Source organism: Bradyrhizobium sp. SZCCHNR1043 (assembly GCF_032489675.1).
Lineage (GTDB): Bacteria > Pseudomonadota > Alphaproteobacteria > Rhizobiales > Xanthobacteraceae > Bradyrhizobium.
The window spans coordinates 340,439-397,311 of the sequence record NZ_JAUEYN010000003.1; the positions used below are offsets into that span (position 1 = coordinate 340,439).

The following is a 56,873-nucleotide window of genomic DNA, read 5'->3' on the forward strand; positions in this document are numbered from 1 at the left end:
GCCTTGTCTCCCATTTATTGTATACAGCGGTCAGTTGGACGTATACCGACACGAGGACACGCCATGGCCGCTTCTTTTCCGATGAATGCCTGGTACGCCGCTGCCTGGGACGCCGAGGTCAAGCAGGCCCTGCTGCCGCGGACGATCTGCGGCAAGCACGTCGTGATGTACCGTAAGGCCGACGGCACCATCGCCGCGCTCGAAGATGCCTGCTGGCACCGGCTGGTGCCGCTGTCCAAGGGGCGGCTGGAAGGCGACACTGTCGTTTGCGGCTATCACGGCTTGAAGTTCAGCCCGCAGGGCCGCTGCACGTTCATGCCCTCGCAGGAGACCATCAACCCCTCGGCCTGCGTGCGGGCCTATCCGGCGGTCGAGCGGCATCGGTTCATCTGGCTGTGGATGGGCGATCCGGCGCTGGCCGATCCCGCGACCATTCCCGACATGCACTGGAATCACGATCCGGCCTGGGCCGGCGATGGCAAGACCATCCACGTCAAATGCGACTACCGGCTGGTGGTCGACAATCTGATGGATCTCACGCACGAGACCTTCGTGCACGGCTCGTCGATCGGCAACGACGCGGTGGCGGAAGCGCCGTTCGACGTCACCCATGGCGAGCGCACCGCGACCGTGACGCGCTGGATGCGCGGCATCGAGCCGCCGCCGTTCTGGGCCAGGCAGCTCGGCAAGCCCGGTCTCGTCGACCGCTGGCAGATCATCCGTTTCGAGGCGCCATGCACGGTGACGATCGACGTCGGCGTCGCCCCGACCGGGACGGGCGCGCCGGAGGGCGACCGCTCGCAGGGCGTCAACGGCATGGTGCTCAACACCATCACGCCGGAGACCGACAAGACCTGCCATTATTTCTGGGCGTTCGCCCGCAACTACCAGCTTTCCGAGCAGCGGCTGACGACGGAGATTCGCGAGGGCGTGTCAGGCATCTTCCGCGAGGACGAGCTGATCCTGGAAGCGCAGCAGCGTGCGATGGACGAGAATCCAGGACGCGTTTTCTACAACCTCAACATCGATGCAGGCGCAATGTGGGCACGACGGATCATCGATCGGATGATCGCGCGCGAAACGCCGCTGCGCGAAGCCGCGGAGTAAATGGAATGGCTGAGCGTGACAGCGAGCGCTCGATCTCGCAGACCGTCCGTGCGCAGCTCACTTTGCGCGACCTGATTCTCACCGGCGGCTTGCGCCCTGGCGAGCGCATCTCCGAGCTGCAGGCGGTCGAGGCCGCCGGCGTCTCGCGCACGCCGGTGCGGATGGCGCTGGTGCGGCTGGAGGAGGAGGGGCTGCTCGAGGCCATTCCGTCCGGCGGCTTCATGGTGAAGTCGTTCTCCGAGCGTGACGTGCTCGACTCCATCGAGGTGCGCGGCACGATGGAAGGACTGGCGGCGCGGCTCGCCGCCGAGCGCGGCGTGTCCGTGCGCGACACCGAGCCGATGCGCGAATGCCTCGCCCAGATCGACGAGCTCATCGCGCCCGCCGAGCTCTCGTTCGATGGGTTCTCGGCCTATGTGGCGCTGAATGCGCGCTTTCATGCCTTGCTGGCCGAATTGTCGCGCAGTCCGCCCGTGATCCGCCAGGTCGACCGCGCCAGCGCGCTGCCGTTCGCCTCGCCAAGCGGCTTCGTGATGGCGCAATCGGCGCTCCCCGAGGCGCGTCACATCCTGGTGGTCGCACAGGAGCATCACCGCATCGTCATCGACGCGATCGAGAACCGCGAGGGCGCGCGCGCCGAGGGGATCATGCGCGAGCATGCCCGGCTTGCCGCCCGCAACCTGCGGCTGGCCGTGAAGGCGCGTGGTCCGATGGACCTCGTGCCGGCGGCGGTGCTGATCAAGACGCAGACCAACGGCTGAGGAGGCGATCATGCGATTCCAGGACAATTGGTCGCCTGCGACCCTGGTCTCGACACGCGACGTCGCGCCGGGCATCCGCGAATTCATTCTGCGGCCCGACGGCTATGTCTGCGCGCCCTATGCGGTTGGCAGCCACATCAAGGTCGGCGTTCTCGCCGCCGGCCAGCCCGATGTCCGCTCCTATTCGCTGGTCGGCGAGGCGGATCCGCGTGGCTACCGGATCGCCGTGCGCTTCGCCGAGGATTCCCGCGGCGGGTCGCGCTATCTGTGGTCGCTGCAGCCCGGTGCGCGGCTGGATGTGGCGAGCCCGACCTCGCTGCTGCAGATCGACTGGCAGCGGCCGCATTATTGTCTGGTCGCCGGCGGCATCGGCATCACGCCGCTGGTTGGGGCCGCGCACGCGCTGCTCCGCAAGACGCCGAACGTCTCGTTGCATTACGCGGTGCGATCGCAGGGCGAGGCGGCCTATGTCGATGAGCTCTCGGCGCTGCTCGGCGACCGGCTCGCGGTGTATGCCGCAGACCAGTCGCAGCGGCTGGACTTGCCCGGTCTGTTTTCGAGTCTGCCGTCCGGAGCAGCCGTGCTGTTCTGCGGACCGATGCGGATGCTGGATGCCGCGCGCAGCGCGTGGGCGGCGTGCGGCCGCGCGCCGGCCGATCTCAGCTATGAGACGTTCGGATCGAGCGGCCGGCTGTCGACCGAGCCGTTCAAGGTCCGGCTGCGTGGCAGCGGCGAGGAAATCGTGGTGCCGCGCGATCGCTCGATGCTCGACGTGCTGAATGTCGCCGGCCATGAGGTCATGGCGGATTGCCGGCGCGGCGAGTGCGGCGTCTGCGCGGTCGACGTGGTCGAGGTCGAGGGCGAGATCGATCATCGCGACGTGTTCTTCAGCGCCGAGCAGAAGCACGACAACCGCAAGCTCTGCGCCTGCGTGTCGCGCGCCCATGGCGTGGTCACGATCGATACGATGGAACGAGCCGACGCGCTGTGAGCGCGATGCCGGCTACTTGTCGGCGAGGCTGACCGGCATCGCTTCCTGCGGCTTGGCGGCCGGTCTCCGGCCGCTCTGCTCCGCGGCAAGAGCGGCCCGTGCCGCCTTGAGGCGCGCGTCGGCGTCCTTGTCGGCGAGCAGCGCGTCGGTGAGGTTGGCCTCCGCGATGTAGGCGGCCTCGGCCGCGGCCTTGGCCGCCGCGATGTTGGTAGCGGTGGGATTGGCCTTCGCCAGCGTCTCCGCCGCGTCGCGGTCGGAAATGGCCTTCTCGTTGGCCGCCAGCGCCGCATCGAGATTGGCGTCGGCGACCGTCTCGGCAGCATGGGCAGCCGCCAGCGTCGCCGCAGCGGGACTGAGCGGCGGCCGGGGGCGCAGTGGTTTCGCCGTGGCCTGCGGCTTGACGGTCTGAGCCTGTGGCGGGAGCGCGGGCGGAGAGGATGGTGGGAGTGCCGTTGGCTGCTGGATGGGAGGGGGCTGGAGCGATGGCATGGTCGGTACGAGCCCGATCGGCACCATCCGCGCAAACGAGCTGCGCGCGTCGCGCATCAGGCCGCCCATGATGTCGTCGAGCGGATCGGCCATCGCGGTCCCGCTCAACGCTGCGCCGGCAAGCATGCCGATCGCACCGGCGACATGTCTCGACGTGATGCAGACGGCCATCGGAGCCTCCCTTGCGACGAGATCGGGCCAGCCGACCCCTCGCGCTCGCGGGCTGCCTTATTCCGGAAATGGGTTTGCAGGGTGGCGCCATCGTGGAGCGTCGCGCCCGACATGCGCCGCATCTGCCACATTGGGCTTTCAGGCGAGCTCTTCGCGCACCCGCGCCGCCGCCCCACACATCGCCTTCAATTTCCCGAAGGCGGTCGCACGCGGCAGATATTTCATGCCACAGTCCGGCGCCACGACCAGCCGCTCCGGCGCCACCACTTTGAGGCCGTTGCGGATGCGCTCGGCGACGACCGCGACCGGCTCGACCTCGGCATCGCCGAGATCGATGACGCCGAGCACGATGGTCTTGGTCGAGAGATCTTTGAGAACGCCGAGGTCGAGACGCGGCTGCGCCGCCTCGATCGCGATCTGCGCGGCGTGGCAATCGGCAAGCTCGGCCAGGAACGCATATCCGCTCGGCTTGCTGGAGCCCGGCACGATGGCGGCATAACCGAAGCAAACGTGAACGATGGTGGGCACCGTAATATGATCGAGCGCCCGGTTGATCGCCTTGACGGCATAGCGCCGCGCCGCCTGCGGATTGTTGCGGACCCAGGGCTCGTCGAGCTGGATGACGTCGGCGCCGGCGCGTTGCAGGTCGCGGGCCTCGGCATTGACGACGTCGGCGAAGGCCATCGCGAGCGCCTCGTCGTCACCGTAGAAGTCGTCCTGGGCTTGCTGGCTCAATGTGAACGGCCCGGGCAGGGTGATCTTGGCGGCATGCTTGGTGTTACGGCGGAGGAACTCCATGTCACGCAGCTCGACCGGCTGTGTCCGCCGGATCGGGCCGACGACGCGCGGCACCGGCGTCTTGATCCCGGACGGCGAGATGATGATGGCGGGATTGTCGGCATCGACGCCGTCGAGCGCAGTCGCGAACCGGTTGGAGTAGCTTTCGCGCCGGATCTCGCCATCCGACACGATGTCGATCCCGGCCTGTTCCATGTCGTGGATCGCGACAATGGTCGCATCGTCCTGGGCGTCGTCGAGCAGCGGCCGGGGGATGCGCCACATGCCCTGCATGCGAATGCGGGGAACGGACTTCGACAGCATTGCGCGATCGACCAGCCAATCCGGCTGCGGGTAGCTTCCGACCACGGTGGTCGGCAGGAGATGTCGAGGCATATTCACGCAATGCTCTCCCGCGGGTCCGACTCAACCTTTGATATGATAGCAGGCAGTAAGCTCAGGGCAGAATGCAACCTAGCGTTTTATTCGTCTTCGGATCGTCACGGAAATAGTTCGTATTTTCTGCGGTTTATCAGTTCATCATTCTCCACGAGGCGGCATCATCGATGCAACACATCCTGACCCTCAACTCCGGCTCATCCTCGATCAAGTTCGCCTTGTTCGAGGAAGATGCCGCGCTTGTCGAGGCCGTGCATGGCCAGATCGAAGGGCTTGGCAGTGCGGCGCCGCATCTCGAAGCAAAGCTGAGGGACGGTGCGCTGGCTGACGAACGGCTCGATGCAGCGAGCGCCACCGATCACGAGGCGGCTCTCGGTGTCGTGCTCGAGGTACTGCAACGCGCCATCGGCCGCACCGAAGTCGACGCCGTCGGTCATCGCGTCGTCCATGGCGGGCTCGCTTTCACGCAGCCGATCGTCGTCAATGACGATGTTCTGAATGATCTGCAAAAGCTCATTCCGCTGGCACCATTGCACCAGCCTCACAATCTCTCCGGCGTCCGCGCCGCGCATCGCGCCTTTCCCGATGCCGTGCAGGTCGCATGTTTCGACACCGCGTTCCATCGCTCGCACCCCTGGGTCAATGATACCTATGCCTTGCCGCGCGAGCTCTATGATCAAGGTGTCCGCCGCTACGGCTTTCACGGCCTGTCCTACGAATACGTCGTTTCGCGGCTGAAGGAGATCGCTCCGCTCGACGAGAAGGGCCGGGTGGTCGTGATGCATCTCGGCAACGGCGCCTCGATGTGTGCGATCCGGGATGGGCAGAGCATCGGTTCGTCGATGGGATTCACGGCGCTCGACGGTCTGCCGATGGGCACGCGCTGCGGTCAGCTGGACCCGGGCGTCGTTCTCTATCTGCTTCAGGAGAAGCGGATGACGGCCGAGGCGGTCACCGATCTCCTCTACAATCATTCGGGCCTCAAGGGATTGTCGGGACTGTCGCAGGACATGCGCGAATTGGAGGCAGCCGGCACGCCGGAAGCCCGGCAGGCGATCGACTACTTTGTCGACCGCATCAGGCGCGAGCTCGGCGCCATGGCCGCGATCCTCTCGGGCATCGACGCGGTGGTGTTCTGCGGCGGCATCGGCGAGCACGCATGGCGCATTCGCCAGCGCGTCTGCGAAGGCTTCGAATGGCTCGGGATCGCGTTGGACGACGGCCGCAATCGTGCGAGCCATTCCTTGATCTCTTCGGACCGGTCGCGGGTGCGCGTGCGCGTGGTCAATACCAATGAGGAAATGATGATCGCGCGGCACGCCGCGCGCCTGCTTAGGCAGCAATGACTGAGATGGCCGACCAGACCTGCTGATTTGCCGCTTGCATGTCCTTGCGTTTTGGTATCATCGAGGATGAAAGAACAACAAGGCCGGTGGGGAAGCGATGGAAGGCAGCGCGGCGTTGCGTGAGGCGGACATGGAGTTCGACTACGTCGTGGTCGGTGCCGGCTCGGCCGGCTGCGTTCTCGCCAACAGGCTCAGCAGCGACGGCAAGCACACGGTGCTGCTGCTCGAGGCCGGTCCGAAGGACAGCAACATCTGGATCCACGTTCCGCTCGGCTACGGCAAGCTATTCAAGGAAAAATCCGTCAACTGGATGTACCAGACCGAGCCGGAGCCCGGGCTCGACGGCCGCTCTGTGTTCCAGCCGCGCGGCAAGGTGCTCGGTGGCTCCAGCTCGATCAACGGCCTGCTCTATGTGCGCGGCCAGCACGAAGATTACGACCGCTGGCGCCAGCGCGGCAATGTCGGCTGGGGCTATGACGACGTGCTGCCCTATTTCAAGCGGGCGGAAAATCAGTCCCGCGGCGGCGACGACTATCATGGCGTCGACGGCCCGCTGCCGGTGTCCGACTGGCGACACGAGGACCCGTTGTCCGAAGCGTTCGTGAAGGCGGCGGTCGAAGCCGGTTTGCCCTTCAATGGCGACTTCAACGGCCAGAGCCAGGAGGGCGCGGGCTTCTTCCAGACCACCACACGCCATGGCCGGCGCGCCAGCAGCGCAGTCTCCTACCTGCGGCCGGCGCTCGGCCGCAGCAACCTCCACGTCGAGACCGACGCGCTGGCCCAGCGCATCCTGTTCGAGGGACGCCGGGCGTGCGGCGTGACGTTCAGCCAGCGCGGCCGGATGCGGACGGCCCGCGCTCGCAAAGAGATCCTAGTGTCGAGCGGTGCCTATAACTCGCCGCAACTGCTGCAGTTGTCCGGTGTCGGTCCGGGCGAGCTGCTGAAGCAGCACGGCCTCGACGTGGTCCTTGATGCGCCCGGTGTCGGGAGTGATCTGCAGGACCATCTGCAGGTCCGCATCGTGATGCGCTGCAGCCAGCGCATCACGCTCAACGACATCGTCAACAACCCCGTGCGCAAGGTGCTGGCCGGCGCACGCTATGCGGCCTTCCGCAACGGTCCGCTGACGATCGCGGCGGGTACGGCCGGCGCGTTCTTCAAGACCGATCCGCGGCTTGCGAGCCCGGACATCCAGATCCACTTCATCCCGTTCTCGACCGACAAGATGGGCGAGAAGCTGCACACCTTCTCCGGCTTCACCGCCTCGGTCTGCCAGCTCAGGCCCGAAAGCCGAGGTTCGCTGCGGATCAGGAGCGCGGATCCGACGGTGCCGCCGGAAATCCGCATCAATTATCTCGCCAGTGAAACCGACCGGCGGGCCAACATCGAGGGTCTCCGGATCCTGCGGAAAATCCTGGCGGCACCGGCGCTGAAGCCGTATGTCTCGGATGAAGCCTATCCCGGGTCCAAGATCGTGAGCGATGACGACATCCTGGCCTATTGCCGGCAGACCGGCAGCACGATCTACCATCCGACCTCGACCTGCCGGATGGGGACCGATGCTGCCGCCGTGGTCGATCAACGCCTGCGCGTGCGCGGCGTCGACGGCCTGCGCGTGGTCGATGCCTCGATCATGCCGGATCTGGTTTCGGGCAACACCAACGCGCCGGTCATCATGATCGCGGAGAAGGCCTCCGACATGATCTTGCAGGACGCGCGCTGACGCAGGAATGAGTTCGTGACACGTTTCCGGATCGGCACCCGCAAGAGCACGATGGCCTTGGCGCAGACGGAGGAGATCGCCCGCCGGCTGCAGGCTGCGATTCCGTCGCTCGACATCGAGATCGTCAAGTTCGAGACAACGGGCGATTCCGACCAGACCAGCAAGCTGCTCTCGCATGGCGGCAAGGGTGGGGCGTTCGTGGCCGAAATCCGCCGTGCCATGCTGGACGGCCGGCTGCATGCAGCGATGCACTCGCTGAAGGACATGCCGGGCAACGAGGAGACGCCCGGTCTGGTGGTTGCAGCGCTGCTGTCGCGCGATCCGCCGGGCGACGTGCTGGTGCTGCGGCGCGGGCTGTCGCTTGACGAATTTCGCAAGGATGGCGGCCGGGGCTTCAAGATCGGCACCAATGCCGTGCGCCGGGCCGCCTATGCGCGGCGGCTGTTTCCGCAGGCCGAGCTGATCCATTTCCGCGGCGCGGCCGACACCCGCATCCGCAAGCTCGACAATGGCGAGCTGCAGCGGCTGCCGGACGGCGGCGCCGTGGGGCCGGCCGACGCCCTGATCATGGCCCGCTCCGGGCTGGAGCGGGTCGGCTTGTCCGACCGCGCCTCCTACGAGTTTCCGGTCGCCGACATGCTGCCGGCGGTCGGGCAGGGCATCGTCGCCGTCGAGTGCCCCGCGTCGGATTGGGAAACCCGGCGCATCCTAGCGACCATCGACGATGCGGCGGCGCGGACCTGCGCCGACGCCGAGCGCGAGGTGCTTTGGGTGCTCAACGGCCATTGCAACTCGCCGATCGCAGGCTTTTCGACCATCGACGGTGGACAGTTGACGCTGACCGCCTCGGTGCTCGACGAGGACGGCGGCCGCTTCATCGAGGCGCAACGCTCCGCGCCGGCGGATCGTCCGCGCGAGCTCGGCCGTGCGGTCGGGCTCGAGCTGCTTGCCAACGGCGCGGCCGAGCTGATCGAGCGCAGCCGGCCGCGTTGATCGGTCATCCCCTGTAGGCGCGGACGCGCGCGAGCATCTGTTCGACATGGGCGATCGGCGTCTCCGGCAGGATGCCGTGGCCGAGGTTGAAGATGTGACGTCCCCCGGCATAGCTCGCCAGCACGTCGTCGACCGCCTGGTCGAGCGCCGCGCCACCGGTGATCAGCGCCAGCGGATCGAGATTGCCCTGAACGGCCACCTTGCTCTGCACCCGTTCGCGGATAAAGGCGGGCTCCGCCGTCCAGTCGATGCTGACCGCATCGATTCCGGTTTCGGTGACGTAGCCCGGCAACAGCGCGCCGGCGCCACGCGGAAAGCCGATGATCCTGGCGTCGGGCCGCGCCTTGCGGACGCCGTCGACGATGCGTCGCGTCGGCGCGACCGACCAGCGCGCGAACTCGCGCGGTGACAGCACCCCGGCCCAGGTGTCGAAGATCTGCAGCGCGTCGGCACCGGCCTCCAGCTGCTTCAAGAGATAGGCGATCGAGCTGTCGACCAGCGCATCGATGATTCTGCCGAACGCATCGGGATGCCGATAGGCGAGCAGCCGCGCCGGCGCCTGATCAGGTGTGCCTTGGCCCGCGACCATGTAGGTCGCAACCGTCCACGGGGCGCCGCAAAAGCCGATCAGGGCGGTGCTCGGTGCCAGTTCGGCCCGCACACGGCGCAGCGCCTCGAACACCGCTTCCAGCGTCGACAGGTCTGCCTTCGCCGACAGCGTCGCGATCTTCTCCGGCGTATCGAGCGGATCGAGCCGCGGGCCTTCGCCGACCTCGAAGCGGACGCTGCGGCCGAGCGCATGCGGGATCACCAGAATGTCCGAAAAGATGATCGCCGCATCGAAGCCGAAGCGCCGGATCGGCTGCAGCGTGACTTCGGCCGCGAGCTCAGGATTGAAGCAGAGATCGAGAAAGCCCCCGGCCTTGGCGCGGACCTCGCGATACTCCGGCAAATAGCGGCCGGCCTGCCGCATCATCCAGATCGGCGGTCCGCTCTGGCGCTGACCGGACAGCACGTCGATGAAAGGCTTGTTCACGGCAGTCTTACTCACGCTCGGGCTCCGCAACCTTCGGGAACAGTTTACCGTCCGTGATACATGCCCAAGCGGTTCCGGCCAAGGTCATATCCGCTCGGGCGTCGCGGGAGATGCGAGCGTCCCCGCAGTCGCAGGGCGTCACATCGAGGGGAACACGTCCTTCGCCCCTGCGTTGTCGTCCCACAGGGAGATTGGTCATGGCTGAGAAATTCAATCCTGCGCCGCACGACAAGCACGCCGTCGATCCCCGCGAAGCCGCGCGTCTCGACCGCAAGACTGCAACGCAGCTCGACAAGGGACTGATGGACACGTTTCCGGCATCGGATCCGGTGAGCCTGCAGCAGCCCTCGACGACCCGTGTGAAGGACGACGCCGACGTTGACCGAGACCATTCGCCATCGCTTTGGGACAAGGTGCGATCGGTGTTCGTTCGCTGAACTAACAGGCCGAACGCCCGCCTTGACCGCGGCGCCGCCGCTGTTTGTCCGTAGTCGTACGGGAGATGCCGTAATCTTACGGGGCGCTGCGGACGCCTTCGGACCCGCCGCATTTCAGGGTTAGATAAGATGTCCATGGGACTCTCCCGGCGTCCGGAGAGTCCCGCGGAATGGACGTTGGTGCGACCAGAGTTGATCGAAGCCGCCTGCCGATGTGGGCGGCTGGCGTGCTTGCGCTCGTGTCGGTCGCGATTCTCGCTTACAGCGTCTGGGGCGAATGGACGTCCCGACAGGCGGAGGTACGCAATGCCGAAACCGATCTCGGCAACCTCGCTCACTCGCTCACCCAGCACGTCGAGGATACCTTCGAGCTTGCGGATTCGCTGTTGCGCGGCGTCGTCGCCGCGCTCGAGACCGATGACGGCAAGCCCGGTGCGATCGCCCGACTGCAGACGATCCTGAAGACGAGGAAGGCCAATCTCGGCCGCATCCGGGGCATCTTCGCCTATGGCGAAAACGGCGACTGGCTTGCCACCACCGAGGACGTCACGCTCACCAACTACAACAATGCCGATCGTGACTACTTCGCACACCACAGGATTTCGGCCGATCGCTCGCTGCTGATCGGTCGTCCGGTGCAGAGCAGGGCCGGCGGTCAATGGGTCATCACCCTGTCGAGGCGCTGGAATCACGCGGATGGCCGGTTCGGCGGCGTCGTGCTGGCAACCGTCGACGTTGCCTATTTCGCTCAGTCCTACCGTCAGTTTGCCGTCGGTCGTGAGGGGACGATCAGCCTGATGAGCCGTGACGGAGCCGTCCTCGCCGACAATGCGGAACCGGACCCGCAGACGGTCGGGCGCCCCGTACTTGAAGCGATCCCCTATCATCCGGCGTCGGGGCCGTTGCAGTTCCGAAGGCTCGGCGAAACATCCGAACGCATCGGGTTCTATCAGCACGCGCAGCGCTATCCGTTCCTCATTCTGGTGACGCGCACGGAGGCGGAGGTCCTGGCCGAATGGAAGCGTGATGCGCTGATTCGGCTCACGGTGCTGGTCTGTCTGGTCGCGCTCGTCATTGCGATCGGCATCTTCCTCGCGAAGCAGTTGCTGCAGCGGCAGCAGCTTGCCGCGGCGCTGGCGGCAAAGGAGGAGAACTTCCGGCTGCTCGCCGAAGGCTCCAGCGACATCGTGACGCGGATCGAGCTGGACGAATGCATCGGCTACGTCTCGCCCTCGACCATGCGCGTGCTGGGCTGGCACCCGTCGCAGCTCCTGGCAAGCGCGCGCTCTCCGGCGTGCATCCGCTGGATCGCCCGCAGTTGCAGGAGATCCTCGATCAGCTCAGGAGGGGGGCCGTCGACGAAGCACGCGCAACCTATCGCATGCGCCGCCGCGACAAGTCGGAGATCTGGGTCGAGGCCACGATCCGCGCCACCCGTCAGCCGGACGGCGCGCTCGACGGCTTCGTCGCCGTCACCCGCGACGTGACGCAGCAGAAGACGCTGCAAGGACGGCTCGAGACGCTTGCGATCGAGGACGGACTCACCGGGCTCGCCAACCGCCGCCGGTTCGACGAGCGGCTGCTGGAGGAGTGGGGCAGGGCCTACCGCGACAAGACTTCGCTGGCGCTGCTGATGATCGACATCGACCACTTCAAGGCCTTCAACGACGCCTATGGCCACCCGGCCGGCGACGAATGCCTGCACACCGTGGCCGGCATTCTCGCCGACGAGGCGCAGCGCAGCTCGGATCTGGCGGCCCGCTACGGCGGCGAGGAGTTCGCCATCCTGCTGCCGAACACCGATGCCGAGGGCTGCGCCAGGCTCGGCGAGCGGATCAGGCGGGCACTGCACGAGGCCCGCATCGTCCACGATCACAACCCGGCGGGCATCGTCACCGCGAGCATCGGCGGCGCGGTGTGCCGGCCGGGCTTCGAGCGATCGGCCGGACCGGCCTCGCTGATCGAGGCGGCCGACCGCGCGCTCTATGCCGCGAAGGACGCCGGCCGCGACCGCCTGATCGTGGCCGGAGAGGTGATCGATCGGCCCGCCGGCAAGGCGCCGGCGACCGTCCCGGCCTGAGATCGCCGCACGATCAGTAGTGCGGCGGCTGCTCATTGCGCGGCCCCTCGGCATTGCTTTGCGCGTCCTCGAGCCGCTCGACCAGCAGGGCGATCTTGCGCTTCAGCGCATCGATCTCGCGCCACTGCGCGGTGATGGTCTGGTTCAGCGTCTCGATCGTGTCGTCCTGAAAGGTGAGGCGCATCTCCAGCGTGTCGATCCGCTCGCCGAGCTCCGCGTTGGATGGATCAGAGCTGCTCATCGCGTGCGCCCTCCGGAACTGCCTTGATCGTGGCCGCGCTGTGCTCCCGCAGCCCGTGACCGAGCGCCACCCGTTCGTCGAACACGAAGCAGCCGCCGCGCCAGCGGCTCTCGGCTTCCGGGATCTCCTCGAGATACTTCAGGATGCCGCCCTTGAGGTGGTAGACCTCGGAAAAGCCGCGCGCCAGCAGCAGCGCGCTCGCCTTCTCGCAGCGGATGCCGCCGGTGCAGAACATCGCGATCCGCTTGTGCCTCGCAGGATCGAGTGCGCGTTCCGCAAAATCCTTGAACTGCCCGAAGCTCTGCAGGCCTGGATCGACCGCGCCTTCGAACGTCCCCATCGCCACCTCGAACGCATTCCTTGTGTCGAGCACGACGGTATCCGGCGCGGCGATCAGCGCGTTCCAATCGGCGGGACTGACATAGGTCCCGACCTGCCGGGTCGGATCGGCGGCGGGATCGCCGAGCGTCACGATCTCCCGCTTCAGCCGCACCTTGAGGCGCCGGAACGGCATGGCCGTGGCGCGCGAGTATTTCAGCTCCAGATTGTCCAGCCGGCCGGCGAACAGCGTTCCGTCGCGAAACTCGCCTACCAGGGCGGCAATTGCCGGCTCGGTCCCGGCCACGGTGCCGTTGATGCCCTCCTCGGCCAGCAGGACGCTGCCCTTGATGCCGCGCTCGGCGCAAAAGGCGTGGAGCGGCGCGCGCAGGTCGCGAAAATCCGGCAGGGCGACGAACTGATAGAAGGCGGCGACGGCGAGGGGCATGCGGCCGTTTACCAGCAGAGCTGACCATAGAAAAGCTGGTATCCCCGGGCATTGCCGAGCCTGGAAGGAATGTGCGATGTAGCCGGTCAGCGCTGGTATTCCAGCCACCACACGATCACGCAGCGAGCAACGATGAGAAGCTTCCATTTCCCCGGCAGGTCGACGGTCCACGCCCAGAACGGAATGATCGCCACCTCGCACCCGCAGGCGGCGCTGGCCGGGATCGAGGTGCTGCGGGCCGGCGGCACCGCAGCCGACGCGGCGGTGGCGGCCTGCGCTCTGCTCGGGGTGATCGAGCCGCAATCGACCGGCATCGGCGGCGACTGCTTCGCCTTGGTCCAGCCCAGGGGCGAAGGCCGGATCATGGCCTATAACGGCTCGGGCCGGGCGCCCGCCGCCGCGACCGTGGACTGGTTTCTCGAGCGCAAGATCCATTCGGTCCCTCTGACCTCGGCTCATGCCGTCTCCGTGCCCGGCGCGATCGATGCCTGGGACCGCATCCTGCGCGACCATGGCCGGCTCGGGCTCGACCGGCTGCTGCAGCCCGCGATCCGCGCCGCGGAGGACGGCTATGTGGTGGCGCCGCGTGTCGCGTTCGACTGGAACAACCAGTTCGAGAAGCTCAAGAACGGCACCAACACCGCGCGCTACTTTCTGCCGCATGGCAAGGCGGCTGCCGTGGGTGACGTGATCCGCCAGCCGGAGCTGGCGCAGACCCTGCGCGTCATCGCCAAGGACGGGCCGAAGGGCTTCTACACCGGCGCGGTCGCCGAGGACATGGTGCAGACGCTGCGTGGCATCGGCGGCCTGCACACCTTGGAGGATTTCGCCAACCACCAGACCGAGGTGACCTCGCCGATCGGCACCACCTACAAGGACTACGACGTCTGGCAGTGCCCGCCCAACGGTCCGGGCATCACCATGCTGGTGATGCTCAACATCCTCTCGCGCTTCGACCTCACGCGCATCGATCCGCTCAGCGTCGAGCGCTTCCACCTCGAGGCCGAGGCCGCCCGTATCGCCTACATGATGCGCGAGCAGCACATCGGCGATCCCGCGCACATGACGACGGAGGTCGCCAGCATCCTCGCCAAGGAGTTCGCCGACGAGTACATCTCGCAGATCAGCCTCGACAAGCTGCTCGACCTGCCGAACGTCGCGCCGCCGATGAATCCGGAGACGGTCTACATCACGGTCGTCGACCGCGACCGCAACGTCTGCTCCTTCATCAATTCGATCGCGCATTCGTTCGGCTCGGCCATCGTCTCCAACGAGACCGGCGTGCTGCTGCAGAACCGCGCCGGCGGCTTCCGCATCCAGCCGGGCCATCCGAACTGCATCGGCCCGGGCAAGCGTCCGCTGCACACGATCATCCCGGCGCTCGCCACCAAGGCCGGCCGCGCCCAGATGTCGTACGGCGTCATGGGCGGCCAGTATCAGCCGGTCGGCCAGACCCACGTGCTGACCAACATCCTCGACTATGGCTGCGACGTGCAGGAAGCGATCGATATGGCGCGCGGTCTGCACTACGAGGGCGTCTATCAGCTCGAGGACGGCGTGCCGGCCGAGGTGGTCGAGGGCCTGCAGAAGATCGGCCACAAGACCGCCAAGGTGGTGTCGCCGCTCGGCGGCGGTCAGGCGATCTGGATCGACTGGGACAAGGGCACGCTCACCGGCGGCTCCGATCCGCGCAAGGACGGCTGTGCGCTGGGCTATTGAGGCCGTAGGCGTTCGTGCGTCTGTTGTGCTTGCGCGCCAACTCGTAGGGTGGGCAAAGGCGTGCCGCGCTGTATCGACCCCGCTTCGTTTTCTCGCGCGCCGTGCCCACCCTACGGCAGTTGCACACTCCACTGTCGTCCCGGCCTTGAGCCGGGACCCATACCTCCAGGGAGCGGTTTGAGGCAGGCTGGTCATTGGCCGTTTGCCCATTACGACGGCCGCGGCGTATGGGTCCCGGATCGGCGCCGCGACGCGCTGTCGCGCGTCCCGGCTTGTCCGGAACGACGGCGGTGGAGTTGGCGAATTCACGGCTCTAACGGCGATGAGCATGAAAGAGCGTTCTCGCGGCTGATGACGCCCGAGTTGTCCAATCAGTTCATCCCTCTTGAAATGCAGAGGGCGCAGGGAATGCCGGGTGAAGGCCTCACCCATGGCCCGCCTGCGAAAAAAATGCAGGCGGCAGGTACCACAGGCAAAGCCGATTCAACCGGCATTCCCTGCGCGACGGTCTTCACGCTTATACGCAGTCTCCCTGGTGCGCCGGGCTTGTTGGCCACCATTGCGACAATGCGCTTGCGCGCACTGCGCGTGATACCAGCATCGGGGTATCAGGACGCTGCGACTTCACGTCCGCGCATTGCCGTTCGTCCGCACGCTCGATAAGCATGCTGCGGCAACATCGCGGCCATCGCTCCCCACCTCGCGTGTCGTGACGATCGCGCGCTACGCCCCTCTGCGGTGAGGCGGGATGCGCGGAGAAAATCATGATTTCCGATTATACGCAAGTAGATTATTTTTTTCGGAAGTCGATGCCGGGCTGGTCAGCCGCTCCCGCATGAGCTAAACCGCGGCTCCCGTGAACGAGCAGAGGCGGTCTGGAGCATGCGGCGTCCGATGAACAGAAGAGTTGCGCTGATGGCGGCGGCATCGGCCGCGGCCGGTGTCTTGCTGGGCTCCCGCGCGGTCTCGGCACAGACCAGTTCCGCCAAACCCACAGGAAAGACCATGACCACTCCCTCCGGACTGCAGATCATCGACACCAAGGAAGGCACCGGCGCCACGCCGACGCGCGGTCAGACCTGCGTGATGCATTATACGGGCTGGCTCTATGAGAACGGCCAGAAGGGCAAGAAATTCGACTCGTCGGTGGATCGCAACGAGCCGTTCGAATTCCCGATCGGCATGAAGCGCGTGATCGCCGGCTGGGACGAGGGCGTTGCCACCATGAAGGTCGGCGGCAAGCGTACCCTGATCATTCCGCCCGAGCTGGGCTACGGCGCCCGCGGCGCCGGCGGCGTGATTCCGCCGAACGCGACGCTGATGTTCGACGTCGAACTGCTCGGCGTGAAGTAAGGCGCGCGAATGATGCCGGGAGGGCAACCAAGCGTGCTGCGCGATACAGCGCCCTCTCCCCTTGTGGGAGAGGGCATCACGGGCCCAACCGCGAACACAATGGGGTGAGGGGTTTCTCTCGGCGAGCGACGCTCATGGAGAGAGACCCCTCACCCGACCGAGCTCGTGGCGCTGTCCTACATGCCCTCTCCCACAAGGGGAGAGGGCGCATTCATGGGCGCCGGCTGGAGCGCTGTAATGATCTGGCTGATAGTTGCCATCTATCGTCAACTAACGACGATGCAAAGACCGGCCCCGTGAGGGGCCGGTCTTGTAGTTGATAGCGTCTTCGCGCGATCTCCGCGACCGCGCCGATCCTGCTCAGAGATTCTTGTTGGCGGCGCCGGCGGCGGTGTTCACCGCGTCCTTGGTCGCCTTCTTGGCATCGCCCAGCGCCTGCTGGCCCTTGCCCTTGATTTCCTGCACGGCACCCTCGCCCTGCAGGCGCTCGGAGCCGGTGGCTTCGCCGATGCCCTGCTTGGCCTTGCCGATGGTCTCGTTGGCGACGCCCTTGATCTTGTCGGTGGTGGCACCCATGACTTCGTCCTCCGCTGTTTGTGTGAACTCCACCGATCCAACGCACGCGATGCAGAAAGGTTCGTGGGGAACTGCGAATAGCTTCGCTGCGGCATTTCGGCTAACAATGGCTTGGTTCCCTCGAACAGATGAAATCCCGAGAAGAAATCATGTCAGGCTCTCACGATCACGCGCACGGCCATTCCCACGATCACGGCGACGAGCGCTGGAAGCACGACGGCGTCCGCGTCATTCCGGGCAATCAGCTCGATTCCAACGTGCCGTCGACGCCGGGCATGGACCGCAAGGCGGCGATCAACTTCGCGCGCGTCGGAGCGCAGAAATTGTGGGCGGGCACGGTCACGATCAGGCCTGACGCCAAGACCGGGGCGCATCATCACGGTCATCTCGAGAGCGTGATCTACGTCGTGAAGGGCAAGGCGCGTATGCGCTGGGGCGATCGGCTGCAGTTCACCGCGGAGGCCGGTCCCGGCGATTTCATCTTCGTGCCGCCCTACGTGCCGCACCAGGAGATCAATGCGAGCCCGGACGAAGTGCTCGAATGCGTGCTGGTGCGCAGCGACGGCGAGGCGGTCGCGATCAACATCGATATCGAGCCGGTCGAGAAGCCCGAGACGGTGCTGTGGATCGACCCGGTGCACCGCGATCCCGCCGAGTCGAAGTCGTAGCCATCAAGGAAATGGCGGAGCCGTCTCGCGACGGCTCCGCCGGGCAGGGAGCGGCTATACCGCCTTCCCTCTCACACGCGAAGCAGGGGCGACTGTCGCGCGTGTGTCTCGCGGTTCGTTGCACCCGGGGACTTTCGGTTCGGATGCGGGCTGGTCGGGCCGCCTCGTTGGCGCGGCGCGACCTTCAGTCGCTGGCGGTTGTTCAGGATTTGGTTGAGCAAAGTGGTCTTCCCAGCCCCGAGGAAGCCGGACAAGACCGTGACGGGGAGTTTGCGCATCGAGGTCGAACAGCCTCTTCAGGGGGAGGGGTCGGTGCCGGCGAGCGGGCATGTAGTCTCTTTATGCAATGTTATAACGTAACATCATCTGAAACGGGGGAGGGTGTCAAGGGGAGGGAGTGGCGACGAAGGTGAGTGGGCGGGCCGGCGGCGGCTTGGGGAGTCGGCAGAGGCGGCGGCCGAGACGCAGGGCGCGAGCGGCTCTGGTGAGCTGGTGAAGTCCTTGCACTGCTGAAACGACGCTGCAGCCGCCAGCGACACCGCGTTCCCTCTGCCGTGAAGAACGGGGAGAGGGAAGCAGTATCGGTGGCGGGATGCAGCTCCGTTTCATCTCGGAAGAGAGGAGCTGATATCTTTTGGCCGGGTCGTCAGTCCCGGCGACCAGCCGCTGAAACAGCACTCACGAGAATTGGCTCAGCTATGGCAACTACCTCGACAGGAACGCCGTGCCGGCCGGACCACTGGCCGCCGACATCGACAGCGCGCCGGGCGCGATCGCCCAGTTGGTCTGGTTCAGGATCAGCGTGTTGAACACCATCGTGACGCTGTTGCTGCTCATGGTCGAGACCGAGTTGATGGTGACGTTGCGGCTCGGCAGATACATCAGGCCGGTGTAGGACGAGCTGCTGGTGCCGTTGATCGGAAGGTTCGTCGTCGACAGGCCGCTCGGCTCGTACATCAGGATATTGGCGTAGGTGCCGCTGGTCGGCGCCGACAGCGTCGCATTGACGTTGCCGTTGAAGGTGAGCGTCGCGTTCTGGTCGACGAGGTAGAAGGTGACGCCGCTGCCGGTCACCGTCCATCCCGAGTTGAAGGTCATCGCGCCGCCCTTGATGATGTAGAGGCCCGGATTGAGCGTCAGCGTGCCGGAGCCGTTGAAGTTGGTCGCGCCGCAATAGACGCCGGGGCTGAGCGTGACCGAGCCGGGATCATAGACTTTGTTGTTGGTGGTGCACGCGCCCACCGTGACGGCGGGCAGCTTGCCGGCAAATGGGTCGGAGATCGCCGCGCAGCCGGTCTCGGCCGGCGGAGTGGCGCCGCCGTTCTTGGTGATATTGGTGCCCTTGATGCAGATGCGCTTGACGTTGAGCGTGGCGTTGAACATCGCGGCCGGGCTCTGCGTCGACAGCACGTGGATCTCGCAGCTCGGCGCATTGAGCTGGGCCCCGGAATTCACCAGCAATGATTGCGCGTTGATGGTGCTGACCAGCAGGATGCACACGGGCGACGTAGTCTGCGCGCCGGCCTTGGCCGTTGCGGACGCCGTCACGCCGAGCGATGTCGTGCCCATCACGTTGAGGAACGAGGTCTTCACCGAGGTCGTCGCGGTGCCCGACAGCGAGCCGTCGCTGTTGGGCGTGAAGGTCGCCGTTGTGCCGGTGCCGAACCGGCCTTTGAAGCTGCCCGAGAACACCGCGCTCGCGGTCGAGACCTGCTGCGCGCTGGCCTGGGTCACGCCGGCGAGGACCGCGGCGTCGACCGACTTCTGCAACTGCGCCCTGGTGTCGCTGGACTTGGCGAAATCGACGGCGGCGCCGACCGACACCAGGATGGGGATGATGGTGATGGCGAAGATCATGCTGATCTGGCCATCCTTCGCGCGGCCAAATCTCCATGCCAGATCGCGAAGAGTCTTCGACGAAATCGATGCGGTCATGTGCAACGCTTCCTGCTGATGGCTGTCCGAGGCTCGACGCCGGCGGATGCGAGCCCCTGCTGCAAGGAAGTGGCGGTCAGAGATTACCGCATGCTGAATCCGGTTCCATAAAGGAACCCGTGGACGGGGTCGTGGGAACCGAAGGTTATCAGTCTGTTTGCCGGATCAGCGAGAGGTGCCCGTTCGCACCACTCACTGGTAGTAGCCGCGTGAATTGCTTGTATTTGGCGGTGACTGTCGTGAGTTGCAGGCGGTTGGATTGCGCCCGTCGGTGGACGTCGCGCTAACGAGGTGAGCGCCAGATCCGGGGCGAGAGAACGAGGCTGCACACCAATGCGTAGGCGACGAGCGACAGCGTGACCATCGCGGCGAGCGAGGCCATGCCGCCGCCGAGCATGATGATTGCGATGTAGCCGCCGCCCGCCGCGATCAGCACGCGCAGGGCGGAGCCGACGAACGGCCACAGCACGTGCCCCGCGCCTTGGCCGGCAAAAGCCAGCACGAACCCGAAGCCGAGCGCGGCGTAGGCCGGCGCCACGGTGCGCAGATAGGTCGCGCCCTCGCGCAGAACCTCGGCGTCGCGGCTGAACAGGCCGAGCCAGAGCGGCGGATGCAGCGCCACGATCAGGCCGATGGTCCCGACCAGGGCTGCGCCCGCCAGGGCACTGATCCAGGCGATGCGGCGCGCACGGCCGCGCTGGCCGGCGCCGACATTGATGCCGACCATCGTCAGGGTGGCCGTGCACAGCCCGAACAGGATCGGGATCATGATGTAGTCGAGCCGCGAGGCGATGCCGTAGGCGGCGAGCTCGGAGGTCCCGAAGCGCCCGGCGAGCGCGGTCACCAGGATGACGGTGAGATTGACCATGACCGCGTTGAGCGCGGTCGGCAGCCCGACTTTCAGGATGTCGGCGAACAGCCGGCCCTGTAGCCGCGCAACGCGCACATGCAGGCTGGAGCGGCCAGAGGTCATGTAGCGCACCAGCACCAGCATGGCGCCGCAGTAATACAGGCCGAAGGCGATGCCCGCGCCGGCGATCCCGAGCCCCGGCAGCGGGCCGATGCCGAAGATCAGCAGCGGCGAGGCGGGAATCATCACCAGCGCGCCGACCAGGGTGACCAGCGCCGGCACCCGCACATTGCCGGCGCCGCGCAGCGCCGCCGCCTGCAGATTGACGATCCACACCGGGACGGCGCAGGCGAACAGATAGTTGGAGTAGCGCAGCGCCGCCTCCAGAGCGCCGGCTCGCCCGCCGAGCGCATGGTACAGCGCCGGGCCGAACAGGGCGGTCGCAAGCGTGAACAGGCCGCCGGCGATCACCGCCAGCACGATGGCATGGAAGGCGATGGCATCGGCATCGGCGTTGTGCCCGGCGCCGACCGCGCGCGCCACCGCCGAGGAGACGCCGCTGCCGATGCCGCCATTGGACATCATCGTCATCAGCATGAAGATCGGGAACACCAGTGCGACGCCGGCTAGCGCATCGGTGCCGAGGAAGCCGACGTAATACGCTTCGGCGACGTTGACCGCGGTTTGCGCCACCAGCACGGTCATGGTCGGCAGCGCCAACCGGAACAGCGCCGGCAGCACCGGGCCGGAGAGCAATGCCGTGCGGACCGACGCGGCCTTGGCGCGCGGCGGCTCCGGGGCCGGCTCGAACGGCGCCGCCGCAACACCGGGCAGGGCTTCGGCGGTCGCCTGGGTGGAAACGTCCATCGGATCTCCGCGCGCCTGGCGAACCATCGCATTTAAATGATGATTATCATTCAATAGGTCCGCCGGCGGGCGCGGGTCAAGGCGACCCGAGCGCAGGCCGATCATGAAATTTTGACGGAGCGAGGGTGATCCGCTCGGCGCCGGGCCAGCCGCTAATAATGGACGCGCAGGCCGACGCCGCCGTGGATGGTGTTGCCGACCGGCTGCGGGCCGAGCGTGCCGTTGACGAACAGATCGGCGATCCAGCCTTGCGGCAGGCGGAAGCCGAGCCGGCCGCCATATTCGAACCAGCCCTGGTTGCCCATGATCGGCGTCACCGTGCCGTTGCCGGTGACGGTGGCGACGATGCCGGAGCTGGTCGCGAACGACTGGACGTAGCCGCCATTGATGTTGGCTTCGATGCTGGAGCCGAACAGGTGGGTCCATTGGCCGCCGACCTTGACCAGGCTGGTGCGGTCGGTGCCGCCGGCGATCGTCGCATCGAACGGGTTGAAGGCGAGCGCGGGATCGCGATAGCCGGCGACGTGCTGCCACAATTGCCACAGCTCGACCGACGCCGCGAGCTCGTCGCGCGGCGACAACCGGCTGATCCAGCCGGCGCGGCCATAGACCGCGTAGTTCGACGCCGTGGTGGTGCCGTCCGCCGTGACGTTGCCGAGGCTCGTCGCATAGCTCCGGCCGTAGCGCACGCGCTCATACGGCGTCAGGATCGTGCCGATGTCGAAGAACGGCCGCGACGAGCCCCAATCGGTGAAGTCGTAGCGCAGCGCGAAGGCGCCGATCGGCGCCGAGGTCACGTGGTAGCCGTCCTCGTCGTAGTGCGTGTAGGCGAGGCCGGCAAGCAGCGCCAGATTGTTGGTGAGCTGCTTGCGGCCATGGATGCCGGCCGAGAACGAGCCGGCCGAGCCGAACGCGCTGACGCAGTCGCTGCAGTTGACCTGCTCGTTGACGCCGAGCAGCACCAGCCCGAGCACGCGGTTGGTGATCATCTGGTTGAAGCGCTGGTCGGCGAGGCCGTTGATCGCGTTCGCGCTGTTTCCCGCGCCGGTGGGCGTCGGCGACGGGGGCGGCGAGATCGAGGGCGAGGGCGTCGGGCTGGAGGTCGATGTCGGCGTGGCCGACGGCGTGGGCGTTGCGGTGGGCGAGGAGGTCGGCGACGGCGACGGGGTCGGGCACAGCGCCGCCGCGAAATTGTCGGCCCCGCAACTGCTCTGCGCGGCGGCCGGCGCGGCCTGCAGGGCGAGCGCGAGCAGCCCGCCGGCGATGGCGGTCATCAGGAGAGCAAGCTGACCGCGGCGCGTTCTCATCGTCACCGCCCGCACAGGATGCCGGTGAAGTCCTGCGGCGGCGCATTACTGGCGAGATCGGTGACCGTGCAGAGGCCCGATGTCGACGCGCAGATTGCGGCAAAGCTCCAGGACGGATTGCCGGTCTTTTTGATCGCGCTTCTGCCGTTGCCGGTCGCGGTGATGATCGCGGTGTCGCCCGGCTGCGTCAGCTCGAGGCATTGGAAGGTGAGGGTGCAGACCCGCGAGGCGCCTTCCTGCAGCACGACCATGGTCTGGCCGCGCTGCGAGCGGATGTCGAGGATGGTGCCGCGCACGCCGATGGTCGCGAGCGGCGTGTTGATCTTGTAGGCGGTTTTCTCGGAATGGCCGGTGACGAAGCGGAACGCGCCGGTGCCGAGCCGGATCGCGATGTCGCGATAGCTGGTCTCGTCGTTGAAGACGGTGCGGTCGAGCGTCAGGGTGGCGTTGGCGCCGAGCGAGAGATTGGTGCTGTCGATCATGACGAGCCGCGCGGCACTGTCATTGCCGGTGCGCACCGTTTCGTTGCGCGCGACGCCGTCGCCGACGCTGATCGGGCTGCTCGAGGCGCCTGCCACGCGCAGCACGTCCTTCTGCACCAGCACGGCTTCGCCGATGCGGCCGTCGGCGCTTGCGCCGCCCGCGACGCCCAGCAGGGCGGCCGCCGAGATCGCAGCGACAGAGATTCGGCGACGCAGACTCATATCCACACCGAAGATTGTTTCCTGCTCAATCTAGCCGAAGACGGCGCGCGGGGTTGTTGTAAAATGGGCACAAGTTTGCCTCGATGACCGTTCGGTGGTTAGTTGCCGCCACCGTGAGATCAGTTCAACGCGGAGGCCCATGAAGGTATCTGCTGCTCGCCGGGATGACGACGACGAGGACGGCGAGGTTGCGCAGGATGGCGCTCTGTCGGTCCGCCGCTGTGTGATGACGGCATTGCTGATCTTCGCGATCGCGCACGTCGTGCTGATGATCGGGCTCGCCTCGCCGCCGAAATTCGTCTTCGACGAGGTGCATTACGTCCCGGCGGCGCGGCAGATGCTGGGACTGGCGCCGGCGACGCCGCAGCTCAATCCGATGCATCCGCCGCTCGCCAAGGAGCTGATTGCACTGTCGATCAGGACGTTCGGCGACAACGCCTTCGCATGGCGCTATCCCGGTACCGTGCTCGGCGGGCTCGCCGTGGCCGCGATCTATCTGTGCGGCCTGGCGCTGTTCGCGGCGCAATGGCCCGCCATCGCGGCGGCGCTGCTCGCGGCCTTCAACCAGATGCTGTTCGTGCAGGCGCGCATCGCGATGCTCGACATCGGCGCGCTCGCCTTCAGCCTGCTCGGGATCGCGGCCTTTCTGTTTTCGTTCAGGCAGCGCCGGCCGCAGGTCGTGTTCGCGCTGGCGGGCGCGTTGTTCGGCCTTGCGATCGCCTGCAAATGGAGCGGGCTGTTTCCGCTGCTGACGGCGCTTCTCATCATCGGTCTCATCAAGCTGTTGCAGCACTGGCAGACCTCGTTCGGCGATGGCGAGCCGACCGACTGGTATCAGCCCGAGCAATGGCCGCAACTGAGCTGGCTGCAGATCGTGCTGTGCCTCGTCGCAATGCCGGCTGTTTGCTATCTCGCGACCTTCGTCCCGCTGCATGGCCTGTCCGTCATCGGTATCCTCGAGGCGCAGCGGCGCATCTTCGCCGACAGCGTCACCACAGCGATCGCCGGCCATACCTACATGAGCGCGTGGCCGACCTGGCCGTTGCTGGTCCGTCCGGTCTGGTTCCTGTTCGACAAGACGGGCGACACCGACATCGCCGCGGTGGTGCTGCTCGGCAATCCGCTGGTGCTGTGGCCGGCGCTTGCGGCGCTCGCGATCTGCATCCGGGATTTCATCGCGACGCGCAGCGCGGCGGCGTTCCTGATCCTGGCGTTCTATCTCGGCTGCTATCTGCCCTGGGCGCTGCTGCCGCGCGCGCTGAGCTTCATCTACTACTACCTGCCGTCGGCGACGCTGGCGAGCCTCGCGCTCGTCCATGCGCTGACCCGCTGGCCGCGCTGGGTGCTGTTGAGTTATGTCGCCGTCGCGATCCTGGGCTTCGTCGCGATGCTGCCGGTCAGCGCCGCCTTCATCGGCACGACGATGCAGACCTTCACCCGGCTGATGCTGTTCCAGAGCTGGATCTGAATCCGGACAAAAAGCGCCCCGCCTGCCAGGGACCGTGGGCAGGCGGGGCGATGCGCGGCGGAGCGCTCACTTCGCCGCGGTCTTGGTGTCCATGTTGACGACCTGGACCCGCCGGTTGAGCGGATCGGCCGGGTTGGCCGCGTCCTTGAGCTTGGTCTTGCCATAGCCGACCGTGACGAGGTCCTGGCCGGCGAGGGCGAACTTCTCGACCAGATAGCGCTTGATGGTGTCGGCACGGCGCTCGGAGAGATCCTGGTTGAAGCCGTCGCTGCCGATGCCATCGGTGTGGCCGGCAACCACGAAGGTCGAGCCCTTCAGGTTCGGATCGGACAGCGCCTTGCCGAGCTCCTGCACGGCCGGCATCGAGGCCTTGCTGATTTCGGCCGAGTTGTAGTCGAACTGGATCTCGAGATCGATCTTGGGCTTGGTCGCCGCGATCTCGGCGATCTGCTCGCGCTCGCCGAGCGACAGCGAGCGGGTCTTGCGGTTGCGCATGCTGTCGATGAAGGCCGCCTGCTTCGCCTGCGCTGCCGCGTCGGCCTGCGGGGTTGCCTGCGGTCCGACCGAAATGCCGCGCGTCACGGCCTTCGGCTTCAGCGCGTTGAGGATCTTGTCGGCCGACACGGCCTCGCCGGCGAGGGCGGTGCCTGCGCCGATCGCCAGCATGGCGGAGAACGCCGCCGCCTGAACTGCAAAGCGTCCAAAATATGGGGTCATTGTCGTTATCCTCGGGTCGTCATGCCCTATGGTCATTGGATGCGTGAACGATAGAACGGGTTCAAAGCATCAAATGTGATCGACGTCACGTTGCCGGACTGGGCGGCCCTTGCGGGGCGAAGCGAGTGGTCCGCGGGACGCGCCGCGCGCTGCCGCAAAGCGATCGGCAGGTGGCCGGTCCGCGAACAACAAATCGGCCAGATGCGCCTCTACCGGATAGCGTTCGCCGGGAAAAAATCGCAAACGTGAAGGACGCGAACGGCGACTGGATTCGTAGTCTAAGAAACGCAAACAGAAAAGCAGAGCCGTGTTCAACCCATCGCACAGGCGCGACTATCAGTCCCATCGGGCGAGCAGTCAGGATCAGACGGGATCAGCCGGTTCCATGTCGACGCTGATCGGGGCTGGCATCATTGCGGCATCGATCCTGCTGTCGACGCTGATCACCGCGGTCGGCAACCGCTATGTCGGCCTGGAAAGTCCGGCCGAGGATACGGCCTGGCTGGTCGACCGCCTGACCGGCCGCATCTACAAGTGCCGTGCGCCCGATCCCGGCCGCGCCAGCTGCAAGGCCGAGATCGCCACCGGCAGCATTCCGGACAAGGCCAAGCCGTGAGGTTCCGCAAGGGGATCTCGCCGGCCTGATTTGCCGTTGCGGGAGCGGGGGCGAATCTCGCACCATTGCGCGGCATGCCCGCTGTCCCCACGCCCATCCCGCTCTCCAAGCCGCAGGCGCGCCGCATCTGGCTGCGCGCGCAGCGGCTCGATGCCGAGGCGCCGTTCGGCGCGGGCCCCGAGGCGGTCGCCGCCGCCATTGCTCATCTCGGCTATGTGCAGATCGACACCATCAACGTGATCGAGCGCTGCCATCACCACATCCTGTTCAGCCGCATTCCCGCCTATCGCCGCGCCGATCTCAGGCAGGCGCAGAGCACCGACAAGACCGTCTTCGAATATTGGACCCACGCGCTGTCCTACATCCCGCTGCACGACTTCCGCTACTTCGTTCCGGCGATGCGCCGCTACCGCCGCGAGGGCCATCGCTGGCTGCAGACCGTGAAGCCCGAGGATACGCGCAAGGTCATGCGGCTGATCCGCCAAGGCGGCGCGCTGACGATTCGCGACATCGACGACGATGTGCTGCGCGAGAAGGACCACGCCTGGGCCAGCCGCAAGCCGTCGAAGCGCGCGCTGCAGCTCGGCTTCTACGAGGGCGTGCTGACGGTGTCGGGCCGCGACGGCATGCTCAAGACCTACGACCTCACCACCCGGCATTTCGGCTGGCAACGGCTGCCGAAGGGCGCCAACGATCGCGAGATCGCAGTCTATCTGCTCGACCGCGGCTTGCGCGCCCAAGGCGTCGTGAGCCTCGATTCGCTCTGTCATCTCAATGCGCCGAGCAAGGCCGCGGTGCGCCGGATCATCGATGCCAGGGTTCGGCGCGGCGAGCTTGTGCCGGTGACGCTGGAGGGCGCCGGCAGGCAGGAGCACTGGGCGACGCCGGCCGTGCTGGAGGAGCCGATCGAAGTCAGCACTGAGCGCGTGCACATCCTGTCGCCGTTCGATCCGCTCATCATCCAGCGCAAGCGGACGCAGGCGATCTTCGACTATGATCATCGCTTCGAGGCCTATGTCCCGAAGGACAAGCGCCTGTTCGGCTATTTCGCGCTGCCCGTCCTGGTCGGCGACGAGATCGTCGCCGCGCTCGACCTCAAGACCGACCGCCAGAACGGCAAGCTCCTGATGCAGAAATGGAGCTGGGTCGGCCAGGGCAAGGCCGCGCGTGGCGACGGACGCAAGGCGCTGAAGCGGACCATCGAGGACGAGCTGCACCGGTTCCAGCGCTTTCAGCTTGGAGACTGACCTGGTCGTCGGAGATCCGCTCAGCGCTCTTGATTTGGAAACGAATGTTTCCTAAAAGGAGGAATGACGAGGTCGCAACAGGATTCATCCGAGCGCCGCGGGCCCGGTCGGCCGCGCGAGTTCGATATGGACACCGCCCTGAACAGGGCTCTGGTGGTCTTCAGCGAGCGCGGTTATCACGCGGCGTCCTTGGCAGAACTGCGCGCGGCCATGAAGCTCGCCACCGGCAGCCTCTACAAGGCCTTCGCGGACAAGCGCGCGATCTTCCTGGCGACGTTGGATCATTACATCGCGCGCCGCGACCAGCAGGTGCGCGAGCGCATCGATGCGCAGCCCAGCGGCCGCGACAAGCTGGAGGCCTTGCTGCAGTTCTACGCGGAATCCGCCAGCGACAGCGAAGGCCGGCGCGGCTGCCTCGTCGTGACCAGCGCGGCCGAACTCGCCACCTTGGATGCGGAGGCCGCCGCCAAGGTCCGCGGAGCGTTACGGCGGGTCGAGACCCTGTTGCGCGACCTGATCAGGCTGGGCCAGGCGGATGGATCGATCCGGCCGGATCTCGACGCGGAAGTCGTGGCCCGAGCCTTGTTCTGCGTGATCCAGGGATTTCGGGTGGTCGGCAAGACAGGGCGCACGAGGAGCGAGATGATGGCCGTGGCAGACCAAGCTGCCGCCTTGTTCGCGTGATGTCGTGTCTAAATAGGAAACGATTGTTCTATAATTAGGAGGATGATCCATGACTGAGTTGATGAGTGCCATCTCTGCCGAAAGTCCGTCGCGGCTGGTCGCGGCCGAGCCGTTCGGTCGCGCCGATGCGTCGCTGCCGGGCTTTACCCACCGCTTCGAGACCGTCGATGGCCTTCGGCTGCACTATGTCAGCGGTGGCCCGCCGGCTGGCGAGGTCGTGGTGCTGCTCGCCGGCTTTCCCGAAAGCTGGTTTGCCTGGCGCAAGGTCATGCCGCTGCTCGCGTCGCGCTATCGGGTCATTGCGCCGGATCTCCCCGGGCAGGGCGATTCGGACCGGCCAGCCGACGGCTACGACACTCAGACCCTGGCCACGGCGGTGCATCGCCTGCTGCAGCAACTCGGCGTCACCAGCTATCATCTGGTGGCCCACGATATCGGTGCGTGGGTGGCTTATCCCTATGCGGTGCTGTTCGAAGCCGAGGTGCGCAGCCTGGCGCTGCTCGATGCGGGAATTCCCGGCGTCACCCTGCCCGAGGCGCTGCCCTTCGCGCCAGACCGCGCGTGGCGCACTTGGCACTTCGCGTTCCACGCCGTCGCGGATCTCCCGGAGATGCTGATCCACGGCCGCGAACGCGACTATCTCGCTTGGTTCCTGCGCCGGAAGGGTGCCAATCCCGAAGCGTTCTCCGAACGCGATCTCGACGAATACGCCCGCGTGCTGACCAAGGCCGGCGGCTTGCGCGCCGGGCTCGCTTATTATCGTGCCGCCGCACTGTCCGCGCGTCAGAACCGCGAGCTGAAACAAAGGGGCAAGCTGAAGCCGCCGGTGCTCGCCGTCGGTGCCGACCAGGGATCGATCGTGGACATGGCCGCGCCGCTCAGGGAGGTCGCCGATCACGTCGAGGGCATCACCATCTCCTCGTGCGGCCACTACATTCCGGAAGAGCAGCCTGCCGTTCTGGCCGAGGAGCTCAACGCCTTCTTCAGCCGCGCCGGCGCGGGGCCGATCTGAGCTTTCGGTTGATATCGCGGCTTGCCGTTGGCAGGCCTATGCCCAAGCAGGCCGCGTCGCGATCCGGTCGATCCAGATGCCGACGACGCGGATGAGCATCTCGGGCGAGGAGGGCGTCATGCGCGGGCCGCGCCCCCGCGATGCGCCGACGGGCTGTGGGATTTCAGGTTTTCCGATTGACTTGCCACGACCGATGCTCAACACCGCCTTCAACTATCAATGTCCAGAAAGCTCCGGGGAGGAGATCGATGAGTCCGTCCGCCACCAGTCCGGCCGCGCTTGGCCGCTCCGATATCGAGTCCGCGACCATCCGCGCCATCTCCTGGCGCCTGATTCCGTTCCTGGTGCTGGCCTATTTCTTCTCCTATCTCGACCGGGTCAATCTCGGCTTCGCCGCGCTGACCATGAACGCGGAGCTGAAATTCTCGCCGCTGGTGTTCGCCTGGGGTGCGGGCATCTTCTTCATCGGCTATTTCATCTTCGAGGTGCCGAGCAATCTGGCGCTGGAGAAGTTCGGCGCCAGCCGCTGGATCGCGCGCATCATGGTGACTTGGGGCATCATCTCGGCGCTGATGGCCGTGGTCTCGGGCCCGTGGAGCTTCTACACGCTGCGCTTCCTGCTCGGCGTCGCCGAGGCCGGATTCTTTCCCGGCATCATCCTCTATCTCACTTATTGGTACCCCGCCCAGTATCGCGCGCGCTTCCTCGCCGCCTTCGCGGTTGCCGTGCCGATTTCGACCGTGATCGGCGCGCCGGTCTCCGGCCTGCTGCTCGGCATGCACGGCCTGATGGGACTGCAGGGCTGGCAGTGGCTGTTCATCATCGAGGGCATCCCCTCGGTCATCCTCGGCGTCGTCACCTGGTTCTACCTGACCGACCGGCCGGAGCATGCGACCTGGCTGTCCGCGGAGCAGAAGGCCTGGCTCGCGGCGAAGCTCGAGGCCGAGACGGCGGCGAAGCAGGCCGCCGGCCACATGACGCTCGGCGAGGCGCTGTCGTCGCCGAAGGTGATCGTGCTCAGCCTGATCTATTTCGGCTTCGTCGGCGCGCTCTACGGCATGCAGTTCTGGCTGCCGCAGATCGTCAAGGCATTCGGACTGACCAATGTGCAGACAGGCTTCGTCACCGCGATCCCCTATGCGTTCGGCACCGTCGCGATGATCCTGTGGGCGCGGCATTCCGATGCGACACGCGAGCGCGTGATGCATGTCGGCGCGCCGCTGATCCTGATCGCGGTGGCGCTGGCCGCATCGAGCATGATCGGCGATCCCACGCTCACCATGGTTGCGCTCACGGTCGCGGCGATCGGCGTGTTCTGTGTCTTCGGCGTGTTCTGGACGCTGCCGACGGCATGGCTGTCGGGTACGGCCGCGGCCGGCGCCATCGCGCTGATCAACTCGATCGGCAATCTCGCCGGCTTCGGCGGCCCCTATCTGGTCGGCTGGATCAAGGACACGACCGGCTCCACCACCCACGGCCTGCTCGCGCTGTCGGTGCTGCCGCTGATCGCCGGGCTGCTCGCGTTCTTCGGTGGCCACGAGAGCAAGGTCGAATTCGCCGGGCAGGCGCCCGCGGAGTGAAGCCGCACGATGCATGCCCTGATTGCGGGGCCGGGCTCGACCGCGGCGGCGGACGGCCCCGGAATCGGTGGCGGGTGAGCGCACGGCGGAGTTCCGAGCCGGCCTGCCGCTCCACTGAGCACCTGCGGCAACATGTCCAGATGATCACGAAGTCATGATTGCTGACGAATATTGACAATCGTCATTCGACATTCGACACTTCCTCGTAAGAGCAGCGAGGGTGCCCCATGTTGATCCGCCTGATTTTCGCGAGCTATTCCAAGCTGTTGACCGGCCTTGCGCTGGCCACGATGGCCGTCGCCCTGGCCGGGTGCAATGAAACCGTCGCCCAGAAGGCCGAGCCGGTCCGGCCGGTTCTGGTCGCGCCCGTCCATTACGAGGCCGAGACGCCCGAGCGCAGCTTCGTCGGCACCATCCGGCCGCGCATCGAGGCCGATATCGGCTTCCGCGTCGCCGGCAAGGTCGCCAAGCGCCTGGTCGAGGTCGGCCAGACCGTGGAGGTCGGCCAGCCGCTCGCCACGCTCGACGAGGTCGACCTGAAGCTGCAGGCCGAGCAGGCCGAAGCCGAATTCCGCGCCGCCACCGGCGTGTTGGCGCAGGCCTCCGCTGCCGAGACCCGCGCCAAGGAGCTGCGCGCCAAGGGCTGGACCACGGATGCCCAGATGGACCAGGCCAGGGCGTCCGCCGACGAGGCGAGGGCGCGGCTCAATCGCGCCGAGCGCTCGGTCGAGCTGACACGCAACTCGTTGTCCTATGCGACGCTGGTTGCCGACGCGCGCGGCGTCGTCACCGCGAGCATGATCGAGCCAGGCGTGGTCGTTGCCGCCGGCCAGGCCGCGATCCGTGTCGCGCGCTTTGCCGAGAAGGAAGCCGTTGTCGCGATCCCGGAGACCCTGCTCGAGCGCGCCAAGACCGGCAGCGCCTACGTCACATTGTGGTCGGAGGCAAACAAGCAATATGCGGCGAAGCTGCGCGAGATCGCGCCCACCGCCGATTCCGCGACGCGCACCTATCTCGCCAAGTTCTCGCTGCCGGACGCTGGCGACGCCGTCTCGCTCGGCATGACCGCGACGTTGACGCTCGCCGATCCCGCCACCACGCGCGTCGCGCGGCTGCCGCTGTCGGCGCTGTTCAGCGATGGCCGCGATCCGTCGCTCTACGTCGTCAACGACAAGGGCGAGGTGACGCTGAAGCCGGTGAAGGTGAAGGCCTATGACAGCAAGGACGTGCTCGTCACGTCAGGCGTTGACGAAGGCGACAAGGTCGTGGCGCTCGGCGTGCAGAAGATCGATCCCAGCCAGAGGGTGCGCGTCGTGTCGGCGCTGACGTTCTAGCTCTGCCGTCGTTCCGGGGCGCACGTAGTGCGAACCCGGAACCTCGAGATTCCGGGTTCGATGCGTTCGCATCGCCCCGGAATGACGGACGTAACGGTCGTCATCGCGAGGAGTGAAGCGACGGCGCGATCCAGACTGTTTTTTCTGCAGGCGGATTCTGGATTGCTTCCGCCGTCGCCCTTTGGGCTATGGCGGACAGGTCGCTTCTTTCGCAATGACGGTGACTAACAGCAACGGCTCGGACCAGTGATATCGAATCTCGGAGAGCACCCATGAAGCGGTTCAACCTGTCGGCCTGGGCGGTCAATCATCCGCCGCTGGTGCTGTTCCTGATCGTCGCGCTCGGCGTCGCCGGCTTCTTCTCCTATCAGAAGCTCGGCCGCGCCGAAGATCCGTTCTTCACCGTCAAGGTCGTCAACGTCTCGGTGATGTGGCCCGGCGCCACGGCGACTGAGATGCAGAGCCAGGTCGCCGACCCCATCGAGAAGAAGCTGCAGGAGCTGCCTTACTTCGAGAAGGTGCAGACCTATTCGAAGCCGGCCTTCACCGCGATGCAGGTGACCTTCCGCGATTCGACCCCGCCGGCCCAGGTGCCGCACCTGTTCTATCTGATCCGCAAGAAGCTCGACGACGTGCAGTCGTCGCTGCCGTCGGGCATCATCGGTCCGTTCGTCAATGACGAGTTCTCCGACGTCGATTCCATCCTGTTCATGATGACCGGCGACGGCGCCGACTATGCGCAGCTGAAGAAGACCGCCGAAGGCCTGCGCCAGCGCCTGCTGAAGGTCGCCGGCGTTACCAAGGTCAATCTCTACGGCACCCAGGACGAGCGCATCTATGTCGAGTTCAGCCATGCCAAGCTCGCCACCCTCGGCATCACGCCGCAGGCGCTGTTCGATTCGCTTGCCAAGCAGAACAATGTGACCCCGGCCGGCACGGTCGAGACCTCGTCGCAGCGCGTGCCGCTGCGCGTCACCGGCGCGCTCGACGGCGCCAAGGCGGTCGCGGAGACGCCGGTCGAAAGCAACGGACGCGTGTTCCGGCTCGGCGATATCGCCACCGTCAGCCACGGCTTCGTCGATCCGCCGAGCTTCAAGGTGCGGCAGGAGGGCAAGCCCGCGCTCGGCATCGGCGTCGTCACCGCCAAGGAGGCCAACATCCTGGAGCTCGGCAAGGAGGTGCACGCCGCCGCCGCGGATTTCATGAAGGCGGTGCCGCAGGGCATCGAGATCGAGCAGATCGCCGACCAGCCCAAGGTGGTCGAGCACGCCGTCAGCGAGTTCGTGCACTCGTTCGTCGAAGCGCTGGTGATCGTGCTGTTCGTGTCGTTCCTGGCGCTCGGCTGGCGCACCGGCATCGTCGTGGCATTGTCGGTGCCGCTGGTGCTCGGGCTCGTCTTCATCGTCATGAACATCATGGGGCTCAACCTGCATCGCATCTCGCTCGGAGCCCTCATCATCGCGCTCGGCCTCCTGGTGGACGATGCCATCATCGCGGTCGAGATGATGGTGGTGAAGATGGAGCAGGGCTGGGACCGGATGCGCGCCGCGTCCTTTGCCTGGGAATCCACCGCGTTCCCGATGCTGACCGGGACCCTGGTCACGGCCGCCGGCTTCCTGCCGATCGGCTTCGCCAATTCGGCCGTCGGCGAATATGCCGGCAGCATCTTCTGGATCGTCGCCATCGCGCTGGTCGCGTCCTGGTTCGTCGCCGTGATCTTCACGCCCTATATCGGTGTCAAGCTGCTGCCCGACATGAAGGCCCATCACGGCCATGACGAGCACGCGGTCTACGACACGCGCATGTATCGCGGCCTGCGCGCCATCGTGCGCTGGTGCGTCACGCATCGAATCACCACCGTTGCCGCGACGGTCGGCGTCTTCGCGGCATCGATCGTGGCCTTCGGCCATGTCCAGCAGCAGTTCTTTCCGCTGTCGGAGCGGCCCGAGCTGTTCTTGCAGCTGCGGCTGCCGGAGGGCACCGCCTTCAGCGTCACCGAGAAGGCGGCACGCAAGGCCGAAGCGCTCTTGAAGGACGACAAGGACATCGAGACCTACACCGCCTATGTCGGGCAGGGCTCGCCGCGCTTCTGGCTCGGTCTCAACCCGCAACTGCCGAACGAAGCCTTCGCCGAGATCGTGATCGTCGCCAAGGACGTCGCCGCGCGCGAGCGCATCAAGGCCAAGATCGAGACCGCGGCTGCGAATGGCGAGCTGAACGAAGCGCGCGTCCGGGTCGATCGCTTCAATTTCGGTCCGCCGGTCGGCTTCCCCGTCCAGTTCCGCATCATCGGCCCCGATGCGGCCAAGGTGCGCGAGATCGCCTACCAGGTGCGCGACGTCATGCGCCAGAACCCGAACGTCAGGGATCCGCAGCTCGACTGGAACGAGCAGTCGCCCTACCTCAAGCTGGTCGTCGACCAGGATCGTGCCCGCGCACTTGGCCTGACCCCGCAGGACGTGTCGCAATCGCTGGCGATGCTGATCTCCGGCGTGCAGGTCACGACCATCCGCGACGGCATCGAGAAGGTCGGCGTCGTCGCGCGTGCGGCGCCGTCCGAGCGGCTGGATCTCGCCCATGTCGGCGATCTCACCATCACCTCGAAGAACGGCATCGCGGTGCCGCTGCAGCAGATCGCCAGGATCGAGTATTCCCACGAGGAGCCGATCCTGTGGCGGCGCAACCGCGACATGGCGATCACCGTGCGCGCCGACGTGGCGGACGGGGTCCAGGCGCCCGATGTCACCAACCAGATCTCGCCGAAGCTACAGGACATCCGCAACCACCTCGAGCCCGCCTACCGGATCGAGGCCGGCGGCGCGTTCGAGGAATCCGCCAAGGGCAATGCCTCGATCTTCGTGCTGTTTCCGCTGATGGTCATCGTGATGCTGACCCTGCTGATGATCCAGCTGCAGAGCTTCTCGCGGCTGATCCTGGTGTTCCTGACCGCGCCGCTCGGCATTGTCGGTGCCTCACTCGGGCTCAATGTCGCCAACGCGCCGTTCGGCTTCGTGGCGCTGCTTGGCCTGATTGCGCTTGCCGGCATGATCATGCGCAACGCGGTGATCCTGGTCGATCAGATCGAGACCGACGTCGCCCATGGTCTGACCCGCAAGGACGCGATCATCGAGGCCACGGTGCGCCGCGCCCGGCCCGTGGTGCTCACCGCGCTGGCCGCGATCCTCGCCATGATCCCGCTGTCGCGCTCGGCGTTCTGGGGCCCGATGGCGATCACCATCATGGGCGGGTTGTTCGTTGCAACCTTTCTTACGCTGCTGTACTTGCCAGGATTGTATGCCCTATGGTTCCGCAAGAGCCTGGACGAGCGCGGAGCGAAGGACGCGGATCATTCCGCAACGCAGCACGTTGACGTGCCGAGGCCCGCGCTTCCTTTGGCCGAGGCCGCCGAATGAAGGACCAACAAGATCGCAGGCATGATGACCCTGGTTTCCGACCATATCGAATCCGATACGCACGAACGCATTCTCGTCGTTGCTGAGCGTCTGTTTCGACAGATCGGCTACCAGAAGACGACCGTCGCCGACATCGCCAAGGAGCTCCGCATGAGCCCGGCGAATGTCTACCGGTTCTTCGATTCCAAGAAGGCGATCCACCGGGGGGTCGCCCGCACGCTGATGGCGCAGGTCGAGGCGGCTGCCATCGCGATCGCGGAGCGGGCGGGGCCTGCGGCGCCGCGGCTGCGCGAGCTGCTTGGCACCATTCATCGCATGAACACCGAGCGCTATGTCGGCGACAACAAGCTGCACGAGATGGTCGCGGTGGCGATGGAGGAGAGCTGGGACGTCTGCGAGGCGCACATGCTGCTGATCACCGAGATCATCGGCCGCGTGATCGGGCAGGGCGCGGCCTCCGGCGAATTCGCCGTCACCGATCTGCCGCTGGCGGCAAAATGTGCGACGACCGCGATGATGCGCTTCTTCCATCCGCAGATGATCGCGCAATGCGCGACCAAGCCGGGCCCGACGGTCGACGAGATGATCGATTTCGTGCTGGCAGGGCTTGGTTCCAGGGGCGCTGCAAGCTAAGTTCGCCGTCATTCGAGCGAAGCTTCGTCGCTTGCGCTCCCCGCAATGACGGAAGGGACGACGGCGTGACCGAACGGGATCTGCATTTCTACGAACCGAAGAACGGCCACGGCCTCCGCCACGATCCCTTCAATGCCATCGTCGCCCCCCGTCCGATCGGCTGGATCTCGTCGCGCGATCCGGACGGTCACGTCAATCTCGCCCCCTACAGCTTTTTCAACGCCTTCAACTACACCCCGCCGATCATCGGCTTCTCCTCGACGCAGTGGAAGGACTCGGTCGCCAACATCCAGGACACCGGCGAGTTCGTCTGGAACCTGGTGACGCGCGGCCTGGCCACGCAGATGAATGCGACCGCCGCGCATGTCGCGCGCGAGGTCGACGAGTTCAAGCTTGCGAGCGTGACGCCGGTGCCGTGCAAGTTCGTCAATGTGCCGCGCGTCGGCGAAAGCCCTGTCGCGTTCGAGTGCAAGGTGACGCAGATCATCCAGCTGCAGGGCGCCGATGGCGCCAAGGCGCAGGCCTGGCTGACGCTCGGCGAGGTGGTCGGCGTGCATATCGACAAGACGCTGATCAAGGACGGGGTCTATCAGACTGCGCTGGCGCATCCGATCGTCCGCGCCGGCCGTCGCGGCGACTATTTCGAGATCATGCAGGAGGCGATGTTCGAAATGGCGAGGCCCGACTGACGGCCTTGCTCGACGCCTCTTGAACGCTCCCGCAATTGGAGACCATCCGACGTGACCGAAGCGACCGTCCATGCCGCGCTGTCCGCGCCGACCGAGCCCCGCGGCGATCTCTGCATCCGCACTCTGGCGATGCCGGCCGACACCAATGCCAATGGCGACATCTTCGGCGGCTGGCTGCTCAGCCAGATGGATGTCGGCGGCGGTGTGTACGCCGCCAAGGTCGCGAAGTCGCGCACGGTGACGGTCGCGATCGAGGCGATGAACTTCCGCAAGGCGGTCTATGTCGGCGATCTCGTTTCGGTCTATGCGCATCTCGTCCGCGTCGGCCGCACCTCGATGACGGTGCGTCTCGAAGCCTGGGTGCTGCGCCGGAAGGAGGAGCAGCCGATCCTCGTCACCGACGGCAACTTCACCTACGTCTCGATCGACGACGACGGCCGGCCGCAGCCGATCCGGCGCGACGGGGCGACCCCGGCCTGATCGCAATCTTGGTCTCCCGCCAAAATAACATCAGTTAATGCCCGGCATATGCCACTTGCTCGGCATAGGAACCGTGATCCGGCGGCGCGCGCTCATTCGAGCTCGCGTTTGCGGCGTCTGTGCCGATCAATCTCGCGCGATGTAGGCCTTGTCCACAGGGCAGGCGTGTTTACGATATTTGCAAGTTCTGGTTGCTTGGAGGTGTGATGCCGCGTCTCTGCCTCATTGCGCGCTTCGAGTGGCGCATCGGACGGGCATCGAGGTTGGTAGTCCGCTTCCGATCAACAAGGCCAAAAGGGCCAGCCGGAAAAAAATGCCGGCACAGGGAAATGGCGGGGCGCGGTGCGCGAACAGGGTGGGAGGAAGTCCATGTCGGACGTCGACGAGAAACTGATCTTGCAGGTCCTGAAGAAGCTGCAGCAGCGGCTTCTCCACGCCGAGCGCAGGATTTGCGTCTACGAGAATCAGCTCAGTGCGTTTCGTGAGGATCAAGTCGAGGTGTTGAAGGATCTGCGCACCATCTATCAGTTGCTCGGTCAGCATCACGACCGCATCGGCGGGGCCGATGCGTCGCTGCGCAGGCCGACGCTCGTCCCGAATGATCCACGCTGATTCGGCCGTGTCGTGACGGTGAAGGCGCGTGCAGCGCAGCCAACATAACATCCACACAATTTCCTGTTGGCATGCAGATCGGATAGCCGGGGGCTCCAGGACCGGAACGTTCGTCATAGAGCCCTGTTATACGCCCGGAATGAACGACGGGATTTCGCAATGTCCGACACCTATATCATCGAGGTCAGCTCCCAGGCGGCGGGGATCGTCGTCCGCGATCGTGGCGGCTTCCGCTTCTTCGCGGCGTCCCACCGTTTCAATGCCCTCGAGGGCCAGGTGTTTCGCAATGCCCGCGAAGCCGAACGCGCCGCGCTTCGGCTCGTGACCGGCGAGCTGAGCGCAGCCGCCTGAGCGAGCTTGGCGCACGCGGCCGCCGGCGCACGTCAGCCGGACCGTGCCGCGCCGGACGTGCTCCGAGCCGGCGATTGCTGCGATGCGCCCAATGCTTCGCCGATTGACGCTTGACTCGATCAGCATCACCATGGTGCAGCTTGTCCTGAAAGCTTGCCATGGCCGTCCTTTCCCAACGCCAGACCGACATCCTCAACATCGCCCGCGCCTCCGGCCGCGTCATGGTGGAGGATCTCGCGCGCCGCTTCGAAGTCTCGGCCCAGACCATCCGCAAGGACCTCAATGATCTGTGCGAGCAGCGCGCGCTGACGCGCATCCATGGCGGCGCCATCATCGCCTCCGGCGTCGAGAATCTTGCCTACGAGGCGCGGCGCTTCGTCGCTGCCGACGAGAAGAAGGCGATCGGCGCGGTCGCCGCCGCGCGGATTCCGAACGGCTCCTCGCTCTTCATCAACATCGGCACCACGACGGAGGAGGTGGCGAGCGCGCTGTCGTCGCACCAGGACCTGCTCGTCATCACCAACAATCTCAACGTCGCGATGCTGCTCTATCCGCATCCGCGCATCGAGGTGATCGTGGCCGGCGGCACCGTGCGACGCTCGGATGGCGGCGTGATCGGATCGACGGCGACGCAGCTGATCGGCCAGTTCAAGGTCGACTACGCGATCATCGGCGCATCCGCGATCGACGAGGAGGGCGCGCTGCTCGACTTCGACTATCGCGAGGTGCAGGTCGCCCAGGCCATCATCGCCAATGCCCGCAGCGTGATGCTGGTCGCCGATTCCACCAAGCTTCATCGCAGCGCGCCGGTGCGCATCGCCCATCTCAGCCAGATCCAGACCTTCGTCACCGACCGGCCACTGCCGGACGGACTGGCCAGCCTCTGCCATAGCCGTGGCATCGAGGTGGTCTCGGCGATGCCCGCCGCCGACGCCGACGACGCCGCGGAGGCAACCGAAACGGCGGGGTCCGCCGTGCTCCGCCGCGCCTGACTTTCCGCCACTCTCGCAGGCTCCTTGATCCCGGTTTGGGCAGGTTTTGCCCAATCGCGGCCCAACATGCGAATTTCGATTTGCTTTCACTTTCGTTTGTGTTTAACTCGAAACCGAAAGTGAAATCGCCACAGTCAAGGCGATTGCCGGGGGATGCGTCTGTTGGAGCGGATCTACGACCTCGCCATTATCGGAGGCGGCGTGAACGGTTGCGGCATCGCGCGCGATGCGGCCGGACGCGGAAATTCCGTTTTCCTTTGTGAAATGAATGATCTGGCGAGCGGAACCTCGTCCTGGTCGACCAAGCTCGTGCATGGCGGTCTGCGCTATCTCGAATATTACGAGTTCCGGCTGGTCCGCGAGGCGCTGATCGAGCGCGAAATCCTGTGGCAGATCGCGCCCCACATCATCCGCCCGTTGCGTTTCGTGCTGCCGCATCATTCGGGCCTGCGCCCGGCCTGGCTGCTGCGCCTCGGCCTGTTCCTCTATGATCATCTCGGCGGCCGCAAGCTGCTGCCGCCGACGCGGTCGGTGAACCTGCGCAGCGACGAGGTCGGCCGCCCCTTGATCCCCGGGCGCTACAGCAAGGGCTTCGAATATTCCGACTGCTTCGTCGACGATGCGCGTCTGGTCGTGCTGACTGCGCGCGATGCCGTCGATCGCGGCGCCGTCATCCGCACCCGCACGCGCGCGATCGAAATCCGGCAGGATGGCAGCCATTGGCTGGTCACCACCGAGAACGCGCAGACCGGTGAGCGCGAGACCATCAAGGCGCGCGCGCTGGTCAATGCCGCCGGTCCCTGGGTCGAGCAGGTGCTGGCGACCGGCGCCGGCGTCAATGCGAAAGCGAAAGTGCGGCTGGTGCAGGGGTCGCACATCGTGGTGCGCAAGCTCTATGACCACGACCGCGCCTACATCTTCCAGAACGCCGACGGCCGCATCATCTTCGCCATTCCCTATCAGCAGGATTTCACGCTGATCGGCACCACCGATCGCGACTATCAGGGCGATCCGGCCAAGGTGAAGGCGACCGACGAGGAGATCGCCTATCTCTGCGCCGCGCTCGGCGAATATCTCGCCAAGCCGGTGACGCCGGCCGACGTGGTCTGGAGCTATTCCGGCGTGCGTCCGCTCTATGACGATGGCGCCAGCGAGGCCAAGGCGGCGACCCGCGACTACGTGTTCGAGCTCGATACGCCCGGCGGCTTGCCGCTGCTGTCGATCTATGGCGGCAAGATCACCACCTACCGGCGCCTGTCGGAAGAGGCGCTGGAGCGTCTCGCCCCCTATGTGAAAGGTGGCAAGGCGGAGGAGGGGTGGACCGGCAAGGCGCCGCTGCCCGGCGGCGACATGAAGGTTTCGGCCGTTGCGCCGTTGATTGCGGATCTCCGCAAGACCTATCCGTTCCTGTCGGATGCACATGCGAAGCGGATCGCCCATGCCTATGGCACGCGGGCTGCGGCCATGCTCGCCGGTGCGACATCTTCGGCCGATCTCGGCCAGGATTTCGGTGGCACCTTGACGGAGCGTGAAGTCAGGTACCTGATGACGAACGAGTGGGCGTTGACGGCCGAGGACATCGTGTGGCGTCGATCGAAGCTGGGGTTGCGGATGTCGGCGGCTGAGATCGCCGCGCTCGATGCGTGGATCACAGCCAATCGCGAGCGCTCCGCCGTGCCGGCGCGTGAGGCGGGAGGGCGCGCATGAGCGTCACGCTCGATCACGTCTCCCGAATCGTCGACGGCGTGACCACCATTCGCGACGTCTCGCTGACGTTGCAGCGCGGCACGCTGAGCGTGCTGCTCGGGCCGACGCTGTCCGGCAAGACCTCGATCATGCGGCTGCTCGCCGGCCTCGACCGGCCGACCGCGGGGCGGGTGCTGGTCGACGGCAAGGACGTCACCGGCGCCGACGTGCGGCAGCGCTCGGTCGCGATGGTCTATCAGCAGTTCATCAACTATCCCTCGCTCTCGGTCTATGAGAACATCGCCTCGCCGCTGCGCGTGCAAGGCAAGTCGCGCCAGGAGATCGAGAAGCGCGTGGCGGAAGCGGCCCGGCTGCTGCGGCTCGAGCCCTATCTGAAGCGCACGCCGCTGCAGCTCTCCGGCGGCCAGCAGCAGCGCACGGCGATTGCGCGCGCACTGGTGAAGGGGGCGGACCTCGTGCTGCTGGACGAGCCGCTCGCCAATCTCGACTACAAGCTGCGCGAGGAGCTGCGGACCGAGCTGCCGCGCATCTTCGAGGCATCCGGCGCAATCTTCGTCTATGCCACCACCGAGCCCTCGGAGGCGCTGCTGCTCGGCGGCCGCACCATCTGCATGTGGGAAGGGCAGGCGCTGCAGGCCGGCGACACCGCGGCCGTGTATCGCCGACCCGACACCTTACGTGTCGGCCAGGTATTCTCGGATCCGCCGATGAACACGGTCGAGATCCAGAAGCGCGGCGAGAGCGTGGAGTATGCCGGCGGGGTCAAGGCGCCGGCGGTCGGCCTCTATGCCGCTCTGCCGGACGGCGCCTATCGCGTCGGCTTTCGCCCGCATCAGCTCGGGCTTGGCAAAGGCGACGGCAGCCACGGCCGCCATGCCTTTCCCGCGACCGTCTCGGTCACCGAGATCACGGGATCGGAGAGCTTCGTGCATCTGACGCGCGACGGCATGAACTGGGTCGCGGTGCTGCACGGCGTCCATGAATACGAGCCCGGCGAGGTCCTCGACGCCGTGCTCGATCCTGCCAATGTGTTCGTGTTCGACGCCGGCGACCGTCTGGTCGCGGCGCCGGCGATCTGAGGGAGATGCCGCATGGCCCGCATTGACCTCGTCGATCTCGCCCACGCCTATAACGGTAGCAGCGGCGATATCGAAAGCTACGCGCTGAAGCCGGTGACGATGACCTGGCGCCAGGGCGGCGCCTATGCGCTGCTCGGCCCGTCCGGCTGCGGAAAGACCACGCTGCTCAACCTGATCTCCGGCATCCTGACGCCCTCGCACGGCAAGATCCTGTTCGACGGCACCGACATCACCAAAGCCTCGACCCGCGAACGCAACATCGCGCAGGTGTTCCAGTTTCCGGTCATCTACGACACGATGACGGTGGGCGAAAATCTTGCGTTTCCTCTGAAGAACCGCGGCGTGCCAAGGGCCGAGATCGACAAGCGCGTTGCAGAGATCGCACGTCTGCTCGATCTCACGCCGGACCTCAACCGCAAGGCCACGCGCTTGACCGCCGACGCCAAGCAGAAGATCTCGCTCGGCCGCGGCCTGGTGCGCTCCGACGTCGCCGCGGTGTTGTTCGACGAGCCGCTGACGGTGATCGATCCCGAGCTGAAATGGCAGTTGCGCTCGAAGCTGAAGGCGCTGCATCGCGAGCTCGACCTGACGATGATCTACGTCACCCACGATCAGACCGAGGCGCTGACCTTCGCCGACACCGTCGTCGTGATGCATGACGGCCGCGTGGTGCAGAGCGGCGCGCCCGCTGAGCTGTTCGACAAGCCGGCCCATACCTTCGTCGGCTACTTCATCGGCTCGCCCGGCATGAACATCCTCTCGGCCGAGGTGAAGGGACGTGAAGCCCGCATCGACGGTCACACCCTGACGCTGGCGCGCAGCTACGACGCGCTGCCGGCCGGAGCCAAGATCGAGATCGGCGTCCGTCCGGAATTCGTCGATGTCGCTCAGCCCGGACCCGGCCTGCTCGATGCCAATATCGAGCGCGTCGACGATCTCGGCCGCATCCGCTTCGCGCGCGTTCGTGTCGGCGACGTCAAGTTCGCCGCGCGACTGCCGGCCGGCTTCTCGCCGCAGGGTTCGGCGATCGGGCTGAAGTTCAATCCAGCCTATGTTCACGTCTATGCCGACAGTCGTCTCGTCGAGGGAGCCTGAGTGATGGACAAGACCATCAACAACAAGGCCTGGTTCCTGGTGCTGCCGGTGTTCCTGCTGGTCGCGTTCTCCGCCGTGCTGCCGCTGATGACGGTGGTGAACTATTCGATGCAGGACACGTTCGGCAACAACCAGTTCTTCTGGAACGGTGTCGGCTGGTTCAAGGAGCTGCTCGATCCCTCGACCGATCTCGGCGGCCGCTTCCTCGCCTCGCTCGGGCGCAACCTGATCTTCTCGCTCGCAATCCTGGCCATCGAGGTGCCGCTCGGCATCGTCGTGGCGCTGTCGATGCCGCGGGGCGGATGGACCGTGGCCTTCTGCCTCGTCGTGCTGGCGCTGCCGCTCTTGATTCCGTGGAACGTGGTCGGCACCATCTGGCAGATTTTCGGCCGGCCCGACATCGGCCTGCTTGGCTATGCGTTGACGAGCGTAGGCATCGACTACAATTACGTGTCCAACGATCTCGATGCCTGGGCCACCGTCATCGTGATGGACGTGTGGCACTGGACCAGCCTGGTGGCGCTGCTGTGCTATGCCGGCCTGAAGTCGATCCCCGACGCTTATTATCAGGCTGCGCAGATCGACGGCGCCTCGCGCTGGGCGGTGTTTACCGCAATCCAGCTGCCAAAGATGCATCGCGTGCTGCTGATCGCCGTGCTGCTGCGCTTCATGGACAGCTTCATGATCTACACCGAGCCGTTCGTCGTCACCGGCGGCGGACCGGGCAATTCGACGACCTTCATCTCGATCGAGCTCGTCAAGATCGCGCTCGGCCAGTTCGACCTCGGCAAGGCGGCGGCGCTATCGCTGGTCTACAATCTGATCATCCTGATCGTGTGCTGGGTGTTCTACACCATCATGACCAATGCCGGCGCCGAGCGCCGGCCGGTGAAAGGGGGCGCGTGATGAACACCATTCCGGGCCGTCGCATCATCATCTCGCTGTTCCTGGTCTTCCTGCTGTTGCCGATCTACTGGCTCGTCAACATGAGCTTCAAGACCAACAACGAGATCGTCACAACGATGACGCTCTGGCCGCATCAGCCGACGCTGGCCAACTACATGCGCATCTTCACCGACGAGAGCTGGTATTCCGGCTACATCAACTCGCTGAAATACGTGATCCTCAACACGGTGATCTCGATCCTCGTGGCGCTGCCGGCGGCCTATGCGTTCTCGCGCTACCGCTTCCTCGGCGACAAGCACCTGTTCTTCTGGCTGCTGTCGAACCGCATGGCGCCGGCCGCGGTCTACGCGCTGCCGTTCTTCAATCTGTACTCGGCGATCGGCCTGTTCGATACGCCGTGGGCGGTGGCGCTGGCGCATTGCATCTTCAACATCCCGCTTGCGGTCTGGATCCTCGAAGGCTTCGTCTCGTCGGTGCCGCGCGAGATCGACGAGACGGCGTTCCTCGACGGTTACTCGTTTCCGCGCTTCTTCGTGAAGATCCTGGTGCCGCTGATCGCGAGCGGCATCGGCGTCGCCGCCTTCTTCTGCTTCATGTTCTCCTGGGTCGAGCTGCTGCTCGCGCGCACGCTGACCTCGGTCTATGCCAAGCCGATCTCGGCGGTGATGACCCGGACCGTGTCGGCGTCCGGCATGGATTGGGGCCTGCTCGCGGCTGCCGGCGTGCTGACCATCATCCCCGGCGCGCTCGTCATCTGGTTCGTCCGCAACTACATCGCGCGCGGCTTCGCGCTGGGACGGGTGTGATCATGCACACTTGTCGCCACGGCCTCCGTTCCGCCTCTCCCGCTTGCGGGGGAGGCCGTATCGCATCGCCAGATGCGATACGGGTGGGGGCATCTCTCCTCTTGGGCAGTCGGACTCGCGGCGCCCCCACCCCAACCCTTCCCCGCAAGCGGGGGAGGGGGTCCATTATCGCCTGGAGCTGATAGCCATGGACAGCATCGCATGGATGGCCTGGACTGCGCCGACGGCGATCTTCTTCGCCGCGCTGGCCTGCACCCTTGGCGTCATGACGCTACTCGCCGCGCGCTATCCCGAGGCCGAGCGCGTCGGCGTGCTGCGCATTCCGACCACGCGCGGCGACCGCCTGTTCATCTCGCTGATCTCGGCCGCCGTCATTCACCTCGTCTGGATCGGGCTTGTCGGCACCGACACGATCGCGACCCTGCCGGTCGGCGAGGACAGTTTTGAGGTTTCGAGCCTGTGGCTCGCGACCGCAATTTCGCTTGCATCCGCCGTTGCGATCTTTCGCACCGTCTGAGGCAGGCGAGGAAGGGCAGATCCGGGGGCAACCCGGACCTGGATACGTCGCTCAAGGAGGAAAGCATGCGACACTTGAAACCTAGGAAGCATCACCTGACCAAGGCAAGCTATCTCGCGATGACCAGCGCTGCCGCGCTGTTCGCCGCGACCATGACGCTGTCCGTGCCGGCGCTTGCCGACGACGCCACGATCCAGAAGTGGATCGACAGCGAATTCCAGCCTTCGACGCTCTCGAAAGAGGAGCAGCTGAAGGAGCTGCAGTGGCTGGCCAAGGCCGCCGAGCCCTTCAAGGGCATGGAGATCAACGTCGTCTCCGAGACCATCACCACGCATGAGTACGAAGCCAAGACGCTCGCCAAGGCGTTTAGCGAGATCACCGGCATCAAGCTCAAGCACGACATCATCCAGGAAGGTGACGTCGTCGAGAAGCTGCAGACCCAGATGCAGTCCGGCAAGAACGTCTATGACGGCTGGATCAACGACTCCGACCTGATCGGCACCCACTTCCGCTACGGCCAGACCATCGCGCTGTCGGACTACATGAAGGGCGAGGGCAAGGACGTTACCGACCCCTATCTCGACGTCAACGACTTCATCGGCAAGTCGTTCACGACCGCTCCGGACGGCAAGCTCTATCAGCTGCCCGACCAGCAGTTCGCCAATCTGTATTGGTTCCGCTACGACTGGTTCACCAATCCGGACTACAAGGCCAAGTTCAAGGCCAAGTATGGCTACGACCTCGGCGTGCCCGTGAACTGGTCGGCCTATGAGGACATCGCCGAGTTCTTCACCAACGACATCAAGGAGATCAACGGCGTCAAGGTCTATGGCCACATGGACTATGGCAAGAAGGATCCCTCGCTCGGCTGGCGCTTCACCGACGCCTGGCTGTCGATGGCCGGCAACGGCGACAAGGGCATCCCGAACGGCCTGCCGGTCGACGAATGGGGCATCCGCATGGAAGGCTGCCGTCCGGTCGGCTCCTCGGTCGAGCGCGGTGGCGACACCAACGGTCCGGCGGCGGTCTACTCGATCACCAAATATCTCGACTGGATGAAGAAGTACGCGCCGCCGCAGGCGCAGGGCATGACCTTCTCCGAGGCCGGCCCGGTGCCCGCGCAGGGCAACGTCGCCCAGCAGATCTTCTGGTACACCGCCTTCACCGCCGACATGGTGAAGCCGGGTCTGCCGGTCGTGAACGCTGACGGCACGCCGAAGTGGCGCATGGCTCCGTCGCCGCACGGCGCCTACTGGAAGGAAGGCATGAAGCTCGGCTATCAGGACGCGGGCTCGCTCACGCTGCTGAAGTCGACCCCGCCGGATCGCCGCAAGGCCGCCTGGCTGTACCTGCAGTTCATCGTCTCCAAGACGGTCAGCTTGAAGAAGAGCCATGTCGGTCTCACCTTCATCCGTGAATCCGACATCTGGGACAAGTCGTTCACCGAGCGTGCGCCGAAGCTCGGCGGCCTCGTCGAGTTCTATCGCTCGCCCGCGCGCGTGCAGTGGACCCCGACCGGCAACAACGTGCCCGACTATCCGAAGCTGGCGCAACTGTGGTGGCAGAACATCGGCGATGCGTCGTCCGGTGCGAAGACGCCGCAGGCCGCGATGGATGCGCTCGCAGCCGCCCAGGACTCCGTCCTCGAGCGTCTCGAGAAGTCCAAGGTCCAGGGCGAGTGCGGTCCGAAGCTGAACAAGAAGGAATCGGCCGAGTTCTGGTTCAACAAGTCGGCCAAGGACGGCAACATCGCTCCGCAGCGCAAGCTCGCGAACGAGAAGCCGAAGGGCGAGACGATCGACTACGACACCCTGATCAAGTCGTGGCCGGCGACCCCGCCGAAGCGCGCAGAGGCGAAGTGAGCCCACGCTCTGAAGTCGTCGTCCGGCTCGACCGGGCAATCCCATCACGAAGGCCGGGAGCAATCCCGGCCTTTTCTTTTGGCCCAGAGGTGAGGGGCTTCCCGTTCCATTCGGGAATTATTCCCGTATCGCATGGGACAACTTCCACGCAGCAAGTGCCTTGAAGCCGGTGGGGACAGGCGGCACTCTTTGACGATCGGGATTGTCGCGATCTTCGCCGTGACTTTGCCCCAACGACACGAAACAACAAGGCTCCGACACGATCCGGCATGGCCCCATGCGATCCACGCCGGGATCGTGATCACCAACCACGGGGCCACCGAGGGAGTACGGCCATGGATCAGGCGCACATCGCCAATATCGCGAGCACGCTGCCGGAGGCGTTGTCGCCCTGGACCATGTTCATGCAGGCCGACATCGTCGTGAAGGCGGTGATGATCGGGCTGGCGCTGGCTTCAGTCGCAACCTGGACCGTTCTGGTGGTGAAGACGATCCAACTCCGCGCGGCACTGCGCACCTCGCGCAGCGCGCTCGGCATCGCGATGGCCGCGCGCGCGCTGTCGGATGCGACGGGGCGCATTTCCGCCGACGACGGTGTGGTCGGCCGGCTGCTGGCCGTCGCCGATGACGAAATCGACAAGTCGCGTGGCCTTCCCGCCGACGGCATCAAGGAGCGCGTCTCCTGGCAGTTCGAGCGGATCGAGGCGGCGGCGGTGGCGCGCATCGGCCGCGGCATCGGCATTCTCGCCACGGTCGGCGCGGTCGGGCCGTTCGTCGGCCTGTTCGGCACCGTCTGGGGCATCATGAACAGCTTCATCGGCATCTCGCATGCGCATACGACCAATCTCGCGGTGGTCGCGCCCGGCATTGCGGAAGCGCTGCTCGCGACCGCCTTCGGCCTCGCCGCTGCGATTCCCGCGGTCGTGATCTACAACCTGTTCGCGCGCGCCACCGGCGGCTATCGCGCCGTCATCGCCGATGCGTCGGTGGCGGTGATGCGCCTGCTCAGCCGCGATCTCGATCGTCAGCACGCCGGGCCCGCCGAAACGCGGCGCAGCGCCATCCGCGCCGTCGAGGCGCCGATGCTGTCGATCGCCAATCCGGCGGAGTGAGCTATGGCCGTCAAGCTCGCCCGACGCCCCGACGAATTCGAGGAGACGCACGACATCAACGTGACGCCGTTCATCGACGTCATGCTGGTGCTCTTGATCATCTTCATGGTCGCCGCGCCGCTCGCCACTGTCGACATTCCTGTCAACCTGCCGGCCATTTCCGCCGAGCCGCAGCCGCGCGCAGAGACGCCGGTCTTCGTGACGTTCAAGGCCGATCGCTCGCTTGCCGTCGGCGATCAAGGCGTGGCGCAGGCTGATATCGCAGCGTCCCTCGACGCCGCCACCAACTCCGACCATGGCCAGCGCGTGCTGCTGCGCGCCGATCAGACGCTGCCCTATGGCGAGGTGATGGCGCTGATGAACACGCTGCGCCGTGCCGGCTACACCAAGGTGGCGCTCGTCGCCCTGGAAGACCGGGGCGCGCAGTGAGCGTCCTCACGCTCGATCCGTTCGAATACGAGCAGCGCCGGGAGCGGACGCTGTGGACCATCGCCGCGCTGGTGGTGGGCGGGCTGCATGTCGGGCTCGCCGTCGGCTATCTGCTGCTGCGTCCCGCGCCGCAGGGACGTGCCCAGGCGCCGGCCTTCGACGTCGTGTTCACCCCGGCGGTGGTGAGCGAGCCGGCGCCGACGGCGCAGGATGCACCGGCGTCCGAGCCGCCGCCGGTGGAGCCGCCGAAGGACGAGCCGGTGAAGGACGACCCGGTCGCGCGCGAGGCCGTCGCTGAGCCTGTCCCGCCGGCTCCCTCCGAGCCGGAGCCGCAGGTCGTGGCGCAGCCGGAGCCGGTGCCGGATGTCATTCCCTCGCCGGAGCCCGCGCCACAGGTCGCGCTCGCGCCCGAGCCGCCGCGTGCAGACGATGTCGTTTTGCCGCCGCCGCCACCACCGAAACAGATCGAGGCGATACCGCCGGAGCCGAAGCCCGTTCCCGAGCGTGTCGAGCGCAAGCCAGTGGAGAAGAAGGAGACGAAGGAGAGGGTCGAGAGGAAGCCCGCACCGCCGAAGCCGGCTGCGGCGCCAGCGGCCCGGCCTTCACGTGTCGCGTCGGCGCCCAATCCCGGCGAGGACAGCGTCGGGGCGCGCGAGGGCCAGGCCAGTTGGAACGCCGAGGTGGTGGCGCAGATCCGCCGCGCCGCAGCCTATCCCTCCGACGGCAATGGTGCGAGCGGCACCGTCATGCTGAACGTCGTGATCGATCGCAACGGACGGCTGCTGTCGCGACGGCTCGCTGGAAGCTCGGGCTCGCCGGCGCTGGACCGCGCGGCGATGGGCATCATCGAACGCGCCGCGCCGTTCCCGCGCTTTCCGCCGGCGATGGCTCAGGCGCAGGTCTCGCGCACGGTCCCCCTCCATCTGAGGCCGCGCTGAACGCGGCGCCATCCAGGGCGATATCGGTGCCGCCGCGTGCCGCTTATTTGCTGCACTCGGTCAGATCCGTATCGCGCACGACGAACTGCGCGCCTTCCTTGAGTTCGATGTTCTTGGCGACGCAGGTGCGGCCGCCCTTTTCGGACAGCTTGATGTCGTAGCGGCCGGACTTCACGCCGACCAGCGTCATGCGCTCATTGTGGTCGACCTCGCCCTCGTCGTCGTTCTTGCACTGGTCGGCGCCCCAGGTTCTGGTGCCGGCGGCCGCCAGGTACATTTTCACGATGGTCTGGCCGGTGCGGTTGAGGAAGCGCGGGCCGTCCTCGGCGGACGCGGCGGAGCCGGCAAGCATGAGAAGCGCGCAGGCGGTGACGAGGCGACGCATGACGAGTGTCCTTTTCTTATGATTGGTCATGGGATGAAGGCGCGCGGGTCAGAAATCCTTGCCGATGCTGGTCTTGACGGCAAGGCCGCGCGAGGCGTTGGTCAGGCCGTAGCCGACGCCGAAGCTGAGCTCGAAGCCCTTGAAGCGGGTGTCGGCGACTGCGTAGAGCGTCTGCATCTGCTGATTCCAGGGCAGGATGTAGCCGAACGGTCCGAGATTGGAGAAGTGCTCGATACCGATGGTCCAGCGATCGCTGAGGCGCTTGACGAAGCGCACCGAGGGCTCGAAGGCCGAGCCGGCGCCGTCGATGCCGAAGGTCATGTTGGCGTTGAAGATGAGCTGATAGTCGTTGGGCAGGTTGACGCCGATGATCGGCGTGAACATCTGCGCCACCCGCGGCGTGGCCTCCTGCACGAAGCGCGGCGCGCCGGGCTGGCCGGCTCCGGCCTTGTTGGCGACCCACAGGTCCGGCGTCAGGCCGCCCTGCGGCGCCAGGATGGTGCGTGACACCAGGCCGAGGAAGACGGTGCGCTCAAGCCGGTCGCCCTGGATGAAGGTCTGGCGAATGGTGACGCCGCCGGACTGGAATGAATAGCCGGGCACGCCATTGTCCATCACGTTGCCCAGCGCCATCGGGACATTGGTGCGGGCAAAGGCGTAAGGCGAGGTCAACGCGATCTCGTACCATTCGGTTGGCGAGTAGCCGATCTCGGTCTCGCCGGTGACCGCACGCTGCGGCACGCGGCGTCCGCCGTTCTGTTGCGGATTGAAGGTTGTCAGATAGCCGAAGCGCTGTTCGACCTGGAAATGTCCGGGCGAGGCGGGGTCATTGCCCTGGATCTCCTCGGCCACTGCACCGAACGGCGCGAGAACGAGAGCACCGGCAGCCATGTACAATCGCGATCGTCTTCTTGCACTCCTGGCGATGCCGTTCGGCTGCATGTCCCCGCGCTCCCTTCAACTGATGAGCTAACGAGTCGGCGGGGCGAAAACATGCGGGCCTGTCGGCTGAAAGATGACGCGATCGGGAAACGATCAGTCGTTGAATGCCGCAATTGCTCCGGCCCTTCCTGTTTCGATGAGGAATAGGGATGTTTTGGCAAGTCGAACGGGACATTTTGACCGGGACAATATGGCGGCCATTTCGCGAGTGAATCTCAGGGCGGCGATGAATGTGGCGTGTTGCAAACACATTGAAGTCATAGAGCGAGGAAAACATGTGCTGCAGCATGCATTGCTGATCGCCGGATCAGCCAGAGAATGGACACGCCCGTGCTTCACACACCCGGTCATCGTCGCCGCTTGTCCGCTCAGCCGATGCGGCTCGGACTGGTGCTCACACTCCTTCTGTCCACGCTGCTGCCGGATGGACGCGCCTTGGCGGAGGAGTCGCTGCGGGACCAGTTGGAAGCGTGGTGGAATCAAACCCAGGCCGGCAAGAGAGGTCAGGTTGGGCAAGTCCGACAGGCGTCATCGGGGAGCGGTGCCAGAACCGCAAGGCATGCCGCCAAGCGCGGACGCCACGTCGCCAATGCCCGGGCCGAGGCAGGAGGAGGTGTCTTCGACCACGATAGCGGTCCGCGTCGCGACCGTCCGGGGAGATATTTCCTGCACGGACCGAGGTTCTAGTCCCGACGCTCTTGCGGGAATTTCCCGGGCGTCGCGTTCTTGCACTTGCGAAATGACAAGGCCTCCCATAGGTCAAAGCGATGTGTGGCGCGTTGCCGGTGAAACCGCCGACGCTCGCATACGTTGTTTTCGTGCCCTTCATCGCCGCCCCCCGGACGGCGGAGACAAAGGATCAATTCGATGAATTGGAAACTGATGATGACGGCCGCTGCCGTCGGCATGACAGCAATCGTCGGCACGTCGACGATCGCTGTCAGTGCACCGGCCCCTTCCAAGCTGCTGACCTCGATCGACCCCGACAAGGACGGCACCGCCGACATGAACGAGGTCCGCACGGCCGCCGGCGCGCTGTTCGATCGTCTCGATCGCGACCACGACGGCACGCTCGACGCCAAGGAGCTGCGCGGCCGCGTTTCGGCCAAGGATCTCAAGGCCGCTGATCCCGACAATGACGGCACGCTGACCAAGGACGAGTATCTCGCGCTGGTGGAAGGCCGCTTCAAGGCGGCCGATCCTGACCATGACGGCACGCTCGATTCCAAGGAGCTGAAGTCGGTGGCCAAGCTGCTGAAGTGAGACGTCGGTCCGCACTGGACCGACGCGACACAGACATGAGCTCGAGGGCCTGTGATGGGAGACCGTCGCAGGCCCTCGCCTTTCAGGCGGATGCTCGTGGCGGGCCGGCAGGGACGGCGATTGGCCCTCACATGCTTGGGCGGGACATTTCCACTGCGAGACGAACCAGGTCGGGCAGGCTGCGCGCCCCGAGCTTCTGTCGCAGCCGGTAGGTCAGGTTGATGACGGTCTTGTAGCTGATGCCGAGATGGTCGGCGATCGCCTGATAGGATTTCGCCTGAGCCAGCAGCGCAAGTGCCTGGCGCTCGCGCGGGGTCAATGCCGCGGTCGCCATGCCGTCCGGATCGGCGCGGAGCAGGGCGATGCGGGTGGCGAGCTGCGGGTCGAGATAGGTGCCGCCGGTTCGAACCTGTTCCAATGCCTTTGGCAGCTCGTGCGGCGGGGCGTCCTTTAGCAAATAGCCGTTGGCGCCGGCGTCGATCGCGGAGCGGACGATACGCGGATCGGCGTGCATGCTGAAGACCAGAATTCGGGCGCGGGGATCGTGCGACCGCATCCGTTCGATCAGACTGATTCCGCCGAGCTCCTGCCCGTGCAGGCGCAGATCGACGATCGCGACGTCCGGCCGGTCACGAACATAGGCGTCGTACCCGCTGTCGGCATCGTGTGCCTCGGACAGCGAGCGGATCCCGGCTTCATTCAGCAGCCAGCGACAGGCCGTGATCACGACCGGGTGGTCATCGACGAGCAGAACGCGATACATCCGACGAAGGTCTTGCCCTATGGGCGCTGGTGGCGCCGATGCTTCTTCTATCATGTAGGTTCCCTTGCAAACCAGAACCGGGTGCAGCAGTACGGCCGAGTCTGGGAGATACGTCGGCGAATTGATCGCCACTTTCCGGATCCGGGAAGATTGTCCCTAGAGGCCGAAGAATATTGCCCGTTGCGACGAACTGGCGGGCTGTTTACGAATGTTAACGTTCGTAAACGGGTAAATCGGCGCGTTCTGGTGCGGGTAAAGGCTCAGGGGCGTGGGCTGTTGCCGGAACCGGTCGACAAGAAACTGGGGGACGTCTTGACCAGACTGTCGGCGCTGAAGAGCGCGCTTCTCGCGACGTGTGCGTTGCTGCCTACGGCTGCGTTCGCGCAGCAAACCCTGCAGACCATCGAGGTGGTCGGCGTCTCGCCCGTTCAGGGCAGCGAGATCGCGAAGGACAAGATTCCTTCCAATGTCGAAACCATCGGGGCGCGGGAGCTCGACCACAGCCGCGCGCCGACGCTGCTCGACAGCATCCTGCAATCGGTGCCCGGGGTCTCCCTCAGCGACCAGACCGGGAACGCGTTCCAGCGCGACTTGAATTATCGCGGTCAGACTGCCTCGCCCGTGCTCGGGACGCCGCAGGGCATCGCCGTCTACCAGAACGGCACCCGCATCAATGAGGCCTTCGGCGACGTCGTGAACTGGGACCTGATCCCGGAAATGGCGATTGCGCGCATGACGCTGATGCCGAACAATCCGCTGTTCGGCCTCAACGCCACCGGCGGGGCCATGTCGATCGAGATGAAGAACGGCTTCACCTACCAGGGCGGAGAAGCCCAGCTGTTCGGCGGCTCGTTCGGCCGGGTCCAGTCGGGCGCGCAATACGGCTGGAACAACGGAACCTACTCGGCCTATATCGCGGCGGAGGGCGCCTATGACCGCGGCTGGCGCGACTACTCGTCGGCCTCGCAGATCCGGCGCATGTATGCCGATTTCGGCGCGCGCGGCGACAATACCGAATTCCATCTGTCCTTCACCGGCGCCGACAACAAGCTCGGCTCGGTGGCCGCGACGCCGATCGAGATGCTGAACCAGCGCTGGTCCAGCGTCTATACCTGGCCGCAGTCGCTGCATCTGCAGATGCAGATGGTGCAGGCGAGCGCGAAGTGGACACCGACCGACACGCTGTCGATCCAGGCCAACGGCTATTATCGCAACTACAAGTCGGCGCGCGTCGACGGCAATGGCACCGAAGTGCAGGACGGCGGCGGCGTGTTCGTCCTTGAGGACGCCGCCGGGACCCCGTGGGACATCAACCGCAACGGCCCAACCGCCAACACGCTGGCCGCCGATGCGGCGCTCGGCCAGATCGACCGCAACACGGTCAAGACCGACAGCTATGGTGGCTCGCTGCAGGCGACCTCGACCACGCAGCTATTCGGCCATGACAACCATTTCGTCGTCGGCGCCAGCGTCGATCACGGCAACACCAACTTCCAGGCGACCTCCGAGCTCGGCACCCTCGACAACAACCTGTTCGTCACCGGCCTCGGCGTCTATATCGACCAGCCCAACGCCGGCCTTGCTCCGGTCAACCTGAATGCCAAGAACACCTATCTCGGCGTCTACGCGACCAACACCTTCGACATCACCTCGCAGCTGGCGCTGACGGCCGGCGGCCGCTTCAACTGGGCGCAGATCAACCTGCGCGACCAGACCGGCTTCGCGCCGCTCCTGAACAGCAACAACAACTTTCAGCGCTTCAACCCGGTGGTCGGCCTGACCTACAAGATCACGCCTGATATGACCGCTTATGCCGGCTACTCCGAAGCCAACCGCGCGCCGACGCCGCTCGAGCTCGGCTGCTCCGATCCGGCCAATCCCTGCCTGATCGACAACTTCCTGATCGCCGATCCGCCGCTCAAGCAGGTGGTGTCGCGCACGGTCGAAGGCGGCCTGCGCGGCGAGATCTCCGGCGGCCGCTCGGCCTACGCTGCCGATCTGCCGGCCTACCGCAAGGCGCCGATCAAATCGGTGGCGGTTGATGACGGCTGGCGGCTGCGCTGGGGCCTCAGCCTGTTCCGCACCGAGAATTCCGACGACATCCTGCAGGTGGTCGATCCGATCAACCCGGTGCGCGGCTACTTCAAGAACGCCGGCACCACCCTGCGCCAGGGTGTCGAGGCCAAGGTCGACCTGGCCTGGAACCGGTGGACCGCCTACGCCAACTACACGTTCATCGACGCCACCTTCCGCAGCGCCTTCGACGTCAACGATCCGTTCCTCCGGGTGCCGGTCGGCGTCGTCTCCGGCAACCACATTCCCGGCATTCCGGCGCATCGCCTGAAGCTCGGAGCGGAATATGCCGTGACCGATGCCTGGAAGGTCGGGGCGAGCATCAACTATGTCGGCAGCCAGTACCTGCTTCACGACGAGACCAACGTCTACCCGAAGGTCCCGGCCTACTGGGTGGTGAACGTCAACACGTCTTATCAGGTGACCAAGAACGTCGAGGTGTTCGGCCTGATCCAGAACCTGTTCAATCAGCGCTATTATTCGGCAGGAACCGTGTTCGATCCGGCCGGCTTCAACACCGCCGGCGGCGGAACGGCGTTCGCGTTGAACGATCCGCGCAGCATGGTTCCGGGAATGCCGCTCGCGGCCTATGCCGGCATCCGGGCGAAGTTCTGAGCCTCAGGAGCGGACGACCAGCCACCATAGGCGCATCCGCGCCGCGCCACGGCAGCCCCCCACCGTGGCAAGAAGGCCGGGAGAAATCCCGGCCTTTTCATTTGTTGATCGGAGCCAGCAGGTGTCGGAACCGGGAGCGCGAGTTCATCTCTGCGCTGTCCTCCACGGTGGAGCGGTCCGCCGTCCTTGTCGTCAAAATTTCAGATCTGGCGGAAGAGTGGTGTTTCAAATGAAGTGGATGATGATAATTAGTCCGGGCGCTATGGGACTAATTCAGTTGTTAGTTTGACAATGTCCCGTGCGTTCATAGAAACTTTCGCCTTGCTGGGTCCTGCCAACGTTTCGATACAATCGGTCATCAACAAGAAGCCGTGTATTGCGTAACGTGGGGCGTCAGGTGAAGTCAAAGAACAGAAAGCGCAGCGAGGCAGCTGCCGCAAGTTTCGTGTTGTTGTCGACATGGATGGTCGCCGGCGAGGCAAGGGCCGAATGTACGACGCCAGGCGTCACCGTCACCTGCAGCGGGACCATCAGCACGGCAATCACCGTGTACGACGCCGCTGCGGCGACGGCGACGCCCTCGAGCGGCAGCAATTCCTATACGCCGGCGAACCCGGCCTTTCCGGTGACCGGCTACAATCCCAATCCGCCGACGACGATTGTCACGCTGGATTCGACGGCCGTTCGCAATCTCACCACCAACACCCAGGCCGGTCTGGCCGATCGCGGCATGATCGCGGCCAATTTTTCCAATGCCGAGGATCCGGCCGTCAACAACGTCGTCATCAACAACGCCGGCTGGCTCAGCCTCACCACCAGCCAGCTCAGCGCTGGCCGGCTTCACGTCATCGTCGCCGACAGCCAGGTCAACAAGTTCACCGTCAACAACACCGGGACGCTCGCCGCCACCCAGAATTTCTTCGGCGCGTTCGATCCCACCAAGCTGAGCGTTTCGGTCGGTGCGACCGCGACGGGCCGCTACAACGGCACCAACCTCGCCATCATCTCGGCGCTGTATTCCGACGACAACACCAACAGCTTCGTGGTGAACAACCGCGCCGGCGGCACGATCTCGGCGACCGGCAACTATGCCGCCGCCTATTACGGCCGGGCCGACACCACGATCACCAACTCCGGCACCATCGCCAACACCAGCTGGACGGCGGCGAGCCGCTTCTATGATGGGCACTGGGCCATCGGCGCCTTCGCCGGCGCCGAGTTCGATACGATCCCCGGCAGCAATCCGGATTCGCCGCT

At 65.7% G+C, this 56,873-nt stretch carries 52 protein-coding genes and 2 pseudogenes (1 of these 54 cut by a window edge); 38 read left to right on the forward strand and 16 right to left on the reverse strand.

All coding sequences use genetic code 11. The annotated features are described in order from the left end of the window. Positions 1-63 precede the first annotated feature (63 nt). Genes QX039_RS06940 through QX039_RS06950 form a run of 3 tightly spaced genes read left to right on the forward strand, consistent with a single transcriptional unit; the run spans position 64 to position 2,859 of the window. A complete protein-coding gene (locus QX039_RS06940) occupies positions 64-1,107 on the forward strand; it encodes an aromatic ring-hydroxylating dioxygenase subunit alpha (protein WP_315774300.1) in 1,044 nt (347 codons plus the stop codon). Positions 1,108-1,112: 5 nt separating this feature from the next. Continuing rightward, positions 1,113-1,868: a GntR family transcriptional regulator gene (locus QX039_RS06945; protein WP_315738426.1), complete on the forward strand. Its 756-nt coding sequence runs from the start codon at positions 1,113-1,115 to the stop codon at positions 1,866-1,868. Positions 1,869-1,878: 10 nt separating this feature from the next. Continuing rightward, complete coding sequence (locus tag QX039_RS06950) at positions 1,879-2,859, forward strand: PDR/VanB family oxidoreductase (RefSeq protein WP_315738425.1); 981 nt, start codon at positions 1,879-1,881, stop codon at positions 2,857-2,859. Between the two features lie 12 nt (positions 2,860-2,871). Here QX039_RS06950 and QX039_RS06955 read toward each other — a convergent pair whose 3' ends face one another. Further along, positions 2,872-3,519 carry a hypothetical protein gene (locus QX039_RS06955; protein WP_315738424.1) on the reverse strand — a complete coding sequence of 216 codons (648 nt, stop codon included), beginning with the start codon at positions 3,517-3,519 and terminating at the stop codon, positions 2,872-2,874. 138 nt (positions 3,520-3,657) lie between these two features. Continuing rightward, a complete protein-coding gene (locus QX039_RS06960; RefSeq protein WP_315738724.1) occupies positions 3,658-4,692 on the reverse strand; it encodes a uroporphyrinogen decarboxylase family protein in 1,035 nt (344 codons plus the stop codon). Positions 4,693-4,862: 170 nt separating this feature from the next. On the opposite strand from QX039_RS06960, the gene QX039_RS06965 reads away from it, so the two are divergent. From QX039_RS06965 to hemC, 3 genes are all read left to right on the forward strand, one after another. After that, a complete protein-coding gene (locus QX039_RS06965) occupies positions 4,863-6,041 on the forward strand; it encodes an acetate/propionate family kinase (protein WP_315738423.1) in 1,179 nt (392 codons plus the stop codon). A 97-nt stretch (positions 6,042-6,138) separates the two neighbouring features. Further along, on the forward strand, positions 6,139-7,764 hold the full coding sequence (locus tag QX039_RS06970; RefSeq protein WP_315738422.1) for a choline dehydrogenase: 1,626 nt from the start codon (positions 6,139-6,141) through the stop codon (positions 7,762-7,764). 15 nt (positions 7,765-7,779) lie between these two features. Continuing rightward, positions 7,780-8,757 carry a hydroxymethylbilane synthase gene (hemC, locus tag QX039_RS06975; protein ID WP_315738421.1) on the forward strand — a complete coding sequence of 326 codons (978 nt, stop codon included), beginning with the start codon at positions 7,780-7,782 and terminating at the stop codon, positions 8,755-8,757. Positions 8,758-8,761: 4 nt separating this feature from the next. On the opposite strand, the gene hemE is transcribed toward hemC, so the two are convergent. Then, entirely contained in the window at positions 8,762-9,808 is a 1,047-nt protein-coding gene (hemE, locus tag QX039_RS06980) for a uroporphyrinogen decarboxylase (RefSeq protein ID WP_409998924.1), read from the reverse strand. 182 nt (positions 9,809-9,990) lie between these two features. Between hemE and QX039_RS06985 the strand changes: the two genes are divergently transcribed. Both QX039_RS06985 and QX039_RS06990 read left to right on the forward strand, forming a co-directional pair. Next, positions 9,991-10,230: a hypothetical protein gene (locus QX039_RS06985; protein WP_315738420.1), complete on the forward strand. Its 240-nt coding sequence runs from the start codon at positions 9,991-9,993 to the stop codon at positions 10,228-10,230. Between the two features lie 170 nt (positions 10,231-10,400). After that, positions 10,401-12,310: pseudogene (locus QX039_RS06990) on the forward strand (diguanylate cyclase). 13 nt (positions 12,311-12,323) lie between these two features. Here the strand turns inward: QX039_RS06990 and QX039_RS06995 are convergent. Then, complete coding sequence (locus tag QX039_RS06995) at positions 12,324-12,551, reverse strand: SlyX family protein (RefSeq protein WP_315738419.1); 228 nt, start codon at positions 12,549-12,551, stop codon at positions 12,324-12,326. After that, the gene (locus QX039_RS07000; RefSeq protein ID WP_315738418.1) at positions 12,538-13,317 is read right to left on the reverse strand and encodes a rhodanese-related sulfurtransferase; all 780 of its coding nucleotides are present in this window, start codon (positions 13,315-13,317) and stop codon (positions 12,538-12,540) included. The genes QX039_RS06995 and QX039_RS07000 overlap by 14 nt, the downstream gene beginning before the upstream one ends. Before the next feature lie 132 nt (positions 13,318-13,449). Here QX039_RS07000 and ggt point away from each other — a divergent pair, with 132 nt between their 5' ends. Together ggt and QX039_RS07010 are read left to right on the forward strand one after the other, a co-directional pair. After that, positions 13,450-15,036 carry a gamma-glutamyltransferase gene (gene ggt / locus QX039_RS07005; RefSeq protein WP_315738417.1) on the forward strand — a complete coding sequence of 529 codons (1,587 nt, stop codon included), beginning with the start codon at positions 13,450-13,452 and terminating at the stop codon, positions 15,034-15,036. A gap of 894 nt (positions 15,037-15,930) precedes the next feature. Continuing rightward, complete coding sequence (locus QX039_RS07010) at positions 15,931-16,389, forward strand: FKBP-type peptidyl-prolyl cis-trans isomerase (RefSeq protein ID WP_409998083.1); 459 nt, start codon at positions 15,931-15,933, stop codon at positions 16,387-16,389. A gap of 360 nt (positions 16,390-16,749) precedes the next feature. Here the strand turns inward: QX039_RS07010 and QX039_RS07015 are convergent, their stop codons facing one another. After that, positions 16,750-16,965, reverse strand: coding sequence for a CsbD family protein (locus tag QX039_RS07015; protein ID WP_315738416.1), 216 nt, complete (start codon positions 16,963-16,965; stop codon positions 16,750-16,752). 149 nt (positions 16,966-17,114) lie between these two features. On the opposite strand from QX039_RS07015, the gene QX039_RS07020 reads away from it, so the two are divergent. Further along, positions 17,115-17,633: a cupin domain-containing protein gene (locus QX039_RS07020; RefSeq protein WP_315717363.1), complete on the forward strand. Its 519-nt coding sequence runs from the start codon at positions 17,115-17,117 to the stop codon at positions 17,631-17,633. Between the two features lie 176 nt (positions 17,634-17,809). On the opposite strand, the pseudogene QX039_RS07025 reads toward QX039_RS07020, so the two are convergent. The 5 genes and pseudogenes from QX039_RS07025 to QX039_RS07045 form a co-directional block, all read right to left on the reverse strand. Continuing rightward, a pseudogene (locus QX039_RS07025) lies at positions 17,810-17,911 on the reverse strand (GTP-binding protein); the annotation flags it as partial. A 427-nt stretch (positions 17,912-18,338) separates the two neighbouring features. After that, complete coding sequence (locus tag QX039_RS07030) at positions 18,339-19,568, reverse strand: Tad domain-containing protein (protein ID WP_315738415.1); 1,230 nt, start codon at positions 19,566-19,568, stop codon at positions 18,339-18,341. A 283-nt stretch (positions 19,569-19,851) separates the two neighbouring features. After that, entirely contained in the window at positions 19,852-21,285 is a 1,434-nt protein-coding gene (locus tag QX039_RS07035) for an MATE family efflux transporter (RefSeq protein WP_315738414.1), read from the reverse strand. Positions 21,286-21,437: 152 nt separating this feature from the next. Next, positions 21,438-22,592, reverse strand: a complete 1,155-nt coding sequence (locus tag QX039_RS07040; protein ID WP_315738413.1) for a hypothetical protein — start codon at positions 22,590-22,592, stop codon at positions 21,438-21,440. A 2-nt stretch (positions 22,593-22,594) separates the two neighbouring features. Then, positions 22,595-23,296 (reverse strand): FecR domain-containing protein, encoded by a 702-nt coding sequence (locus QX039_RS07045; RefSeq protein WP_315738412.1) that lies wholly within the window; start codon positions 23,294-23,296, stop codon positions 22,595-22,597. Positions 23,297-23,435: 139 nt separating this feature from the next. On the opposite strand from QX039_RS07045, the gene QX039_RS07050 reads away from it, so the two are divergent. Beyond that, a complete protein-coding gene (locus QX039_RS07050; protein WP_315738411.1) occupies positions 23,436-24,764 on the forward strand; it encodes a phospholipid carrier-dependent glycosyltransferase in 1,329 nt (442 codons plus the stop codon). A 66-nt stretch (positions 24,765-24,830) separates the two neighbouring features. On the opposite strand, the gene QX039_RS07055 is transcribed toward QX039_RS07050, so the two are convergent. Further along, the gene (locus tag QX039_RS07055; RefSeq protein ID WP_315738410.1) at positions 24,831-25,481 is read right to left on the reverse strand and encodes an OmpA family protein; all 651 of its coding nucleotides are present in this window, start codon (positions 25,479-25,481) and stop codon (positions 24,831-24,833) included. Between the two features lie 385 nt (positions 25,482-25,866). Here QX039_RS07055 and QX039_RS07060 point away from each other — a divergent pair, with 385 nt between their 5' ends. From QX039_RS07060 to QX039_RS07170, 23 genes are all read left to right on the forward strand, one after another. Continuing rightward, complete coding sequence (locus tag QX039_RS07060) at positions 25,867-26,097, forward strand: hypothetical protein (protein ID WP_315738409.1); 231 nt, start codon at positions 25,867-25,869, stop codon at positions 26,095-26,097. Positions 26,098-26,171: 74 nt separating this feature from the next. Continuing rightward, the gene (locus QX039_RS07065) at positions 26,172-27,344 is read left to right on the forward strand and encodes a winged helix-turn-helix domain-containing protein (protein ID WP_315738408.1); all 1,173 of its coding nucleotides are present in this window, start codon (positions 26,172-26,174) and stop codon (positions 27,342-27,344) included. A gap of 126 nt (positions 27,345-27,470) precedes the next feature. After that, positions 27,471-28,028, forward strand: coding sequence for a TetR/AcrR family transcriptional regulator (locus tag QX039_RS07070; protein ID WP_315738407.1), 558 nt, complete (start codon positions 27,471-27,473; stop codon positions 28,026-28,028). Between the two features lie 49 nt (positions 28,029-28,077). Next, complete coding sequence (locus QX039_RS07075) at positions 28,078-29,040, forward strand: alpha/beta hydrolase (protein ID WP_315773397.1); 963 nt, start codon at positions 28,078-28,080, stop codon at positions 29,038-29,040. A gap of 248 nt (positions 29,041-29,288) precedes the next feature. Further along, positions 29,289-30,620 carry an MFS transporter gene (locus tag QX039_RS07080; protein WP_315773399.1) on the forward strand — a complete coding sequence of 444 codons (1,332 nt, stop codon included), beginning with the start codon at positions 29,289-29,291 and terminating at the stop codon, positions 30,618-30,620. A 227-nt stretch (positions 30,621-30,847) separates the two neighbouring features. Continuing rightward, entirely contained in the window at positions 30,848-31,954 is a 1,107-nt protein-coding gene (locus QX039_RS07085) for an efflux RND transporter periplasmic adaptor subunit (RefSeq protein WP_315738404.1), read from the forward strand. A 272-nt stretch (positions 31,955-32,226) separates the two neighbouring features. Next, positions 32,227-35,367 carry an efflux RND transporter permease subunit gene (locus QX039_RS07090; RefSeq protein ID WP_315773401.1) on the forward strand — a complete coding sequence of 1,047 codons (3,141 nt, stop codon included), beginning with the start codon at positions 32,227-32,229 and terminating at the stop codon, positions 35,365-35,367. A gap of 24 nt (positions 35,368-35,391) precedes the next feature. Next, complete coding sequence (locus QX039_RS07095) at positions 35,392-36,000, forward strand: TetR/AcrR family transcriptional regulator (protein WP_315773451.1); 609 nt, start codon at positions 35,392-35,394, stop codon at positions 35,998-36,000. A 65-nt stretch (positions 36,001-36,065) separates the two neighbouring features. Beyond that, positions 36,066-36,689 (forward strand): flavin reductase family protein, encoded by a 624-nt coding sequence (locus QX039_RS07100; RefSeq protein WP_315773404.1) that lies wholly within the window; start codon positions 36,066-36,068, stop codon positions 36,687-36,689. A 51-nt stretch (positions 36,690-36,740) separates the two neighbouring features. Further along, positions 36,741-37,169, forward strand: a complete 429-nt coding sequence (locus QX039_RS07105) for an acyl-CoA thioesterase (RefSeq protein WP_315773405.1) — start codon at positions 36,741-36,743, stop codon at positions 37,167-37,169. A 369-nt stretch (positions 37,170-37,538) separates the two neighbouring features. Next, positions 37,539-37,781 carry a hypothetical protein gene (locus tag QX039_RS07110; RefSeq protein WP_315738400.1) on the forward strand — a complete coding sequence of 81 codons (243 nt, stop codon included), beginning with the start codon at positions 37,539-37,541 and terminating at the stop codon, positions 37,779-37,781. A 159-nt stretch (positions 37,782-37,940) separates the two neighbouring features. Continuing rightward, positions 37,941-38,132, forward strand: a complete 192-nt coding sequence (locus QX039_RS07115; protein ID WP_315738399.1) for a hypothetical protein — start codon at positions 37,941-37,943, stop codon at positions 38,130-38,132. 158 nt (positions 38,133-38,290) lie between these two features. Further along, entirely contained in the window at positions 38,291-39,124 is an 834-nt protein-coding gene (locus QX039_RS07120; protein WP_315773407.1) for a DeoR/GlpR family DNA-binding transcription regulator, read from the forward strand. Positions 39,125-39,277: 153 nt separating this feature from the next. Beyond that, a complete protein-coding gene (glpD, locus tag QX039_RS07125; protein WP_315773408.1) occupies positions 39,278-40,831 on the forward strand; it encodes a glycerol-3-phosphate dehydrogenase in 1,554 nt (517 codons plus the stop codon). After that, positions 40,828-41,910 (forward strand): ABC transporter ATP-binding protein, encoded by a 1,083-nt coding sequence (locus QX039_RS07130; protein WP_315773410.1) that lies wholly within the window; start codon positions 40,828-40,830, stop codon positions 41,908-41,910. Before glpD ends, QX039_RS07130 begins: the two co-directional genes overlap by 4 nt. 12 nt (positions 41,911-41,922) lie before the next feature. Continuing rightward, positions 41,923-43,005 (forward strand): ABC transporter ATP-binding protein, encoded by a 1,083-nt coding sequence (locus QX039_RS07135; RefSeq protein WP_315773412.1) that lies wholly within the window; start codon positions 41,923-41,925, stop codon positions 43,003-43,005. A 3-nt stretch (positions 43,006-43,008) separates the two neighbouring features. Next, positions 43,009-43,911 carry a sugar ABC transporter permease gene (locus QX039_RS07140; RefSeq protein ID WP_315773413.1) on the forward strand — a complete coding sequence of 301 codons (903 nt, stop codon included), beginning with the start codon at positions 43,009-43,011 and terminating at the stop codon, positions 43,909-43,911. Beyond that, entirely contained in the window at positions 43,911-44,717 is an 807-nt protein-coding gene (locus QX039_RS07145; RefSeq protein ID WP_315773415.1) for a carbohydrate ABC transporter permease, read from the forward strand. The genes QX039_RS07140 and QX039_RS07145 overlap by 1 nt, the downstream gene beginning before the upstream one ends. 187 nt (positions 44,718-44,904) lie before the next feature. Beyond that, positions 44,905-45,234: a DUF2160 domain-containing protein gene (locus tag QX039_RS07150; protein ID WP_315738392.1), complete on the forward strand. Its 330-nt coding sequence runs from the start codon at positions 44,905-44,907 to the stop codon at positions 45,232-45,234. Positions 45,235-45,353: 119 nt separating this feature from the next. Continuing rightward, positions 45,354-47,096 carry an ABC transporter substrate-binding protein gene (locus tag QX039_RS07155; protein WP_315738720.1) on the forward strand — a complete coding sequence of 581 codons (1,743 nt, stop codon included), beginning with the start codon at positions 45,354-45,356 and terminating at the stop codon, positions 47,094-47,096. Positions 47,097-47,431: 335 nt separating this feature from the next. Then, entirely contained in the window at positions 47,432-48,208 is a 777-nt protein-coding gene (exbB, locus tag QX039_RS07160; RefSeq protein ID WP_315773416.1) for a tonB-system energizer ExbB, read from the forward strand. A 3-nt stretch (positions 48,209-48,211) separates the two neighbouring features. Further along, complete coding sequence (gene exbD / locus QX039_RS07165) at positions 48,212-48,637, forward strand: TonB system transport protein ExbD (RefSeq protein ID WP_315756988.1); 426 nt, start codon at positions 48,212-48,214, stop codon at positions 48,635-48,637. Further along, on the forward strand, positions 48,634-49,575 hold the full coding sequence (locus QX039_RS07170; RefSeq protein WP_315773417.1) for a TonB family protein: 942 nt from the start codon (positions 48,634-48,636) through the stop codon (positions 49,573-49,575). Before exbD ends, QX039_RS07170 begins: the two co-directional genes overlap by 4 nt. Positions 49,576-49,618: 43 nt before the next feature. On the opposite strand, the gene QX039_RS07175 is transcribed toward QX039_RS07170, so the two are convergent. Both QX039_RS07175 and QX039_RS07180 read right to left on the reverse strand, forming a co-directional pair. Beyond that, on the reverse strand, positions 49,619-49,960 hold the full coding sequence (locus tag QX039_RS07175) for a hypothetical protein (RefSeq protein ID WP_315773419.1): 342 nt from the start codon (positions 49,958-49,960) through the stop codon (positions 49,619-49,621). A 48-nt stretch (positions 49,961-50,008) separates the two neighbouring features. After that, positions 50,009-50,851, reverse strand: a complete 843-nt coding sequence (locus tag QX039_RS07180; protein WP_315773421.1) for a hypothetical protein — start codon at positions 50,849-50,851, stop codon at positions 50,009-50,011. A 957-nt stretch (positions 50,852-51,808) separates the two neighbouring features. Between QX039_RS07180 and QX039_RS07185 the strand changes: the two genes are divergently transcribed. Beyond that, positions 51,809-52,165, forward strand: a complete 357-nt coding sequence (locus tag QX039_RS07185; protein ID WP_315738719.1) for an EF-hand domain-containing protein — start codon at positions 51,809-51,811, stop codon at positions 52,163-52,165. A gap of 127 nt (positions 52,166-52,292) precedes the next feature. On the opposite strand, the gene QX039_RS07190 is transcribed toward QX039_RS07185, so the two are convergent. Continuing rightward, positions 52,293-52,928 (reverse strand): response regulator transcription factor, encoded by a 636-nt coding sequence (locus QX039_RS07190; RefSeq protein ID WP_315773423.1) that lies wholly within the window; start codon positions 52,926-52,928, stop codon positions 52,293-52,295. A 312-nt stretch (positions 52,929-53,240) separates the two neighbouring features. Between QX039_RS07190 and QX039_RS07195 the strand changes: the two genes are divergently transcribed. After that, positions 53,241-55,616 (forward strand): TonB-dependent receptor, encoded by a 2,376-nt coding sequence (locus QX039_RS07195; protein WP_315773425.1) that lies wholly within the window; start codon positions 53,241-53,243, stop codon positions 55,614-55,616. Between the two features lie 393 nt (positions 55,617-56,009). Here QX039_RS07195 and QX039_RS07200 read toward each other — a convergent pair whose 3' ends face one another. After that, complete coding sequence (locus tag QX039_RS07200; RefSeq protein WP_315773427.1) at positions 56,010-56,162, reverse strand: hypothetical protein; 153 nt, start codon at positions 56,160-56,162, stop codon at positions 56,010-56,012. Position 56,163: 1 nt separating this feature from the next. Here QX039_RS07200 and QX039_RS07205 point away from each other — a divergent pair, with 1 nt between their 5' ends. Further along, positions 56,164-56,873, forward strand: partial view of an autotransporter domain-containing protein gene (locus QX039_RS07205; protein WP_315773429.1) — the start only. It continues 2,221 nt past the right edge of the window; 710 of the gene's 2,931 nt are visible here — the first part of the coding sequence; it begins with the start codon at positions 56,164-56,166; its stop codon lies beyond the right edge, outside the window.

Coding starts and splice junctions, on each gene's coding strand:
- glpD (WP_315773408.1), top strand. CDS start 39,278: ATGCGTCTGTTGGAGCGGATCTACGACCTCGCCATTATCGGAGGCGGC.
- QX039_RS07030 (WP_315738415.1), bottom strand. CDS start 19,568: ATGACCGCATCGATTTCGTCGAAGACTCTTCGCGATCTGGCATGGAGA.
- QX039_RS07190 (WP_315773423.1), bottom strand. CDS start 52,928: ATGTATCGCGTTCTGCTCGTCGATGACCACCCGGTCGTGATCACGGCC.
- QX039_RS06995 (WP_315738419.1), bottom strand. CDS start 12,551: ATGAGCAGCTCTGATCCATCCAACGCGGAGCTCGGCGAGCGGATCGAC.
- QX039_RS07175 (WP_315773419.1), bottom strand. CDS start 49,960: ATGCGTCGCCTCGTCACCGCCTGCGCGCTTCTCATGCTTGCCGGCTCC.
- QX039_RS07075 (WP_315773397.1), top strand. CDS start 28,078: ATGACTGAGTTGATGAGTGCCATCTCTGCCGAAAGTCCGTCGCGGCTG.
- QX039_RS06940 (WP_315774300.1), top strand. CDS start 64: ATGGCCGCTTCTTTTCCGATGAATGCCTGGTACGCCGCTGCCTGGGAC.
- QX039_RS07050 (WP_315738411.1), top strand. CDS start 23,436: ATGAAGGTATCTGCTGCTCGCCGGGATGACGACGACGAGGACGGCGAG.
- QX039_RS07145 (WP_315773415.1), top strand. CDS start 43,911: ATGAACACCATTCCGGGCCGTCGCATCATCATCTCGCTGTTCCTGGTC.
- QX039_RS07135 (WP_315773412.1), top strand. CDS start 41,923: ATGGCCCGCATTGACCTCGTCGATCTCGCCCACGCCTATAACGGTAGC.
- QX039_RS07130 (WP_315773410.1), top strand. CDS start 40,828: ATGAGCGTCACGCTCGATCACGTCTCCCGAATCGTCGACGGCGTGACC.
- QX039_RS06955 (WP_315738424.1), bottom strand. CDS start 3,519: ATGGCCGTCTGCATCACGTCGAGACATGTCGCCGGTGCGATCGGCATG.
- QX039_RS07040 (WP_315738413.1), bottom strand. CDS start 22,592: ATGAGAACGCGCCGCGGTCAGCTTGCTCTCCTGATGACCGCCATCGCC.
- QX039_RS07120 (WP_315773407.1), top strand. CDS start 38,291: ATGGCCGTCCTTTCCCAACGCCAGACCGACATCCTCAACATCGCCCGC.
- QX039_RS07000 (WP_315738418.1), bottom strand. CDS start 13,317: ATGCCCCTCGCCGTCGCCGCCTTCTATCAGTTCGTCGCCCTGCCGGAT.
- exbB (WP_315773416.1), top strand. CDS start 47,432: ATGGATCAGGCGCACATCGCCAATATCGCGAGCACGCTGCCGGAGGCG.
- QX039_RS07020 (WP_315717363.1), top strand. CDS start 17,115: ATGTCAGGCTCTCACGATCACGCGCACGGCCATTCCCACGATCACGGC.
- QX039_RS07110 (WP_315738400.1), top strand. CDS start 37,539: ATGTCGGACGTCGACGAGAAACTGATCTTGCAGGTCCTGAAGAAGCTG.
- QX039_RS06960 (WP_315738724.1), bottom strand. CDS start 4,692: ATGCCTCGACATCTCCTGCCGACCACCGTGGTCGGAAGCTACCCGCAG.
- exbD (WP_315756988.1), top strand. CDS start 48,212: ATGGCCGTCAAGCTCGCCCGACGCCCCGACGAATTCGAGGAGACGCAC.
- QX039_RS07140 (WP_315773413.1), top strand. CDS start 43,009: ATGGACAAGACCATCAACAACAAGGCCTGGTTCCTGGTGCTGCCGGTG.
- QX039_RS06945 (WP_315738426.1), top strand. CDS start 1,113: ATGGCTGAGCGTGACAGCGAGCGCTCGATCTCGCAGACCGTCCGTGCG.
- QX039_RS07090 (WP_315773401.1), top strand. CDS start 32,227: ATGAAGCGGTTCAACCTGTCGGCCTGGGCGGTCAATCATCCGCCGCTG.
- QX039_RS07085 (WP_315738404.1), top strand. CDS start 30,848: ATGTTGATCCGCCTGATTTTCGCGAGCTATTCCAAGCTGTTGACCGGC.
- QX039_RS07155 (WP_315738720.1), top strand. CDS start 45,354: ATGACCAGCGCTGCCGCGCTGTTCGCCGCGACCATGACGCTGTCCGTG.
- QX039_RS06950 (WP_315738425.1), top strand. CDS start 1,879: ATGCGATTCCAGGACAATTGGTCGCCTGCGACCCTGGTCTCGACACGC.
- QX039_RS07095 (WP_315773451.1), top strand. CDS start 35,392: ATGACCCTGGTTTCCGACCATATCGAATCCGATACGCACGAACGCATT.
- ggt (WP_315738417.1), top strand. CDS start 13,450: ATGAGAAGCTTCCATTTCCCCGGCAGGTCGACGGTCCACGCCCAGAAC.
- QX039_RS07185 (WP_315738719.1), top strand. CDS start 51,809: ATGACAGCAATCGTCGGCACGTCGACGATCGCTGTCAGTGCACCGGCC.
- QX039_RS07035 (WP_315738414.1), bottom strand. CDS start 21,285: ATGGACGTTTCCACCCAGGCGACCGCCGAAGCCCTGCCCGGTGTTGCG.
- QX039_RS06965 (WP_315738423.1), top strand. CDS start 4,863: ATGCAACACATCCTGACCCTCAACTCCGGCTCATCCTCGATCAAGTTC.
- QX039_RS07015 (WP_315738416.1), bottom strand. CDS start 16,965: ATGGGTGCCACCACCGACAAGATCAAGGGCGTCGCCAACGAGACCATC.
- QX039_RS07115 (WP_315738399.1), top strand. CDS start 37,941: ATGTCCGACACCTATATCATCGAGGTCAGCTCCCAGGCGGCGGGGATC.
- QX039_RS07150 (WP_315738392.1), top strand. CDS start 44,905: ATGGACAGCATCGCATGGATGGCCTGGACTGCGCCGACGGCGATCTTC.
- QX039_RS07180 (WP_315773421.1), bottom strand. CDS start 50,851: ATGGCTGCCGGTGCTCTCGTTCTCGCGCCGTTCGGTGCAGTGGCCGAG.
- QX039_RS07045 (WP_315738412.1), bottom strand. CDS start 23,296: ATGAGTCTGCGTCGCCGAATCTCTGTCGCTGCGATCTCGGCGGCCGCC.
- QX039_RS07070 (WP_315738407.1), top strand. CDS start 27,471: ATGGACACCGCCCTGAACAGGGCTCTGGTGGTCTTCAGCGAGCGCGGT.
- QX039_RS07055 (WP_315738410.1), bottom strand. CDS start 25,481: ATGACCCCATATTTTGGACGCTTTGCAGTTCAGGCGGCGGCGTTCTCC.
- QX039_RS07010 (WP_409998083.1), top strand. CDS start 15,931: ATGAACAGAAGAGTTGCGCTGATGGCGGCGGCATCGGCCGCGGCCGGT.
- QX039_RS06970 (WP_315738422.1), top strand. CDS start 6,139: ATGGAAGGCAGCGCGGCGTTGCGTGAGGCGGACATGGAGTTCGACTAC.
- QX039_RS07080 (WP_315773399.1), top strand. CDS start 29,289: ATGAGTCCGTCCGCCACCAGTCCGGCCGCGCTTGGCCGCTCCGATATC.
- QX039_RS07060 (WP_315738409.1), top strand. CDS start 25,867: ATGTCGACGCTGATCGGGGCTGGCATCATTGCGGCATCGATCCTGCTG.
- QX039_RS06985 (WP_315738420.1), top strand. CDS start 9,991: ATGGCTGAGAAATTCAATCCTGCGCCGCACGACAAGCACGCCGTCGAT.
- QX039_RS07065 (WP_315738408.1), top strand. CDS start 26,172: ATGCCCGCTGTCCCCACGCCCATCCCGCTCTCCAAGCCGCAGGCGCGC.